The 57,671-nt window shown below is 41.8% G+C and carries 42 protein-coding genes (1 of these 42 running past the window's edge); 19 read left to right on the top strand and 23 right to left on the bottom strand.

What is annotated here, in order from left to right; all coding sequences use genetic code 11:
* From ACM0OR_RS10845 to hetZ, 3 genes are all read right to left on the bottom strand, one after another.
* Positions 1–1,378, bottom strand: partial view of a DUF3488 and DUF4129 domain-containing transglutaminase family protein gene (locus ACM0OR_RS10845; RefSeq protein ID WP_414576224.1) — the 5' portion only. Its footprint begins 947 nt before the window's first position; 1,378 of the gene's 2,325 nt are visible here — the first part of the coding sequence; it begins with the start codon at positions 1,376–1,378; its stop codon lies beyond the left edge, outside the window.
* A gap of 253 nt (positions 1,379–1,631) precedes the next feature.
* The gene (locus ACM0OR_RS10840) at positions 1,632–2,606 is read right to left on the bottom strand and encodes a PatU (RefSeq protein ID WP_414576223.1); all 975 of its coding nucleotides are present in this window, start codon (positions 2,604–2,606) and stop codon (positions 1,632–1,634) included.
* Complete coding sequence (gene hetZ / locus ACM0OR_RS10835; RefSeq protein WP_323265529.1) at positions 2,599–3,831, bottom strand: heterocyst differentiation protein HetZ; 1,233 nt, start codon at positions 3,829–3,831, stop codon at positions 2,599–2,601. The genes ACM0OR_RS10840 and hetZ overlap by 8 nt, the downstream gene beginning before the upstream one ends.
* A 207-nt stretch (positions 3,832–4,038) precedes the next feature.
* On the opposite strand from hetZ, the gene ACM0OR_RS10830 reads away from it, so the two are divergent.
* Positions 4,039–4,512 (top strand): hypothetical protein, encoded by a 474-nt coding sequence (locus ACM0OR_RS10830; RefSeq protein WP_323265530.1) that lies wholly within the window; start codon positions 4,039–4,041, stop codon positions 4,510–4,512.
* Positions 4,513–4,687: 175 nt separating this feature from the next.
* Here ACM0OR_RS10830 and sds read toward each other — a convergent pair whose 3' ends face one another.
* From sds to ACM0OR_RS10815, 3 genes are all read right to left on the bottom strand, one after another.
* Positions 4,688–5,659 carry a solanesyl diphosphate synthase gene (gene sds / locus ACM0OR_RS10825; protein ID WP_190696283.1) on the bottom strand — a complete coding sequence of 324 codons (972 nt, stop codon included), beginning with the start codon at positions 5,657–5,659 and terminating at the stop codon, positions 4,688–4,690.
* Positions 5,660–6,760: 1,101 nt separating this feature from the next.
* Positions 6,761–7,618, bottom strand: coding sequence for a glutamate racemase (murI, locus tag ACM0OR_RS10820; protein WP_414576222.1), 858 nt, complete (start codon positions 7,616–7,618; stop codon positions 6,761–6,763).
* 119 nt (positions 7,619–7,737) lie between these two features.
* Complete coding sequence (locus tag ACM0OR_RS10815) at positions 7,738–9,588, bottom strand: N-acetylmuramoyl-L-alanine amidase (protein ID WP_414576221.1); 1,851 nt, start codon at positions 9,586–9,588, stop codon at positions 7,738–7,740.
* A 260-nt stretch (positions 9,589–9,848) separates the two neighbouring features.
* On the opposite strand from ACM0OR_RS10815, the gene ACM0OR_RS10810 reads away from it, so the two are divergent.
* Positions 9,849–9,989: a hypothetical protein gene (locus tag ACM0OR_RS10810; RefSeq protein WP_414576220.1), complete on the top strand. Its 141-nt coding sequence runs from the start codon at positions 9,849–9,851 to the stop codon at positions 9,987–9,989.
* Here the strand turns inward: ACM0OR_RS10810 and ACM0OR_RS10805 are convergent.
* The 3 genes from ACM0OR_RS10805 to ACM0OR_RS10795 form a co-directional block, all read right to left on the bottom strand.
* A complete protein-coding gene (locus ACM0OR_RS10805) occupies positions 9,986–11,824 on the bottom strand; it encodes an N-acetylmuramoyl-L-alanine amidase (RefSeq protein ID WP_414576219.1) in 1,839 nt (612 codons plus the stop codon). The two genes, ACM0OR_RS10810 and ACM0OR_RS10805, sit on opposite strands and share 4 nt — an antisense overlap.
* Before the next feature lie 711 nt (positions 11,825–12,535).
* A complete protein-coding gene (locus ACM0OR_RS10800) occupies positions 12,536–13,915 on the bottom strand; it encodes a cation:proton antiporter (protein ID WP_323265536.1) in 1,380 nt (459 codons plus the stop codon).
* Positions 13,916–14,095: 180 nt separating this feature from the next.
* A complete protein-coding gene (locus tag ACM0OR_RS10795) occupies positions 14,096–14,515 on the bottom strand; it encodes an EVE domain-containing protein (protein WP_414576218.1) in 420 nt (139 codons plus the stop codon).
* 355 nt (positions 14,516–14,870) lie between these two features.
* On the opposite strand from ACM0OR_RS10795, the gene ACM0OR_RS10790 reads away from it, so the two are divergent.
* Positions 14,871–15,617 (top strand): SIMPL domain-containing protein, encoded by a 747-nt coding sequence (locus tag ACM0OR_RS10790; protein ID WP_414576217.1) that lies wholly within the window; start codon positions 14,871–14,873, stop codon positions 15,615–15,617.
* A 49-nt stretch (positions 15,618–15,666) separates the two neighbouring features.
* On the opposite strand, the gene ACM0OR_RS10785 is transcribed toward ACM0OR_RS10790, so the two are convergent.
* Positions 15,667–16,032 (bottom strand): single-stranded DNA-binding protein, encoded by a 366-nt coding sequence (locus ACM0OR_RS10785; protein WP_190696303.1) that lies wholly within the window; start codon positions 16,030–16,032, stop codon positions 15,667–15,669.
* 368 nt (positions 16,033–16,400) lie between these two features.
* On the opposite strand from ACM0OR_RS10785, the gene ACM0OR_RS10780 reads away from it, so the two are divergent.
* The 4 genes from ACM0OR_RS10780 (at position 16,401) to ribD (ending at position 20,271) form a co-directional block, all read left to right on the top strand.
* Positions 16,401–17,408, top strand: coding sequence for a rod shape-determining protein (locus tag ACM0OR_RS10780; RefSeq protein ID WP_323265605.1), 1,008 nt, complete (start codon positions 16,401–16,403; stop codon positions 17,406–17,408).
* A gap of 96 nt (positions 17,409–17,504) precedes the next feature.
* Positions 17,505–18,326: a rod shape-determining protein MreC gene (mreC, locus tag ACM0OR_RS10775; protein WP_323265539.1), complete on the top strand. Its 822-nt coding sequence runs from the start codon at positions 17,505–17,507 to the stop codon at positions 18,324–18,326.
* A gap of 18 nt (positions 18,327–18,344) precedes the next feature.
* The gene (mreD, locus tag ACM0OR_RS10770) at positions 18,345–18,950 is read left to right on the top strand and encodes a rod shape-determining protein MreD (protein ID WP_414576236.1); all 606 of its coding nucleotides are present in this window, start codon (positions 18,345–18,347) and stop codon (positions 18,948–18,950) included.
* 115 nt (positions 18,951–19,065) lie between these two features.
* A complete protein-coding gene (gene ribD / locus ACM0OR_RS10765) occupies positions 19,066–20,271 on the top strand; it encodes a bifunctional diaminohydroxyphosphoribosylaminopyrimidine deaminase/5-amino-6-(5-phosphoribosylamino)uracil reductase RibD (protein WP_414576216.1) in 1,206 nt (401 codons plus the stop codon).
* Between the two features lie 69 nt (positions 20,272–20,340).
* Here the strand turns inward: ribD and ACM0OR_RS10760 are convergent, their stop codons facing one another.
* From ACM0OR_RS10760 to ACM0OR_RS10750, 3 genes are all read right to left on the bottom strand, one after another.
* Complete coding sequence (locus ACM0OR_RS10760) at positions 20,341–20,556, bottom strand: hypothetical protein (protein WP_323265541.1); 216 nt, start codon at positions 20,554–20,556, stop codon at positions 20,341–20,343.
* Between the two features lie 493 nt (positions 20,557–21,049).
* Positions 21,050–21,436 (bottom strand): 6-pyruvoyl tetrahydropterin synthase family protein, encoded by a 387-nt coding sequence (locus tag ACM0OR_RS10755; RefSeq protein WP_323265542.1) that lies wholly within the window; start codon positions 21,434–21,436, stop codon positions 21,050–21,052.
* 150 nt (positions 21,437–21,586) lie between these two features.
* Positions 21,587–22,123 (bottom strand): hypothetical protein, encoded by a 537-nt coding sequence (locus ACM0OR_RS10750; protein ID WP_414576215.1) that lies wholly within the window; start codon positions 22,121–22,123, stop codon positions 21,587–21,589.
* A 384-nt stretch (positions 22,124–22,507) separates the two neighbouring features.
* On the opposite strand from ACM0OR_RS10750, the gene ACM0OR_RS10745 reads away from it, so the two are divergent.
* Positions 22,508–23,518 (top strand): AAA family ATPase, encoded by a 1,011-nt coding sequence (locus tag ACM0OR_RS10745; protein WP_414576214.1) that lies wholly within the window; start codon positions 22,508–22,510, stop codon positions 23,516–23,518.
* Positions 23,519–24,185: 667 nt separating this feature from the next.
* A complete protein-coding gene (locus tag ACM0OR_RS10740) occupies positions 24,186–26,846 on the top strand; it encodes an ATP-binding protein (protein ID WP_414576213.1) in 2,661 nt (886 codons plus the stop codon).
* Positions 26,847–27,023: 177 nt separating this feature from the next.
* Here the strand turns inward: ACM0OR_RS10740 and ACM0OR_RS10735 are convergent, their stop codons facing one another.
* Together ACM0OR_RS10735 and ACM0OR_RS10730 are read right to left on the bottom strand one after the other, a co-directional pair.
* Complete coding sequence (locus ACM0OR_RS10735; protein WP_414576212.1) at positions 27,024–28,307, bottom strand: dihydroorotase; 1,284 nt, start codon at positions 28,305–28,307, stop codon at positions 27,024–27,026.
* Between the two features lie 45 nt (positions 28,308–28,352).
* Positions 28,353–29,705, bottom strand: a complete 1,353-nt coding sequence (locus ACM0OR_RS10730; protein WP_414576211.1) for a histidine phosphatase family protein — start codon at positions 29,703–29,705, stop codon at positions 28,353–28,355.
* A 555-nt stretch (positions 29,706–30,260) separates the two neighbouring features.
* On the opposite strand from ACM0OR_RS10730, the gene ACM0OR_RS10725 reads away from it, so the two are divergent.
* The 6 genes from ACM0OR_RS10725 to ACM0OR_RS10700 all read left to right on the top strand — a co-directional run bounded on the left by ACM0OR_RS10725 (position 30,261) and on the right by ACM0OR_RS10700 (position 38,166).
* Entirely contained in the window at positions 30,261–31,028 is a 768-nt protein-coding gene (locus ACM0OR_RS10725) for a D-Ala-D-Ala carboxypeptidase family metallohydrolase (protein ID WP_190696331.1), read from the top strand.
* A 411-nt stretch (positions 31,029–31,439) separates the two neighbouring features.
* On the top strand, positions 31,440–32,276 hold the full coding sequence (locus ACM0OR_RS10720; protein WP_414576210.1) for an alpha/beta fold hydrolase: 837 nt from the start codon (positions 31,440–31,442) through the stop codon (positions 32,274–32,276).
* 180 nt (positions 32,277–32,456) lie between these two features.
* The gene (locus tag ACM0OR_RS10715) at positions 32,457–34,151 is read left to right on the top strand and encodes a protein kinase domain-containing protein (RefSeq protein ID WP_414576209.1); all 1,695 of its coding nucleotides are present in this window, start codon (positions 32,457–32,459) and stop codon (positions 34,149–34,151) included.
* Positions 34,152–34,409: 258 nt separating this feature from the next.
* Positions 34,410–36,092 (top strand): ArnT family glycosyltransferase, encoded by a 1,683-nt coding sequence (locus tag ACM0OR_RS10710; RefSeq protein ID WP_414576208.1) that lies wholly within the window; start codon positions 34,410–34,412, stop codon positions 36,090–36,092.
* Positions 36,093–36,176: 84 nt separating this feature from the next.
* A complete protein-coding gene (locus ACM0OR_RS10705; protein WP_323265551.1) occupies positions 36,177–37,364 on the top strand; it encodes a M20 family metallopeptidase in 1,188 nt (395 codons plus the stop codon).
* Positions 37,365–37,386: 22 nt separating this feature from the next.
* Positions 37,387–38,166, top strand: a complete 780-nt coding sequence (locus ACM0OR_RS10700; protein WP_414576207.1) for a hypothetical protein — start codon at positions 37,387–37,389, stop codon at positions 38,164–38,166.
* A gap of 37 nt (positions 38,167–38,203) precedes the next feature.
* On the opposite strand, the gene ACM0OR_RS10695 is transcribed toward ACM0OR_RS10700, so the two are convergent.
* Complete coding sequence (locus ACM0OR_RS10695; RefSeq protein WP_414576206.1) at positions 38,204–39,019, bottom strand: HAD-IIB family hydrolase; 816 nt, start codon at positions 39,017–39,019, stop codon at positions 38,204–38,206.
* A gap of 105 nt (positions 39,020–39,124) precedes the next feature.
* Between ACM0OR_RS10695 and ACM0OR_RS10690 the strand changes: the two genes are divergently transcribed.
* On the top strand, positions 39,125–39,931 hold the full coding sequence (locus tag ACM0OR_RS10690) for a hypothetical protein (protein ID WP_414576205.1): 807 nt from the start codon (positions 39,125–39,127) through the stop codon (positions 39,929–39,931).
* A gap of 47 nt (positions 39,932–39,978) precedes the next feature.
* On the opposite strand, the gene ACM0OR_RS10685 is transcribed toward ACM0OR_RS10690, so the two are convergent.
* The 4 genes from ACM0OR_RS10685 to ACM0OR_RS10670 form a co-directional block, all read right to left on the bottom strand.
* Positions 39,979–40,713, bottom strand: coding sequence for a DevA family ABC transporter ATP-binding protein (locus tag ACM0OR_RS10685; RefSeq protein WP_190696423.1), 735 nt, complete (start codon positions 40,711–40,713; stop codon positions 39,979–39,981).
* A gap of 124 nt (positions 40,714–40,837) precedes the next feature.
* The gene (gene devC, locus ACM0OR_RS10680) at positions 40,838–42,016 is read right to left on the bottom strand and encodes an ABC transporter permease DevC (RefSeq protein WP_414576204.1); all 1,179 of its coding nucleotides are present in this window, start codon (positions 42,014–42,016) and stop codon (positions 40,838–40,840) included.
* Positions 42,017–42,111: 95 nt separating this feature from the next.
* A complete protein-coding gene (locus ACM0OR_RS10675; RefSeq protein WP_323265556.1) occupies positions 42,112–43,536 on the bottom strand; it encodes an HlyD family efflux transporter periplasmic adaptor subunit in 1,425 nt (474 codons plus the stop codon).
* Between the two features lie 1,292 nt (positions 43,537–44,828).
* The gene (locus tag ACM0OR_RS10670; protein WP_323265557.1) at positions 44,829–46,586 is read right to left on the bottom strand and encodes a serine/threonine protein kinase; all 1,758 of its coding nucleotides are present in this window, start codon (positions 46,584–46,586) and stop codon (positions 44,829–44,831) included.
* A 1,013-nt stretch (positions 46,587–47,599) separates the two neighbouring features.
* On the opposite strand from ACM0OR_RS10670, the gene ACM0OR_RS10665 reads away from it, so the two are divergent.
* Positions 47,600–48,319 carry a PEP-CTERM sorting domain-containing protein gene (locus tag ACM0OR_RS10665; RefSeq protein WP_414576203.1) on the top strand — a complete coding sequence of 240 codons (720 nt, stop codon included), beginning with the start codon at positions 47,600–47,602 and terminating at the stop codon, positions 48,317–48,319.
* A 280-nt stretch (positions 48,320–48,599) separates the two neighbouring features.
* On the opposite strand, the gene murJ is transcribed toward ACM0OR_RS10665, so the two are convergent.
* A complete protein-coding gene (murJ, locus tag ACM0OR_RS10660; RefSeq protein ID WP_414576202.1) occupies positions 48,600–50,204 on the bottom strand; it encodes a murein biosynthesis integral membrane protein MurJ in 1,605 nt (534 codons plus the stop codon).
* A 293-nt stretch (positions 50,205–50,497) separates the two neighbouring features.
* Between murJ and ACM0OR_RS10655 the strand changes: the two genes are divergently transcribed.
* Positions 50,498–54,031 carry a GAF domain-containing protein gene (locus ACM0OR_RS10655; protein ID WP_414576201.1) on the top strand — a complete coding sequence of 1,178 codons (3,534 nt, stop codon included), beginning with the start codon at positions 50,498–50,500 and terminating at the stop codon, positions 54,029–54,031.
* A gap of 84 nt (positions 54,032–54,115) precedes the next feature.
* Here ACM0OR_RS10655 and ACM0OR_RS10650 read toward each other — a convergent pair whose 3' ends face one another.
* Positions 54,116–54,622 carry a pentapeptide repeat-containing protein gene (locus tag ACM0OR_RS10650; RefSeq protein WP_190696444.1) on the bottom strand — a complete coding sequence of 169 codons (507 nt, stop codon included), beginning with the start codon at positions 54,620–54,622 and terminating at the stop codon, positions 54,116–54,118.
* A gap of 179 nt (positions 54,623–54,801) precedes the next feature.
* Positions 54,802–56,307 (bottom strand): LCP family protein, encoded by a 1,506-nt coding sequence (locus ACM0OR_RS10645; RefSeq protein ID WP_414576200.1) that lies wholly within the window; start codon positions 56,305–56,307, stop codon positions 54,802–54,804.
* Between the two features lie 116 nt (positions 56,308–56,423).
* Between ACM0OR_RS10645 and ACM0OR_RS10640 the strand changes: the two genes are divergently transcribed.
* Positions 56,424–57,488 carry a mannose-1-phosphate guanylyltransferase gene (locus tag ACM0OR_RS10640; protein WP_414576199.1) on the top strand — a complete coding sequence of 355 codons (1,065 nt, stop codon included), beginning with the start codon at positions 56,424–56,426 and terminating at the stop codon, positions 57,486–57,488.
* The last annotated feature ends 183 nt before the right edge of the window (positions 57,489–57,671 follow it).

Here is a 57,671-nt window from a genome sequence, read left to right as displayed (position 1 = left end):
TACGTTGTCTAACTTTGGTGGAAATTTCTGGGGGGATTTGTAGATAATACTTTTCAATATTCCGGGGATAATTTGTAGTAGCTTTTCCCAGTAAAGTACGATCGCGGTACGGTACTTCGGAAATTACTGTATAGGTGAGGTCTTCTGATAATCCCACCGGCGATCGCAAGCTATTTTCTTTATCTACTGCAATCATCGGTGTCGGGAAGTAAATTTCCCTGGGATAAGACATCGCCGGAATTAAGTTAGGCAAGTCTGATACTACCGTATAGGTCTGTACTACTTCCCTAGTCTGGCCGGAGATAGCAGGGGATGATAAAAAAATCTGATAAGACCAAGGCGATCGCTTAATAGTAGTAACCTCTTCATTACGGGAAACCTCCCAACCTTTACCTGTATAGTGGTCAAAGGCCAGCACCCGCCAAAATCCCTCAGCTTGCGATCGCACTCGCATCACCACCTTGGGTTTCATCTCTCCCCGCAGGTTTTGGTTAATCTTGCTATTAAAACCGTAATAAAAACCGCTATCTACCTGTCCTGGTTGACCATTTTTACTCGGTGCTGCACTATTACCATTACCTTGATTGTCAGCGTTACCTTGGCGCACATAACCAGGATTGATAATAGTCTGTCCGGTAAACCCGCCCTTCACCTCAATGGGAGAACTCACAGGAAAAGTCCGCAGTTGATAGCCAGGGAATCGGGGTAAAAATGCAAATACTACCAATCCCAAGGCGACAACTACGGTAAATAGTAAAAAATAACGAGGTACTTGTTTAGATAATTTAAATTCTTTTGACTTTTGACTTTTAACTTGTGAATTTTTCAGTCCCAGTTGCGAACGGTAGTTAACAACTAAAGTCGGCAGTGCGATCGCTAAAAATAATAATAATACGGGTGCGAAGGCTAAAGTTTGACTCAACGTTGCCGCCACACCCAATAAAATTAAGCCAATAACTATGGAATAGCCCAGGTTTTTACGCCTAGGCACATCAAAGCTATGCAAAATCTGGAGTTGAATTAATAACTCTGCCAAAGCCAACCGCGTATCATTTAATTCGCCAAATAACCGCCCAAAGAAAGCACCCAATGCCATTAACATCCCGATGGCAATGCAAAACTTGACGGTGACATTAGCTTCACGACGGCGGTAATAACTCCAAGCTGTACCTAAGACACTCAGTGGAATTGCCCACAGACTAAAAGTAGTATTGGCAGCAATATCCATCGCTACAATACCTGTGATTACCAACGCTAGCACTAGTACCCGCAAGGAAATGGAGTCTTCCACTTCCAACAAAGGCGACCCCTGGTGATTGTGTCGCCCATAACTTACAGGCAGATGCCAAAATCGATTCAACCTGGTTAAATTAAACATTTCCAATTTCGGAAAAGCTATAGAGTAGATGCTGATAGAGACAAATTTTCGGGAAGTTCCTTTAAGAAAACAGGAACTCCCCGAAAGCAGCCTTTGGGAGTATAGATGTCTTGTAAATTTTCATTCTCGTTGCGGGTGATTGTAGAAGCCCTAATGACCGCCCTTCGAGAAACATATTTTGATGCAAAACCACGATAATGCTCTTATCTCTTGGTGTTGATCAATAATGGTGTGCTAGCGGTGGTAATCTCAGCTAGATTGTGGGATTAATCACAAACAACAAGGGCAATTGATCAAGCTCTGGACACTCAACTTCTAAGGTGTAAGTTGGGTGAAGTTGCTGGCAAGAGATTTCCACACTCAAGCATCCGGGAATTGATGACTGTGCCATTGCAATAGAGTTATCGCCCCGCAGTGTCAAAATTCCTTGAGTGGGTAAATCACCATAAACACGTAATAATTTCGTGTCACCTTGGGAGTGGTATTCTACCCGCAGGTTGAGTGCGCCTGCACTAGTTAACCAGAGTCTTTCTACTACTGGCTTGCTTGGTGATACTGGTAGAGTGAGATTATCTAACAGTTGTTGAGCTGCCATTAGAGAAATCGCCATTTGTTGTTGAGACCCCAAATCTGAGTAATCACTCTCGATATTAGGAGTTGTCTCTAAAGTTTCTGGCGATCGATAGCTGCTGCGTAACACCAAACCAGCAAGATTGTTGATTGTGTGGGATTCGGTGGGGAATAAGCCTTCCACCACTTGCACTAATTTTGCCCCTATTGGTAGCGAAGATGTCACCATCTGTTGACATCTTGCTAATAATTCTTGGAATACTTTCTCTGGTAGGGGAATAGGTAGATTCAGCTTTGATTGCTGCGCCATCCACCCCCAGTTAGGGCTAAATACTAGTGATGGCTCATCCAGAGTATCTGGATAGTCTACTATTTGTGTTTCCCAGGGAAACAAGGGTGGGTGGTTTTCGGTGTGAATTTGTAACCGACGTTTGATGACGGCTTGAAAACGTTCTTGCACAGTAGGAATTTCTCCCAATAAAAAGGTTTGGGGTATACTTCCCAACTTTAGCTCACCACTATTTATAGTGGCAGTTTGGCTGAGAAGGTGATCTCCCTTATCGGTATCCTCACAGTTTCCCGTATGGTTTTCTGGTTGATTGATACTAGCCAGAAAACCAAGTAGGTACTTTTGAAAGGATTCTGAGTCTCTATTCATGAGTAGATGCACTAGATCCGGATACTAAGGAATTACGAATTTCCCAAGCTTGTTCTAAAATTTTAAACCACCGTTTTTGTAGTTGTGCCATTGATAACCCTAAAGCTTTAGCAATTTTGTCATCGGGTTGTCCTTGTTGTTTTAAGTCTAGTAAAGCCCTTTGTTTCTCGTCTAATTGGGATGTGTAGGCTTCCCACTGTTGAGGAGTTAAACCTAAATTAGTATGTAAAGAAGCCTCTAACCACTCGTGTACTAGTTCCCATTTGTGTAACAAAGCGAACCTGATCAAATGATACTTAAAGCGTTGTTGTAAGTAATCTCGCTGACGGGGAGTTAAACCTAAAACATTTTCAATTTCCTGGGCTGACATATCTTGGAGACGCAGAGAAAAATAATCAGCACAGTCAGATTGATCACGTTGCTCCAAATAACTCATTAATTCCGTAACGACAACGGAGCGGAGTGTATCTTCTTCTGGTTCGGGTGCTGCTTGGGTAGCCATAGCTGAACGTAACTGCTGTACAGCTGGTTCTTCCCAAGTACCATCACCTTCGTTGCTGCTACCTTCTGCTGCTTGTTCGATATCAACGATCGCTTCTGGGGGCTGCTGTTGAGAAAAAGTCTGAGCGCGGAGAATAATTAACTGCTGTTGACGACCAGGGAGGGGAATCCGCCGCTTACCGTAACGTTCGGTAAAGGCCATGTACTCTGATAGTTCTAGGAGAGTTTGGGGGCGATAGGTAGGGCCAAGTTGGTTTTCCCGACGAAAGGCGTTTAATGCTTCTAAATAAAAACTTTGTAGAAAATCTTCTATGATTGTCAGCCGCCCTTGATAACTCAATTGGCGTTGGGGAGGATTAATGTAACGATAAATAATTGCACTGAGGGTACTGTGTAATTCAACTCTGCCTCGGCTAGAACCCAATTGATAGTATCTCAGACACTGTTGTAGCCTGTGTTTGGCTAGGGTCATCGCTGAATTTTCCACAGCACCGGAAGCTTGAATACGTTTACTTTCGTGGCAAATACGGTATACTTCGATGGTGATCCGGTTGGCTACATCGTGGCAGTTCTTGTCTGAAGCTTTGGTGAACTGCTTAAGCTCTTTGTAGGCAAGTTGGAAGATTACTTCCTCACCGTTAGTATTTTCTCCGAAAGTGTTGGTGGTGGGAGCGGTGGGAGCGGTGGGAGCGGTTGGAATAGTTGCTGTTGCGGCTGAATTCATAGTGTCGGTTGTCAAAAGACCCTATACATAAACTTAAATAGAACTTGTGACGAAGGTGGGTATTGGCTTTATGGTTTTGCGTATAAGCTAAACGCATACACATCCTGGTTAAGGATGTGGTTGATTTTATTATTCCCAACTCTCATGGGATTAATCACATGGCGATAAATGTTATTGCCTTTACCCAACAGACGTTAACAAGTCATTATGGATTTAGAAACACAAATTCAATTGCTGATTAACAATGCACCCAACGATGGTGTAACACCACATCTTGTTGCAGCAATTGCTCCTGTGCTGGTGGCGATCGCTCAAAAGTTACGTCATTCCCAGTACCATATTCTCCAAGATGCGGAGGGTAGCTGGGTTTTAACTACGTTGAGGAATCGTGTCAACCCAGGAATCGAAAAGCGTGTTGTTTACGCTTTCCCTACCATACAGGATGTTTCCCTAATTTCCCCTGCTGGGCTAGACCCTCAAATCACCCCAAAAATTGTTCCCGCCACCCACATTTTGTTCCAATTGGTGGCATTAGAACCCGTAGATAGTATCGTTTTTTTGGAAACGCCGGGTAAAACCACTCACTCGTATGAAGTACAGCGTGCTAAATTCCAAAAACTCATACAGAAACAGCTACGACAACAGCCTTCAAGTAAAAACATACCTCCTGATATTGCTTAAAAAAAATTTGGATGTTGGCTGTTTTAAACACACACCAACATCCAAAAATTTTTATCTCAAAAATCTCAAAAATTTTTCCTAAAAACCCAAAATTTTTTTCCTACATCATGAGTGGGGAGTAGGGAGTAGGTATTGGTTAATAGTGATTTCCCAGTCCCCAATACCCAGTCCCCAGCTAATACAACCGACTTAGTCCATATTCCGCGATGTTGATCAACGTCTGGTGCGATTCTGAAGGTGGGAGAACAGCTAGATGGTCAATTGCTAACTTAGTATGGTGGGCAGCTAAATCTCTGGACTGCTGTATACCTTGGCTATCTTGAACTAAGTCCAGTGCTTGCTCTAAATCTCCCGTTTGAGCAAATTCTCGCTCTATTAACACTTCCAAATAAGGTTTTTCGGCTAGGGCAAATAACACGGGTGCTGTCAGATTACCGCTTTTGAGATCCGAACCTACTGGTTTACCCAAAGCGTCGGCGGTACTGGTGAAGTCTAAAATGTCATCAACAATCTGAAAGGCTATACCCAGATGACGACCATAGGCATACAAATGTTCTGCAACTTCTGCGGAAACTTCACTTAGTAGTCCTGCCGCTTTACCACTATTAGCAACCAACGAAGCAGTTTTGTAATAGCTTTTTTCGAGGTAAGTCTCAATTGAGATACTGGTGTCAAAACGATTCAATCCTTGCTGAATCTCCCCGGTAGCTAAATCCATAATGACTTCTGAAAGTAGTTTGACTACCTGCAAGTTGTCTAAGTTAGCTAAATACCATGAAGATTGAGCAAAGAGAAAATCTCCGGCGAGGATGGCAATGCGATTACCAAACAAACTGTGAACGGTAGGAACGCCCCGCCGCACGTCTGATTCATCTACTACGTCATCATGTACCAAGCTGGCAGTGTGAATCATTTCGGTGATTTCTGCTAGCCGACGATGACGCGGTGTAATATCTTGGTCTAACATGGTCGCCCGCGATATCAACAGCACGATCGCTGGTCTGATACGCTTTCCCCCAGCCCCGAAAAGATGTTCGGCGGCTGCAAACAGAATGGGGTGGCGATTTCCAACTAGCTGCTTGAGGTTATCTGCTAGTATTTGCAGGTCTGCTTCCACAGGGGTAAACAGGGAGGTGGCTGGGGTCATGGATGGGCGGACTCTGACTTTAGTTACGAAAGTTTACATATCCTAATACTCATTCTAAGATAAGCCTGTGCCAGCGCAAAGTTTTGCTCATAAGAAGTAGTAATTTTTCGATTGCCGACTCACTAAAATTCCTGGCTGATACTCTTGACAAAATCCTGATCTGAGCGAATGAAACAGCCCTGCCCTATCATCATGCAACCCCTAATGAAGCGTTAAGTTAGACTACTAAGTGTTTTCTGTAAAAGTCCTTTGCAGCAAGCATTATTTTTTTATAATGAATTTTTATATTAATTTATAATACATCTCCAAAAATATTTTCACTTAAATTACGTAATATTAATTACATATTAGATAAGTTTATGTATAAATTTAGCACCTTGTATTCCGCTATAACTATCTAAAAAATTTCAAATTTTCCCTCAAAGTTAACTTTGTTATGTTACGCTATAATCTAAGGATTTTAGATTTTTCAGTTATTCACCCCACAACAGTAATTCACTTTTTAGTGACGTTACTCTTTCAGTGTTGTGAGTTACAAATATAACTTCGTCCAATCATCAATCAAGGAAAATTTTCTTGGTTATTGTCTATGGCGAAAGATTCTTAACTAGGAGCTAGACAACTCTTTTGAGAGTTGTTGTTATATATTTTTTGCTTGCGTTGAGCGTAAGCACAGCTCTTGTTGTCAAGATGTCGACAAAAATAAAGCAGACTAGGTAGGCTGCTGAGGAGTGCAGTATTGGGTTGCTGTAAGGCAATGTAATGTCTGTTGTCGGATGTATGGTCTGCAATTAATTAAATAGCAAATACTTAACCCGTAGAGAATTAATGACTCTATGGGGGAATCTGCCTTAAATTAATCCAGCTACCGAGATATTACTTGGTTGGGGAAGTTTTTGCCAATTTTATGCAATTTAATTATTTCTTTGAAAAGGTGCGGGTGGAATCATGCTTTATGGGAATATGCCTATGATGATTTTTATTTTAGCTGCGGGATACTTGCTGACTGTCTATCTATTGTTGGGTTTAGCAAAACGTACTGGAAAAAAGCCTAGTCAATAGTCATTAGTCACAATGGTCATTGACTAATGACTATTGTGACTAATGACTAGGAATATTAGCAAAATCAACTGATTCAACGATGGGGGTATGGCCTAGCCAATTGACTCCAGATTGAGCAAATTGCTGCGGTGAACCGCTAACAGCGAAGCGAGTTGGTAGGGGGGGGTGAGTGTTGGTTAAGCCTAGTAGGTCTAATTCTTGACTACAGGCAGTGACAACATGAACAGCAGGGTCAATAATTTTTACCTGAGTTGGAAGGAGCGATCGCACCACGGGCGCAAGCAAGGGATAATGGGTACAGCCATAAATTAGGGTATCAATATCTTGTTGTAGTAAAGGTTCAAGATAAGACCTAGCTACTTCAGCCGTGTAGGGGTCTTGAATGCGATTCTGCTCGATGAGTGGGACAAACTCTGGACAGCCAACTTGCCACACTTCTACGTCAGGGTTGATTTCTAGAATGGCGTGCTTATAGGCATCGCTTTTAGCTGTGGCTGGTGTGGCGATGACACCGATACGCTTACCTTGCTGGACGGCTGCTTTCGCACCAGGGAGAATGACACCAAGAATGGGGATGTCATATTCGGCGCGAACTATTTCCAGTGCGAGAGCAGAACTGGTATTACAAGCCATGATGACCATTTTGACCCGTTGTTGCTGCATCCAGTCCAGGATGTCGCGCACAAACTGGACAATTTCGGCTTGGGAACGAATACCGTAAGGTAGCCTAGCGGTATCTCCAAAGTAAACAATTGATTCATTCGGTAATTGCCGATAGAGTTGGCGCAATACCGTTAGCCCACCTACACCACTATCAAAAACACCAATGGGAGCGCGTTGAGGCTCTTGGTCTAAGAACTCGTAAATATTACCTTCAAAGCCGGAAGATGAATACACAGGCAGATACTATTAAAATTTGGGGATTTAAAATACAGAATTTAGCAGACAATTGCCTAAATGACCATTAAATTCTGTACGTACACCAATTAATTATTTGTACTATATTTTAAATTTGATCATCTTTTTAAATATTGCAGGATACCACGAGCGATCGCCTCTGCCATCCGATTTTGATATTCTGGTGAACCCAATCGAGGATTATCTTCCCGACCACTCATATAACCTGTTTCTACTAAAATCGAAGGCATAGAACTCTTTCTGAGGACATAGAATCTGGCTTTGCGTGTGCCTCTATCGTTGATAGTACCAATACTTTGTAAAATATTCTTGCGGACTGCTTCCGCTAGGGCGTAGCCACTATCGTAATAATAAACTTCTAAGCCATTGACATTGGGGCGATTCTCCACAGAATTTGCATGAATGCTGACAAATACTGTGGCATTAACTCGTTCAGCAATATCTACTCTACCTTGAAGCTCTACAAAGAAATCAGCATCTCGTGTTAATACTGCTTGCACACCGTTCTGTTCCAAAATAGCGGCAATCCTGCGACCGATGGGCAACACTACGTCTTTTTCTAACAGTCCACCCAAACCAGGTGCGCCTGAATCTTTCCCTCCATGTCCAGGGTCAATAACTACCAAAACTTTCCCCCTGGGAACTGAAGAATTTGCAGTGGGGCGGGATATAGTTCTCGGATTATCGATATTTGTCTCTAGTGATTGAGCTTGGTTAGCTGATGGTAATGGTAAAGCAACTGGGGGTATAAATCGTCGCGAGGGTTGTAAATCTAATGCCAAAAGCTGGTTGCTGACTTGATTGAGTTCCCCTATTTGTACTCCTGCTGCTGGTTGTACTAAAATAACTACTGTATTGGGTGCTTGGGGTTGCAATCGTACCCTGAGAATTGGACTATTGGCAGTAAAAGCAGGGCCTTTAACGTTGGCAGCTAATTTGGCATTATTAATCGTGATGCGGAATAATCCAGTCGATCTATCCCAACCACCTTGAGCCGAGACTAATTGGTCAGCACGAATCAACAGTTGTGTACCATTTTCAGCTAGTTCTATGGACTGGATGGTAGCTGGTGAATTAGTAGCAGAAATAGGTTCTGAGTTATTTTCTCTGGGTGATCTGACTAAATTTTTACTAGGCAGAACTACAAAGCCACCTACGCTGCTGGTAGTGACTCGCCATTCTGGACTATTTTGATCCAGCAGCATCGTCATCCGTACAGTTTGGGGTCTGTTTTGCAGTTGGCTAAATTGAATGCGGCTGACACCATAACGATTGACAGCAAAATCCTGCTGTTTCAGATTGGGTGATAGAGATGAGCCGGCAATATCGATGTTGAGTACCTGCTTATCTTCTGTGCGATTAACTTGAATTTGAGGATTACCACCACGGGTGCGGACAAAAAAGCCATCACCTGTGACTTGGAGGTTTTCGATTTGAGTTACAGATGCAACAGTATTGACTTCTGGTTCGCGACTAGTAGGCGTGACCGTGTAAATATTTCGAGAAGGTAGGTTAGAGGGTGGTTGCTGGGCAATTTCTGGATTATCTATTCCTCTTTCAGCAACTGGTGTGGGTAATTGGACAGTCCAACGATTGGCAGTAATTCCGACAAATTTGATTTGTTGGGGGTCGAGGGTATAACCAGGGGCTAGTTCTACAACTATCCGAGTGGTTTGGGGGTCAAACTGCCCCACACGCACTGATCGAATCGCGCCTCCTACCTGTTGGGTGGACTGGGGCTGGCCAAAGGTTATTCCTGGCAAATCAATGACTAAGCGTGTGGGTTCAAAAATTAGTTGTGCTTGCGGCTGTACTGCTCCTGTAGTGTTAATCTCCAAGCGGTTTTGATTGGCATCAAATCGCCAAGAATCTAACCGCGTTGCCCAAGCTGGTGATGACAGTAACAATACCGTTCCCACAGTCCCGGTTAGTAACCAGTCTAGTTTCACAATCTTTTCTCCTGATTCGCATTGATGAGAGCTTTCGACAGTTATCAGTTATTCAGTTATCAGTTATCAGTGCCAGGAAAGCAAGCTTGATAACTGTTCACTGATGCAATCTCAACATATGGGCAAATCCTCACACCGTCACCGTTCAAACTTTGGCTTTTTTGGGGCAATCAAATTTTGTATCGGTATAAAAATAAAGCTGATGGCGTTGTATCTTAGCACGCACTTTTGATTTTGCCATGCTATTTGTCCATAAATTTATGGCTAAATTCAGCACAGACACTTTTGTAGATGCCAGCGATCGCTTTATTTTGAACCACGGTGTCAGAGAAAAGAGATTTTCATGCTTGGTTGTGGGTTTTTTCGGTGAGGTGAGTAGCTTTCAGGAGAATTACTGTTAGCGTTTGAGATATTGGAGAATACCGCGAGCGATCGCATCTGCCATTTGGTTTTGGAAAGCTGTACTTCGCAACTTAGCCGAGTCCTCTCGACCAGTCAAAAAACCTGTTTCCACCAGAATAGAGGGCATGGAGCTTTTTCTGAGGACAAAAAATCTAGCTCGCCGTACTCCCCTATCTCTAACATTCACACTTTGGCGAATGCTGTTATGAACTGCGCGAGCTAAACCCAAACCACTGTCGTAATAATAGGTTTCCAGACCATTGACATCTGTGCGTCCTCCACCGATGGCGTTAGCGTGGATACTGACAAACACATCAGCACCAGCTCTTTCTGCCATCTGTACTCTTCCTGGTAAACTCACAAAGTTGTCAGAGTTACGCGTCATCACCACTTGCACACCGTTTTGTTGTAAAACTTGAGCAATGCGTTGGCTAATGGGTAATATGACATCTTTTTCACGTAGTCCACCGATACCAATTGCACCTGGGTCTTTACCACCATGTCCGGGGTCAATCAATACTACGACCTTACCTCTAGGAAGAGGACGTGTTGGTTGAGTTACAGGTTGAGGATTTCGAGGGTCTGGTAGTTGTCCTTGGATGGGAGGTAAAGGTGGTGTGGTGATGTTCCGACGCGAGCCTTGTAATTCCAAAGCCAAAAGCTGATTACCGACTTGGTTGAGTGATCCAACTTGAACTCCGGCAGCTGGTTGGACTAAGACAACTACAGTATTAGGGTTTTGGGTTTGCAACCGGACTCTGAGGATAGGACTATTAGCTTGAAAATTTGGACCTTTAACGTTAGGAGCTAACTTAGCGTTAGTAATAGCAATGCGGAACAAACCAGTATTTCTATCCCAACCACTGGTAGCAGATACATTTTGATCGGCGCGAATAACTAATTGGTTATTGGCTAGATCAATAGATTGAATCGTTGCTACTTCATTACTGGCAGGTAATTTGCTAGGTACAGTAATATTATTTGCTGAGTTATCAGAATTATCATTTCCTGGTAGTCTGACAACCCGACTGGGGAGAACTACCAAACCACCAGCACTACTGGAGGTGACGCGCCAGTCAGGGCTATTTTTATCTACCCTTAAAGTCATGCGGACAGACGGTTTACTGGTTTGCAGTTGGTTGAGTTCTATGCGGCTCACACCATGCTTGTTGACAGTAATATTTCGCTGGGTGAGACGTGGTGACAAACTTGCACCAGCAATATCCATAAAAATGGTAGCGCGATCGCGGCTGCGATTGACCTTAATTTGAGGATTACCGCCACTGGTACGAACAAAAAAACCATCCCCAGTTACTTGTAAATTTTCAACTTGAGTCGTTCCAGCTGCGGTGGCAGTAACGACATTATTAGAAAACTCTGGTTTAGCGTCAGACTCCAACGTAACTACGTTGTAAACACTACTTGGGTTAGACTCTGCCCTTTCCGCCGTTGGGGTGGGTAATTGAACAGTCCAACGACTACTAGTAATGCCAACAAATTTGATTTGTTCGGGGTCGAGGGTATAACCAGGAGCGAGTTCCACAACTATTCGGGTGGTTTGGGGGTCAAATTGCCCCACACGCACTGCTCGAATCGCACCCCCTACCTGTTGGGTGGACTGGGGTTTGCCAAAAGTTATGCCTGGTAAGTCAATAACTACGCGTGTGGGGCTAAAAATTAGTTGTGCTTTCGGTTGTACTGCTCCTGTGGTGTTAATCTCCAAACGGTTTTGATTAGCATCAAATCGCCAAGAATTCAAACTTGTTGCCCAAGTTGGCGATGAAAGTAACAACACCGTTCCCACAGTTCCAGTTAGTAGCCAGTCTAGTTTCACAATCCTTTCTCCTGATTCGCATTCATGAGAGCTTTCTACAGTTATCAGTAAACAGTTATTAGTTATCAGTCTGAGGAAAGCAACCTTGATAATTGTTCACTGTTTACTGATTTAATATCTCAACATATTGGTCAGTCGTCACACCTTCACCACCGAAATATTTAGTTACAGTAACTTTCTTGGATTTGAAAATGGGTATAAAATTACAAATTAATGGGTTAGAATTTCAGTATGCCCGCAATTTTCACCTAACTATCAGGACATACTATTTCTCCTCATAAAGCATCAGATGCAACAATGAGTTGACCAGATATTTATTATTGATTTTCTTGATTGCTGGTATCGAATTTTTAGGTAAAAACTCCAACTAATGTTAAATGATGGGACAAGATTTCTAGTCGCTACCTTTTAATTACTGAACAATCATCATAGATTAAGATTGACAAAAAGATAAAACTGGTAACAAATAACATTCCAAATGTTAGTACGAATGAACCGAGAAATACAATTCACAATGACAGGGGACGGATAATCTAGGACAGAAGTTTCCCAACGATTAGGCATTAGGTATTGATTGGGATGCAAAAAAATTCTTTCCAGTCCCCATTCCCCAGTCCCCAGTCCCCAGCTTTTCAATGAGTGGATTTGCAATTTTAGATTTTGGATTGAATAATCTAAAATCTAAAATCTAAAATTCTCAGTCCCCAGTCCTTATTCCTCTAAAATCAGCTTCTCTGAATCTTCTGCTACTTTGTCTGATTCAGGAAAAACAAACCTTAACAAGGGAGGGGCTAAGAAGGTAGTGAGAATAACCATCATGATAATTGCTGCCCCTAATGATGGAGAAAGAACGCCACTGGCAGATCCAACTCCGGCAAAAACCAATCCGACTTCACCTCTAGGAATCATACCTACACCAATAGCTAGGCGGTTAATTTGGGATTCACCAAAGATGCTAAAGCCTGTGATCACTTTACCGAGAATTGCGACGGCAATCAGGAAAATTGCCATAATTAGACCTTCCCTATTGCTGGGAATGGCTGGATTTAATACTCCTAAGTCCGTTTTTGCGCCTACAGTGACAAAGAAGATAGGCACGAGCATATCAGCGATGGGGCAGACTTGCCTTTGCAGTTCTTTACGCTTATCTGTTTCTTCTAAGACAAGACCAGCCGCAAATGCTCCCAGAATGGCTTCCAATTGAATGACGGCGGCAAAGTATGCCATTACAAAAGCGAAGATAAATGCTGGTATCACCAAGCTACCCCGTGTTTTGAGGTTATCAGCGATCGCCACAAATGTCTTGTTGAAAACGTTGCCCAGGACAATTGCACCCAGCAGAAAACCACTAGCACTGATAATTAAGTAAATTACACTGCTCACATCTACTGCGCCGTCTTTGGCTAGGCTAGCTACCACGGCTAAAACAATAATTCCTAGTACGTCATCAATGACCGCAGCCCCCAGAATAATCTGCCCTTCTTTGGAATTGAGTCGCCCTAATTCTGATAGCACTTTGGAAGTAATCCCAATACTGGTAGCAGTCAAAGCTGCGCCTGCAAAGATGGCAGGTACCGCGTCAATACCAAACAACATCATCAAACCTACCGTACCTGCTGTAAAAGGTACGACTACTCCCACAAAAGCTACTACTATGGCTTGGATACCAACAGCCATCAAGTCTTTTAAGTTTGACTCCAAGCCAATTTCAAACAGTAGGATGATCACACCTAATTCAGCCAAAACAGAAACGACCTCTGATTGAGCTGCAAATACTTCTGGTGTAGCTTCAGGAGTTAAACCAGCTGTAGTTTGTAGAAAAGTCATAATCAAAGAACTAGAACTATCTACACTACCTTCTGGAAACACCAATAGATGTAAAACAGAGACACCTACAAATACACCACCTACAAGTTCGCCCAAAACAGGTGGCAAACCTACTCGGTTGGATAACTCTCCACCAACTTTACTAGCTAGGTAAATTACCACTAAACTCAGTAGTACAGCAGCCACTACCATTGAACTATCTGCGGCTGTAGTCGTACTAGCCAACAGAGGAAAACAGAGGTTGATTGCACTTAAAAACTGCATTTGTTACGCGTTGTTCCGTGAACATCCTTCTCTTTCATTGTTACGTTAATTCTTGGAGAGATGAATTAGACAACTCTGAAAATGCTTGTTAGGCAAAATCCTTGAATTATGCCTAACAAGCATTTTGGGTAACACATAATTAATTTCTGGAGATGTCTATTAATTTTGTTGACAAGAGCTTTATATGGACGCGCTACTGCTTGCTAATTCCAGCAGGTATTGCCAATAAACATCAGGTATTGGTACTACGGATAATCTGGGAAGTCTCAATAAATCAAACTCTGCAAACTTTCCGATTTGCTTAATCTGGGATAGAGTCACAGACTGGCTAACTCTTTGCAATGATCGCACATCGACAACTACCCGCTTGAGATCATCTAACGCCGGGTCTGGATAAGGTTGACTAGTTATCTCGGCTACACCCATAATTTGCCGTTCTTTACCAGTGTGATAAATAAATGCCAAATCTCCAGACTGCATTGTTCGTATATGTTTGAGTGCTAGGGCATTGTTAACACCATCCCAAACTGTACTGCCATCTCGTTCTAAATCAAAGTATGAGTAATTGTCTGGTTCGGTTTTGAGCAGCCAATATGCCATGAGAAAATGCCTGTTTTGTAGTCAGGAACTGAAGACAGAGGAAATTTTACCTCAATCCCCTCGTTTTGTGATTCTTCACCAGGGTTATATGGCGAAAAGGGGAAAGATCAAAATATCGGGACTTCATCGTTTTTGCTGATTTCACATGGTATCTCTACTTCAGTACCTATTATTAAAAATTTTGGTGTAATTTTTAGTTTCAAAAAATGTAACCGTTATAGAGTTTGACGATACAACTGTCAAAGTAGAAACATACAAATTGTATCAAGTCGAGACATTAAATTCTTAATGACAAATGGCTAGATACGACTTATTCAAAGTATGTGTACACATTTTTCAGAGGAGTGTAAGTCTTATGTCTAGAACTGCTTTATTTGCTACTCAGTGGAGTGCTGGGAAATTTTGGCAAACTCTACCATTAGTTTTGCTGGTATTTGTGACTTTTGGACAGCCTGGAATGGCGCAAGAAAAAGAAAGATTATTGCGGACGTTGACTGTCACAGGTAGAGGTGAAGAATCAATCCCCACAACTATTTCAGAAGTGAGCTTGGGGGTAGAGATTCAGGGAAAAACTGCTCAAGAAGTACAACAAGAAGCTGCTCGGAGGTCATCGGCGGTAGTGGCTTTCCTCAAAAGTCGCAATGTAGACAAATTACAGACTACGGGGATTCGTCTAAATCCAGTTTATAGTTACACCAACAATGTACAGCGAATTACTGGATATGCTGCTAATAATACCGTCAGCTTCCGTATTACGACGGAGAAAGCTGGGACACTGTTAGATGAAGCTGTAAAAGCTGGGGCGACCCAAATTAATAGTATCAGGTTTGTGGCTACTGATGAAGCGATCGCATCTGCTAGACAACAAGCTTTAAAGGAAGCTACCCAAGAAGCTCAAAAACAAGCTGAAGCTGTGTTTAATGCTCTTGGATTGCAGTCAAAGGAGGTAGTAAGTATTCAAATTAATGGTGCAAGTCCACCGCCACCACCCATGTTATATCGTGCAGAGGCGGCTAAGTTAGCCAACTCCGACGCTTCCACCCCTGTAATTGGTGGTGAACAAGAAGTTGAAGCATCGGTAACGTTGCAAATTAGTTATTAGGTATCTGGTGAAAAAGTAGAGACGTAGCAATGCTACATCTCTACTCCCATTAAAAATGTTCTGAAGGGAAGTCGCCGCCTCCTCCTCCATCTCTATCTTGCTTAGAACCTAGTAGTTCTAGTTGGTCTACTCTAATAATAGGTGTAGAACGGTTAGCTCCAGTTTGGCGATCGCTCCATGTGTCAAACTTCAAAGAACCTTTGATCCCAATTAAACTACCTTTGCGGACATAATTCCCAGCTACTTCTGCTGTCTTGTCCCATAGTTCTAAAGTGAACCAGTCAGGCTCATCACTATTACGAGTTCTCCGTTTAACTGCTAGTGTTAATCTACACTTAACACTACCAGACTCGAAATACTTGATATCTGGATCACCACCTACCCGACCAACTAAAGTGACGATATTAATACTCATGTGCTTCACCTTTTAGTACAAAAGTACTTATTTATTCTGACTCTAATCATAACTAATTGTGACTAACTTGGAAATCTGTGAACAACTGCACTACAAATTTAGGTATAAAAATAAGCAGAATTTCCAGAACAATCTGAAAAAATATACGGATATACTCAACTAGTCAAAGGATATCAGATTGGTAGATGTAAAAAACTAGGTAAGAATTACCGTCATTCACCACAAAATAGGATATTGGGCTGGACTCTAGAGCAAAAAAATAATAGAATCCAGCACGATTCTCTTTAACAGTTGTAGTCTAGAATTATCGCAAATTAGGGGGCGTGAGACGAGTGGGTCTGTTCAGGAACTTTCGCACATCGTGGGATATGGGTATCGACCTCGGTACTGCCAATACCCTCGTTTATGTGTCTGGTAAAGGTATTGTACTCCAAGAACCTTCTGTAGTTGCTATCGATCAAAACGAAAAGGTAGCTCTAGCCGTAGGAGAAGAAGCTAAAAGAATGCTCGGTCGCACACCGGGAAATGTCATCGCTTTGCGACCTTTGCGCGATGGTGTCATCGCTGATTTCGACACAGCAGAGTTGATGCTGAAAAGCTTTATTCAGCGTGTTAATGAAGGTAGGTCTTTGATATTACCTCGAATTGTCATTGGCATACCGAGTGGTGTCACTGGCGTAGAAAGAAGAGCTGTTATGGATGCAGCAGCTCAAGCTGGAGCAAGAGAAGTTTATTTAATTGATGAACCAGTAGCAGCAGCTATTGGAGCAGGACTCCCAGTAGCAGAACCAACTGGTAATATGATTATCGACATTGGTGGGGGTACAACAGAAGTTGCCGTGCTGAGTCTCCAAGGGACTGTGATCAGTGAATCAGTACGCATTGCTGGCGATGAATTAACGGAAGCCATCATCATGTATCTGAAAAAAGTGCATAACTTGGTGATTGGGGAACGGACTGCGGAAGATATCAAAATTCGGATTGGTTCTGCCTATCCCACCCATGATGATAATGATTCAATGATGGAAGTGCGGGGTTTACACTTGCTTTCTGGTCTACCCAGAACTGTCACCATTAAAGGGCCAGAAATTCGTGAAAGTATGCTAGAGCCGCTATCTGTGATCATCGAAGCGGTGAAGCGCACTTTGGAACGTACACCCCCAGAACTAGCCTCAGACATTATTGACAGAGGCATTATGCTAGCTGGTGGCGGTGCTTTGCTCAAGGGAATAGATACCCTCATTAGCCACGAAACAGGTATTGTTACTCATATTGCTGCTGATCCTCTCAGTTGCGTTGTGTTGGGAACAGGGCGGGTGCTAGAAAACTTCAAACAGCTAGAACGGGTGTTTAGCGGGCGTTCTCGAAATATGTAATCAAAAAATTTTAGATATTGGGTTCTATTTGGTTGTAATTTGGGTTTTATATAAATAGAATCCAGTATTTTTTGAATTTATAGAAATAGGTTATCGATGGTTACTCTACGTCGTTGGTGGGATCGCAAAACCTTACAAGTCGGTTTAGTTGCTTTAGCTTTGGGTGGTGCTTGGGTATTACGCCAGACCCAAGGAGAATTTCTATTGGAAGTATACGAGCTAATCACCCGTCCTGTACAAATGTTACAAACGGGGACAACTCCTGAAGAACGTCAAGAAGAACTGCTCAAAAATGCTCAGTTTTTGGAGTTACAAACACGGATTACTGAACTGGAAAGTCAAAATCAAAAACTCCAAAATTTACTAGGTTACGCTGAAAAAGAGCCACTAGCATCACGACCAATTCCCGCCAGAGTGATAGGACGTAGTGCTGATCATTGGTGGCAACAAGTGACCATCAACCGTGGCTCAAATGTGGGCATTCAGAAAGGTTATGTTGTAAAAGCTGAAGGGGGATTAGTTGGTCTAGTAGAAAGTGTCACACCTAACACCAGCCGCATATTGTTAATCAGTGACCTCAAAAGTCAAGTTGGTGTCACCATTAGCCGGACTTCCGCCAAAGGTGTATTGAGGGGAGATTCTTCTGCCGAAGCTGTATTAGAGTTTTATGAAAAAGTCCCTAATGTGAAAGTGGGAGACTTAGTTTCTACGTCTATGTATAGTCAGAGATTCCCCACAGGTTTAGCGGTGGGAAAAATCAAGTCGCTAGATTTGAAAAAACTTCCAGCTTCTATAGCTAAAGTTGAACTTTTTCCCCAAATTAGTACCCTAGATTGGGTTGCGGTCTATCCCAAACCCAAAAATCCAGAGTTGGAAAATCAGCAATCAGCAAACCCGAAAGCACAAAAATCTAATTAAACTAAGTCTCTCAAAATGGTGAAGATACCTTCATTTAGTGGCAAGTCAAAACCGCCAGAGCGAAAATTCCGAACCAGAAAAAAATTTTTGGCGGATTGGCATCCAGGTTGGTTACGTGTAGTAGATTGGAGCATCACAGTTGGGTCTGTGTTTTTATGTTTGCTATTATTACCAACGCGCTTTCCTGGCACGGAATTATTGCGAATTGGGCCAAATTGGTTATTAATTTGGGTGGTTGCTTGGAGTGTAAAGCGATCTGTCTGGGCGGGAACATTAGCAGGTATTATCTTAGGTCTACTTCAGGATGCTATGACTTCGCCTGAACCATCTCATGCTATCACTTTGGGTTTTGTAGGATTTTTGACGGCACTAATTCAGAAGCCGCGTTTTATCCAGGAAGACTTTATTTCCATTGCCTTAATTGTCTTCGTAATGGCAATTATTGCAGAAACTGGGTTTGGGTTGTTATTAAATTTAGCAGGCGATCGCTCCACAGATTTCATCTGGGCATACTATCAGCGCGTCACCCTAGCTTCCGCCATTCTCAGCAGTCTCTGGGCGCCCGTTCTCTACTATCCCCTCAATGTTTGGTGGGAGAAGATGAAATTAGTCAATAGTCATTAGTTATTAGTCATTAATGGTTTTCCCCAATCCCCAACGATCGCCTAGGGATATTACTCTGTAAGTATCGCTATTAAAGCAGTTAGCGTGCAGAATATTTACAGTATTGCCCAAGATTATGGATAACTTGCCAGTGGTTGCTCAAGCGGGTGCATCCCAACCAAATAACACTCAGGATAATGAATTTCTAGTGCGATCGCCAGTTGATTCTCATTCCCAAATCCCACAACCTGTAGGTAGTGAGTTTGATCGGGCGATGATGCAACGGTGTTTGGAACTTGCCCGCCGTGCTTTGGGACGCACTTCACCTAATCCGTTAGTGGGGGCAGTAATTGTTAAAAATGGGCAGATTGTCGGGGAAGGTTTTCATCCCCGTGCTGGCGAACCTCATGCCGAAGTTTTTGCCCTAAAAGACGCTGGAGAACTAGCTCGTGGTGCTACAGCCTATGTGAGTCTTGAACCTTGTAATCATTACGGCCGAACTCCACCTTGTTCAGAAGCTTTAGTGGCGGCTGGTGTGGCTAGGGTAGTGGTGGGAATGGTTGATCCTAACCCCTTGGTAGCTGGTGGTGGGATTCAGCGTTTGCGATCGGCGGGAATTGAGGTGTTAGTGGGAGTAGAAGCGGAAGCTTGCCAGCAACTTAATGAAGCTTTTGTCTATCGCATTCTGCACAAACGACCTTTAGGTATTTTGAAATACGCTATGACTTTAGATGGTAAAATCGCCACTAATTCCGGTCATAGTGCTTGGGTTACAAACCAAGCAGCGCGTAGCGAAGTTCATCAATTACGGGCTGGTTGCGATGCGGTGATTGTGGGTGGGAATACTGTTCGTCAAGATAATCCTTACCTCACTAGCCATCAACTAGAGGCTCACAATCCCCTGCGGGTGGTGATGAGTCGCTCTCTCAATTTACCTACAGATGCCCGTCTGTGGCAAACAGCAGAAGCACCCACTTTGGTATTGACACAAGTCGGTGCTAACCCAGATTTCCAAAAATTCTTACTGGAACAAGGGGTTGAGGTATTAGAGTTACCATCTCTCACGCCACAAACGGCAATAGAACATTTATATGTGCGGGGTTTTTGTAGTGTGTTGTGGGAATGTGGCGGGACTTTAGCAGCCAGAGCAATATCTGAAGGTGCAGTGCAGAAAATTTTAGCCTTTATTGCCCCCAAAATTATCGGTGGTAATCATGCACCGACACCTGTGGGTGACTTAGGTTTAAATACTATGACAGAGGCTTTGCTTTTAGAACGTGTTTGTTGGCGTGTCGTTGGTGGCGATTGTTTGGTAGAAGGTTATTTGCCACACAAGAATTAATAAACAGTAGTTCATAGTCAATAGCAGTAACTATTGGCTATGGATTAGTAATTTGTAGATAGGTTACTATCAACACTGTTTATCATAAGCAATATCACGTATTAAAGATAGCCGAGATTGGATGTAGTCAGTCAGGAAGTCAGTTTCATTAGGCTCTAAAAATGCTTGCGTTGTTGTTTGGTGTGCTAACCATTGCACCAAGCTAGCATCATCCATCTGCAAGAGTGTTTTGGTTTGGGAGTTTTCAACAACCGCCCAGAGTTGACGCAGAATTGTAGGAGTCATCAGACCTCAATTTAATCATTTAGCTTAGTTGTTTTCAGATTACACAATTACAGCAGCAGATCACGACATTAACGTACAAGCTGAGACAAGTATTATTAAAAACTTAATATAGGGTTTTAAAACTTGATTAATTTTAAGAATGTAAGCACTACATTAAATAATTAACAAAAGTTAAAATTCAGTCAATTTCTGAGGCTGGGGATTGGACTTTTAAGTGCTTATTTGTGAGTAAATAAGATTTAATCTACTCACACCATATAGTACAGTTCAATGAAATGTACTCAGAGCAAATACTTGTTATAGATGATTAAATAGTTGATTTATCTAAGAAAATTCTACCATTTATGCCCAAAAAATTGATTATTAGCACTTATTTGGAATTATATTGGAGACTGGGGACAGCCCTGGTGAATGAAATCTATGCTATACAGACAAAACCCGCACAGGCGGGTTTCTCTCTTTTCTTGGCTAAATTCGGTAGGTATATTTAATTTCAATCTTCGTACTCTACCCAGCTATTAGGTGTCTCAGAAACATGGACTTTTAGCTGTACTTCTGGCGGTAATTTTTTCTTGGTTTCGTCGTAGATATACTTAGCAATCATTTCCGCAGTTGTCTCATATTCAGGAGACATAACTTCATTTAAAACAGAGTGATCAAGTCCGCCTTTTGTGGCATCTTGTTTTGCCCAACGTAGCGTTCTAAAATCAGCTACCATAACTGGGTTTGGACAGTATTGTGAAGCGTATAGTTGTGTAGATGTTGCTTCAATGCGGACTTGATAATTATGCCCGTGCATTCGACCACAGGGGCCATTGTAATCTTTAATGTAGTGAGCAGCATTAAAGGTAAATTCTGTTACGACTTTCCATTTAGGCATTTTAATACAACCTCTTAGTTGATTATTAAATTAATTTCATATCTCTTTATATTATGAGAGTGAACAACAATATATTTACACTTATTGTTGAGTGTTCAGATCCCCGACTTCTCAAAGAAGTCAGGTATCTTGTTTCTCGTAAGAATCGCATTACTGACCAACATCGAGGTTAAGATAGAAACTTTTATCAACCACTCTATAACTACCATCATACTTAATTATAGGGATGCTAACTTGGTGTTGTCCTGCTGCTAGTTGCCATGAGTTTGGAAAGTTGCTGATATTGTGACAGCCTGTGTTAATGGGAAAAGTGCTAGAAGTTGATAGCATATCTTGATAATTCTCAATGCTATCTTTAAATAAATATACCTTGGCTTCTAATTTGTTGAGTTTTACTTCAGTTGGTATGCAATAAGTTAAGCTTAAAAATTTCATTGTATCCCCAGCTTTTAGAGGAAGACGTTGGTTAGATTTAACTTGTTGTGGTTCATCGCTATTAATCTGCACAACTAAATGAGCAACGCATACTTTATTGGCAATAGTTGGATGGCATTCTGAAGCGTTAGAATTTGATGGATTGGTAGGAGCGGGATTAGTAGAAGTGTTCCCTTGTGAACTAGGTTTATTGATGAAAGCTGATCCTAAAGTTGCAGCAGCAGTGATCAGAGCAACTAGGATAGGGGTCATAACTTTTAATGTGGAAAGTTTCATATTTAGATAACTCCAGAAAATTTTTATCTCTTATTTATTAGATTATCTGGGTAGTTATATTTTGTCGGTATGTGGACGTATGAGTTATTACTCTCGATACTTTTCAGGTAGGTAGGTCAAAGTAGGTTCAAGTTGGTTTGACTAATCGCCCTCAGTAAATAGCCAGTCCATGCACAGGCTTTAACGTGAGTTCAATAGGTTTTAAAAACCCCTCTCCAAAGACGCGGAGAGGGGTTGGGGAGAGATCATCGAACTCACGTGGATTTAAGGCTAACGATAACGCAGTAAAACTGACATTTATGCAAAAATATTCTCGATTTTGGGTTAGTATGAATAACTACCAGTCATTTGTAGCAACTAATGAACGGAGAAGACGCATTTACTTTTATTGATAGCCTGGTTGCTTCCAAAAATGGGGCTGGTTTTAGTGATGCAGAAAAGGCTGTGTTTTTAGGAATCTGGGAAGATAAGTTTTATCGTGTGATTGCTGAAGAAATCAATTTTGGGGAGCAATCTGTAAAAGAAATAGGAGGTAGGTTATTTAATAAGATTTCTGAAGTGTCTCAAGTAGAAATCAAGATTCAGAAAAATAATTTTAAAATCTCAATAGAGAAAATATATAATCAGCAACCTACACAAATCCTAACTACCTCAAAATCAACTTTAGAACTTATCAACCCTTTTATTCCCCAACAAGGGAGAGTAGAAGATGCACAACTGTTTTTTGGACGGAAGCGAGAAATACAACAGATATTTGAGGTGCTGAACAGTGGTAGTAGTGTAGTTATTGTAGGCGAGGAAGGAATTGGGAAGTCTTCTCTGTTATGGGCAATTTGTCAACAAGCAGAAAATCAGCTTCAGCGTCAGCCAGTATTTCTAGATTTGAATTGCGTTGATGATGAGGAAGAATTCTACAAAGCTTTGTGTTACGAGATGGGTATCCCTGAAAGTAAGGGCTATATGCTAACTCGCAATTTACGAGATAAACGAGTGCTGCTAGCTATAGATAATGTGGGTAAGTTGAGTTGGCAAGGGTTTACTCGCCAAGTGCGGGATTATTTGCGGGGTTTAGCTGAAGGTAGTAATCTGCGGTTGGTTTTAGCTGCAACTGAACCTTTAGATAAGTTATTTAACGATAGTCAGGATAATGGTAAAACTTCGCCACTTGCGGGGATTTGTCAAGAGGAACATATAAAGCTTTGGGATGAAATCAGTAGCCGTGATTTTATTAGCTGTCGTCTGGCTATGACTTCAGTGAGTTTTACTGAGGAGGAAATCATGCAACTGATTCAAGAAAGTGGCGGACATCCTCGGAAACTGATGGGGTTGTGTTATCTAACTTACTCGCGGTATTTGGCAGGTGCGAGATGAAATCTAGTATTTTGATTTCTTCCTCCAATACGGTTCGGATAAGCAGGGGAGGCAGGGGAGGAAACCCGCATTTCTCACAAACAGTAGGGGCGGGTTCACAGATATGCTCGAATCATTCACGAATATTTCGCTCAACCCGCCCCTACGGACTCTGGACTGAGGTTGCAAGAATTGGTGAAAAATCCGGGTTAATGTATCGCCTGACATTGCCAATGTATCGCCTGAAGTTGTTAATGTATCGTTTGACATTGTTAATGTATCGTCTGACATTGTTAATGTATCGCCTGACATTGTTAATGTATCGCCTGACATTGTTAATGTATCGTTTGACATTGCCAATGTATCGCCTGACGTTGTTAATGTATCAATTAACTATCTTGTGTGTACACAGTAGCCTACAAAAAGAAGAAAGTAAAATTACTCCCCCTTCCCCCATAGGGAAGGCTACGGTGTACACGCATCTTTATGCTGAGTGCAAAATGTGGTTTGATCCCCCTAAATCCCCCTTAAAAAGGGGGACTTTGATTCTTGTTCCCCCTTTTTTAAGGGGGGTTAGGGGGGATCAAAACGCTGTGGGACTAGGTTATCAGACTTGTGTGTACACCGTAGCCATAGGCAAGGGGGTAGGGGGGTTAGGTCTTTCACAGGTAAAGGCGGAGGGTGAATCATGACTTCTCCTGTACCGCGTCTAAACTTAGCACCGAAATTGCGGCGACCCCTCTCACTGTGGAATCCTTTAGATTATCTGCGCCTGTTGTATTGGGTGTTTTTCTTTCCCCAGGCTTTGCGGTGGTATGTTGATACCTTTGGGGGTGGGTATATTCCTGAAGAGGAGATGAATTGGCGAAAGGGATTGGAGTTGCTGTGTCAAAACGCTATTCAACGTCAGCTACTTTTGCAGGGTTTGGTATTAACAGTTATTACTCCGGTGTCCGTGGGGCTAATTTTGCAAGTGTTCAACTTTCACGTTAACTGGTTAGGCGTGGGGTTAGGCGTAGCGTTCAGCGTGGAGTTAGGCGTGGGGTTAGGCGTGGGGTTAGGCGTGGCGGGAGGCGTGGCGGGAGGCGTGGGGTTAGGCGTGGCGGGAGGCGTGGGGTTAGGCGTGGCGGAAAGCGTAGCGGGAGGCGTGGCGGGAGGCGTGGCGGAAAGCGTAGCGGGAGGCGTGGCGGGAGGCGTGGGGTTAGGCGTAGCGTTCAGCGTGGCGGGAAGCGTGGCGGGAGGCGTGGGGTTAGGCGTGGCGGAAAGCGTAGCGTTCAGCGTGGCGGAAGGCGTGGGGGGAGGCGTGGGGTTAGGCGTGGTGGGAGGCGTGGTGGGAGGCGTGGGGGGAGGCGTGGGGGGAGGCGTGGCGGGAGGCGTGGCGGGAGGCGTGGCGGGAGGCGTGGCGATAATGCGTCCAGAGAATTGGCTGATTGGCTCACTTTTAACCCTGCAAAGCATCCAAAGTAGTTACTTACTCCCTCGTATTAGCCCAATTCCTCTACCGAATCTTACTAGACGCTTGCAAAATTGGTTGTTACAAGATTGGGAAGCAGGTTTGCATAACACTAATGAACTGCTGGCATATACTATGCAATTCATTCCTGTTGTTCAAGCAGTGAACAGAGAACTTACGGCAACCCCATCAGAGCAAATTATTTGGCGTGTTTCTCGACTGGCTGAATCTCCTTTTGATTGGAATTTGGTACGTTTTGCCTCAGCCTCCTTAGAAGATCCAAGCTTAAGATCAACGTCTTCGGATAATTCAATCACTCTTCGTTTAGATACTCCTGCTCGTGCGGCTGCTGCGGGTTTTTGGCATCTCCATAAAAAAGAACCAGAAGAAGCACAGGAAGCATTTGCTGTAGTACGTTCTCTGCTTTACGGTGAGGAAATGTATACCCTTACCCAAACTTTAGCCACTTTTCAAAATGCAAAACAGGTGGCTACTATTGCTACTCTGCAAATACCTGATTTTACAGAAGAACCTCTTTTACGCCCCAACACCTGGAAAGCTATTAAAAGTTTACGGCGCGTAATTGAAGATATCCAGTTTGTTAACAAAAGTGTGTCTCGTTCAGCTAGGTCTTTAGCTCTTAACCGTGCTTTAGGTGAACTAACAAGCATTCTCAATACAGCCAATGACTTACCACAAGCCGAGCGCGGTTTAATTGTAGACATTACCCAAACTTGGAAAGAAAGCTTACTACAAATTGCTGGCGAAGTCGGGGAAATTTCCATTACCAAGCCTGTGATTAATCCTTATGTCATAGGCGACCCCGTTCAAGGTAATCTCTTTGTGGGGCGAGAAGATGTAATGAGACAGTTGGAAGAACTCTGGGTAATGGGTAATCAACTACAGTCTGTAGTTCTCTACGGTCACAGGCGTATGGGTAAAACTTCAATCTTGCTCAATGCGTCTCAATGTCTAGGCTCAGGTATACAGTTAGCTTACGTCAACCTGCTGCGTTTGGGAGATATCCCCCAAGGTGTGGGTGAGGTACTAATGGCAATTAGTGATGAAATTTCTCATACAGTGAAAGTTCCGCCACCAAATGACGCGGATTTGCTAAATCTCCCCTATAGAACTTTTGAACGCTATTTAAAAGAGGTGGAAGCGCATTTAGAGACTGGGTTAATTATTGCCTTAGACGAGTTCGAGAAAATAGAGGAACTCATCGAAGCGGGAAAAATCCCTCAAGACTTTATGGGTTATCTGCGAGGGTTGGTGCAAATGAGTTCTAAATTTGCCTTTGCTTTTGCTGGGTTGCACACTTTAGAGGAGATGACAGCAGATTACTTTCATCCATTTTTTGGTAGCTTAATTAACATTCATGTAAACTTTCAAGAACGTGCAGCTACTCGCCAGATTTTAGCTAACCCAGATGAAGATTTTCCCCTTGACTATACGCCAGAGGCCTTAGACGAAATCTATGCTTTAACACACGGTCAAGCATATTTAGTCCAATTAGTGGGGTTTCAGTTAGTGCGTCGCTACAATGACCAAGTTTTTGAGCAAGGAAGACCCCGTGACCCTATGTTTACGGTAGATGATGTAGAGGCTGTGATTAATAATCCTGAGTTTTTCCAGCGCGGACGCTACTATTTTGATGGGGTTTGGGGTCAGGCGGCACAAGATGTGGATGGTCAGCAGGAGATATTAAGGTTACTTGCACCTGATGTAGAGGGGTTGAGTTTTGATGTCTTAGCTCAGTCTACGGGGATGAGTGGTGATAGTTTGCAGGCGGCGTTGGATACTTTGAAGCGTCATGATGTGGTTGAGGAAGGTGGGGGAGGGTGGCGAATTATGGTGGAGTTGTTCCGGCGTTGGGTTGTGCAGTGGAAGATGTGAAAAGCTCACGCAGAGGCGCAGAGGCGCAGAGAAGGTTGCAAAGAATCGATTCTACTTAGGTTTGTGGAAATGACGACAACTCGGCGAAAAGATATGCCATATCACGCATTGGCTACCTTCACGTTTAGAGCAAGTGTATCAGCCCGATCGCTAACTCATAATATAGAGATGTTAGAATTAACACCAAGTTTGTACAACTCGACCTTTTAATTCTTGTCCTAGCCAGGGGGTATTACTCGAAAGGGTATGCAGGTTTTTCCTTTCTACTTTCCAGGTTGTTTGCGGGTTAAATAAGGTTAGTTCAGCTTGGTGATGGGGCGCAATTTTACTGACTTTTGCTTGTAAACATTCGGCTGGACGGTTACTCAAAGCTTGCCACAATTCTAATGCTGTAAATTCCCCAGTTTCTACAAGATGCTGCCACAACAGAGGTAACGCTAATTCTAACCCAATTGCCCCTGGTGGTGCTTCGGCAAAGGCTTGGACTTTCTCTTCGTAGCTGTAGGGTGTATGATCAATGGCGATCGCATCTACAACTCCTGTACGCACTGCTGATCGCAAAGCCTGCATATCAATGTTATTACCTAAAGGTGGGTCTAAATGCAGACTAGTGTGATAACTTTTAACAGCCTTGGTATCTAACAATAGGTGCATCCATGTGGTGCTGGCGGTGATGGGTAATCCTTGAGACTTGGCGGCGGCGATTAATTCTACACTGCGAGCGGTGGAGACGCGCATAATATGTATGGGTGTGCCGATGGTGGCTACCAATTCTATTAAAGCAGCGATCGCAGTTGTTTCCGCACTCACGGGAACAGGAGGTAAACCAAACCTCAAGGCATCTGCACCTTCCCTCATTACACCATTAGATGCGAGTTGGCGATCGCAAGGCCAAAACGCTACAGGTTTTCCCAAAGGCTGCACATATTCCAACAGCCGCCGCACTAATCCTAAATTATCTAACGGCAAACCATCAGTAAACCCCACAACTCCCGCAGCCGCCAAATCTGCTAATTCCGTCATCTGCTTCCCAGCCACATCCAGGGTAATTGCGCCCCAGACTTGGAGATGGGGAAGAGAGGGGAAAGACAAAGCAACATTTCCCCCTTGTCCCCTCATCCCCTTCTGCAACTGCGCCACCAGCGCGGGATTATCAATAGCTGGCGATGTATCAGGTAGAATGCTGACTCTGGTAAAGCCACCAGCCGCTGCCGCCTGTAAAAACGACAACAGCGTTTCCCGTTCCTCAAACCCAGGTTCGCCGGAGTGACTATACAAATCCACTAACCCAGTCCCCAGAACTAGTCCCCGACAATCCCTAATTTGGGTATCAGGACTGATATCACTAATTTGTGCCGCTACTGCTTGGATTTCACCATTGGCAATTAGCACATCAGATACTTGGTCAGTTTGCGAAACTGGGTCAATCACCCTTACTTGTTGCAGAAGTTCAGTTGTCATTTGAGCTATTTAGTGCTTCAGATGTTTTCTCTCATTGTTAACACCCTATAATGCCCCAGCTGCTGTTTTATCCAGTACACCGCCACTTAAATGAGAGGTGATGTTCATCGCTTGTAATACTGGCAAACCATTCAGTCCACAAGGATAGTCGATGACGCTGACAGCACCGTTACCTTGGCGGAAATTCCAGAAATTATCCGCAGGTAAACCTAGGATATGACACAGTAAGGTTTTGTTGGTAGCATCGTGAGCTACGATTAATCCGGTTTGGCGTTGATTTTCTAAGGCGGTTTGTACAATTGCTTGCCATGTAGCACTGCTACGTTCCCAGACTTGTTGTAAATTTTCCCCTTCTGGCATTTGCACTGCACCTGGTGTTGTTCGCCAACGGTGCAACTCTCCGGGGAATTCTTGGTCTATTTCTACTTCTAATTTTCCTTCCCAAAGTCCGTGACTGATTTCTCTTAAGCCCTCTTGCAACTCTAAATTTACACTGGGATGATGTTGCAAAATAATTTCGGCAGTTTCTTTAGGACGTGCCATAGTGCTACTTACAGCAAAGTCAATGGCAACATTTTGGAGAAATTCTCCGGCTTTTTGTGCTTGCTGTCTGCCGTTATCGTTGAGGGGAACATCGATTTGTCCTTGAAATCTGGTTTGGCGATTCCACTCAGTTTCACCGTGACGTACCAACAACAATCTTACGCCTTGATGGCCTGGTCGCAATGACGGCAGCATTTCGCCCATGTGTTGCGTCTGGTTCATCGACTCTAGTTGTACGGGTTCTCCCAAACCACCAGAAAAGTTTAAGACGCTGATGCAGCAGTTAGATTGTTGAACGGAATGGTAGCGATTGGGATAAATACCCAGGGCGGTGCTAATGAGAGCGCGATTGATGCCGTTATGCCCGACGATGAGAATGGTTTCACCTTGATGATGGGGTAATATTTCTTGCCAAAACTGCCGTGCTTGTTCATACACAGCCAGCACAGGGAAATGTTCACGTATTCCCCCTGTATCATTCACCAACATCTGAAATTCGTCGGGGTGTTCATGCCAAATGCGGTAATCTTCTGGAAACTTCTGCTGAACATCGCTAGACAGCATTTCTGCCCATAGAGGCAGATCAATTTCCATTAATTGGTCAGATGTTTGGACAACAGACGATTTTCCAGAATCAGATGCTAACTCACCATAAATAATATCTGCTGTCTGTTTAGCTCGCTGGAGTGGACTGCTATAAATTGCATTAAAGGCAATATTACTGAGGGCTTTGCCTACTTTACTAGCATCACTACGACCTTTCTCCGTTAACCTTGATACGTCAGTGCGCCCTTGAATGCGTCTTTCGGTGTTATATGTGCTTTGACCGTGACGCACGATGATGACACGGGTCATCTTTTTGCCCTCCTCTATCTAAAGGATTAATTTTACTGCATCCTGTAGGCAGCATTATCTCTTAGATTCGGGTTTAGTAACTTAATATTTTAATTTGTTTGTTGTCAGGACTACGCACAACTGCATCAAGAATGGTGCGATGGCATTTTGCCCACCGTTAGTCATTGCAAATTGCCCTTACAACTGTACTTGCAATGCTTTACAACTGTTTACTGACAACTAAAGCTGAGGATGTCAATATACAACCGTAAAATTTAATACTTGTTTAAGCAATTGTAACAGTTAATTTAGGAATCTTTTGTGTATAATTTACAGCGTTATACTCATAAATAATAACTAGTCAAAAATACGAATGACCAAATAAACAATACATAACTAAGATATATTTCTGCTTCAGAGACATCGATAGTTAAGATATTGGCAATGAAATTACTAAAAATTTAGTTTAATTGCGAAATAGCAGGAGGAATTACTGTTATTTATGAATGTTACTCGTCATTAGGCTGGGCAATCACTAAAAAAGAATTGAAATCCATAACGAAAGGAGACGCATCTATGTCAGATTCTACTGTGGAATTTCCGAACTTAGAAAAATTTCAATCTACCAATAGCACGGTCAAACTCACTGAAGCTGATCCTGAAATTATCAAAGAAATTCAAACTTTACTTACTAGAAAAAATTTGTATAAAGGTAAAGTTGATGGCATTGTAGGTGAATTAAGCCAAAAAGCATTTGCAGAATTTAAAGAAAGTGTTTGGCTAGATTCTCCTGAATTATTGGGACCGACTACTGCATCTAATTTATTAGAGATAGCAGAAAACCATCAAACTAATGAAGAACAAACTCAGCTATTAAAACCACTACCTGTATCCATTATAGCCACGAAGACAGGACGTACTTTAAGGTTAGTAACTGGAGAGACAGTTTACGAAAATGAACTGATAGTGGCGGGAGTTCCTCTGACTTGGGGTGAAATCACTAAAGGATGTGATCCCCAAAGAAACCCAGAGTCAAAAGCAGTGCTTAATAACATAATCAAAGCAGCTAAAGGCTTTGGCAAAATTCGTGATAAATACGGTATCCCAATTTCTATCAATTCTGCCTATCGTCCTCCTAGTGTGAATCGGCGGATAGGAGGCGCACGCTATTCTCAGCATATTAATGGTCTAGCCCTTGATATTGCCCCTTCCGACGGCAACTTTACCAAACTTTTAGACATTTGTCGGGCTTCTGATTGCACAGGACTCGGTAGAGGAATGCACAGAGGTTTTATCCATTGTGATTGGCGGCCAGGTAGTCGTGTAGTTTTTGACTATCCTTAATTAGCATTCCATATTGCGATCGCTGAAGTTAGGAGAATTAGCTAATTTTCCTAACTTCAGTTTTTTATTGGTTTAGCAAGAGAATAGTGACACTTTCATCTCTCTGGTTGGGAAATTTTCCCGTGATGGATGTGTCATTTAATCACATTCCACTTAGTCAAATGGAACATCTTGTCCACCCTTGGTAGGTCAAGACTTTCGCAGTACCATAATAAGCACGAAACTATAAAGTTTTTCGGTTGAGTGAGGTACAAGAACCACACCCCCAACTCCCTCCCCTCAATTGAGGAGGATAATATGATGTGTGCATCATTCCAGAAGCAAGAGTGTTTATCAGGAACTGTCCCCTTCGGTTGAAATTTTGTAGCTTGCTACTCGTAGAGTATTTTGAATTTTGAATTACTAAAGACGATGCCTGTACGTAAAACTCTATCAACACCTGATATTCAAATATCTTACTTGGAGTGGAATCAAGGGAAAGAACCTTTACTATTGTTGCATGGTTTAGCTGACCATGCTTTGGTGTGGTCGAGTTTAGGAGATGATTTAGCGGCGAATTATCATATAGTTGCGCCAGATATGCGCGGTCATGGCGAAAGCAGTAAGCCAGAAACAGACTATACTTTTGAAAGTGCGATCGCAGACCTAGAAGCACTCATGGATCATTTGGGATGGTCATCTGCTCATCTTGTCAGTCATTCGTGGACTGGTAAACTAGCGGCTATCTGGGCGAGAGTCAATCCCCAACGCTTGCGGAGTATGGTGCTAGTCGATCCCATTTTTATTTGGAAAATGCCCAGCATCTTGCGGCTGACTTTCCCCCTGTTGTACCGATACCTCTCCTTTCTCAAAGGTATGGGGCCATTTACCAGTTATGACGTAGCCGAAGTACAGGCCAAGCAATTAAATCAATATCAGGGTTGGAATACATTACAACAGCAGGTTTTTCAAGCTGGTCTAGAACAAAAACCGGATGGTAGCTGGGGTAGTAAATTCACTATCAACGCCCGCGATCGCATTTTTGAGGACGTGATGCGAGTACCTGGCTTTACTACCCCCGTAGAAACTTCCGCCCTATTTATCCAGCCAAAAGAAGGACTGAACCGTTTAGACTGGCAAATCAAGCCCTATAAAACCTATCTGAAAAACCTCCGCCTGTGTCAAGTTCCCGGTAATCATTGGCCATTTTTGACTGCACCGGAAGTATTTAACCAGACAGTTGCAGCATTTTTAGCAGAATCTAAATAAAACAAATCTGATTATTAATAGACACCAACAAAAGAGTAAAACTCAGTTTTATTCTTTCGACTTTTGACCGATGCCCATTTTAGATTGAAGAAAATCCAAAATCTCCCAGCCCTATACCCTGGTGGTCGGGGTCAATCCAAAATCCAAAATCCAAAATTTGTTGACTTTTGACTTCCCATCATGAGCCTTTGCATTAATCCAGTTTGCCCTAAACCTAACCATCTCAAAAATGAAAAAAACCGCTTTTGTCAAAGTTGTGGTTCTCAGTTGGAACTAGTGGGACGCTATCGGGTGATGCACTTATTGAGTGATACAACTGGATTTGGGAAAGTCTATGAAGCTTATGAACAAGACACAGCTAAAATTCTCAAAGTCCTACAAGCAAATCTCTCGGATGTTAAAGCCATAGAACTGTTTCATCAAGAAGCCGTTGTCTTGGGAAAACTGAATCATCCAGGTATTCCTAGAGTAGATGCGTATTTTCAGCATCACACTAGAAATAACTTAAGTTTATACTGCCTTGTCTTAGAAAAAATTCACGGAATTAACTTAGAACAGTGGTTAGAAAAACAACCTCAACCCACTTCTCAAGCACAAGCCATCATTTGGTTAAAACAGATAGTAGAGGTTTTGGATTTAGTACATAGCCAAAGGTATCTGCATTTAAATATTAAGCCATCAAACATCATCATCCGACCAGATGGACAATTAGTTTTGATTGACTTTGGTACAGCTAGAGAACTAAGCAAAAATTACCAAAATCATAGCAATAACCCCACCATCTCATCTGGTTATAGCGCACCAGAACAAATGCAAGGAAAAGTGACATTACAATCAGATTTTTTTGCTTTGGGGCGCACCTTCGTTTTTTTGTTGACGGGAAAACATCCTCTAGATATGTATGATGCCCCCGATAATTTAGTGCATTGGCGCAGTTATGCCAATCAAGTTTCTCCACTATTATTGAATTTAATTGATTGGCTGATGACACCAGAATTAACTAAGCGTCCTGCCAATACTAAAGAAATTTTACAGCGCATTAAAGAAGTTGAACAGCCTAAAACTATAATTGAAAGTCAAAATATTCATCTTCCAAAAAAGTCCCAAGCTTTAGAATTAACTCAGCTAAAACTTGATACACCTCCCTCTCTATCAGCCAAACAACAAAAAAAAATACCTTTAATATCTATATTTTTAGCACTTCTATTTTCATTAGGGTTACTTAGTGTAGTTGCCTTAATAATAGGTTATCCACAATTCGCAACATTATTACCAATAGCAACTCAATCTCCAGAAAGAAAAGGGAAGATTGATTATTTTTCTTATGAAGAAGGAAGAGATAGTAAAGGTAGAGGTGCTGAATTTAACATTGCCATTTTATCAGTAGAGTATAAATGGCTTACAGACAGTAATTTTCAAGTTACAAATAACTATCAAACTATTAGTCTTGATGTTTTAAAATTGCTTTTAGAACAAGAAGGTATCCAGAAAATAATGGAAGATCCTAATGAAATTATTTCTGTAGGTATAGCTTCTTGTGATATAAAATTAGCAACTGCACAAATTAGAGCATTTGAACGTTCCCAACAAATACAACTCTTAGTGCAAAAATTATTTAAAAATACACCCAGTGTTAAAGGATATCGCTTATTAAACTTAGGTCAATTCCAGCGCAGAGACTGTAAGCCAAATCAAGATATAACTAGATATCAAAGCAGCGTTATTATTATGGGAGTTAAAAATAAATCAAAAGGTGTAACTATAGATGAAGCCCTACGCGATAGGTTAGAAAAACAGCCTTTTGCTGATTTTAAATTAGAAGATTATTCTTTAAGTTCATCAGAAAAATTTAAAACTATTTCTAATAATTTATAACTTATAGCAATACATTAGCCAAAAAATAGTATGAAGAGGGAGAGATGATGTAGTAGAGTTGTTATTTGTTACAACGACAAATCAAAAGCCAAATACAACCTATGTTTGACATCATAACACTGTTGCAATACCTACTAACTTAATCAGTATAAAGCAAATTTATAGATTTAAAGTAAATATAAATTTATACTTGCTAATTAGAGAGATATACATTAAGATTACCCAAATTAGCTAAATTTATAACAACTTGAATTTAAGATGGGTATTCTCAATAAATTAAAAATAATCACACTAGATAGCTATTTGCTCATAGCTCTGATATCTGGCTTTATTTTTTGCCTCTATGGCATCAATTGGGGAAGAGTAGAAGAGTGGAATCCAGATCAAATGGTCTTTAAAGGAAACCTTTCTCTAGGTGAAATTTTCTCCAGCCCTAGTGAATTTCTCAAGCCCCCTTTTCATACATACTTCAACTTTATATTATCCTACATTCCACTCAAATTTATTGAGAAAATTTTTCGTCTCTCCCAACATTCTCTGACTTCTGGTTCAGTGATTCTTCTCTGCTCTAGAATTATTACTGCATCTTTATTTCTGGGATCGATTTTTTTAAATTTTCACATAAATAAAAGATTTTTTGGATTGTTTGCTGCTCGCATTATCACACTAATTTTTGCTACTAGTAGCGGCTTTATAGTTTATAGTCATTTTTTGACAGCAGACATTCCTTTAATTTTTTGGATGCTCTTATCTTTTTACTTTATTCAAAGTATATATTTACAAGGTAAAGTATCAGACTACTTTTTAGCTGGACTTTTCACAGGAATTGCGACAGCAACAAAATATAATGGACTATCCGTTGGTATTGGAATTGTTTTGGCTCATCTTTTATCCTATAACGAACTAGCTTGGAAAAAAATCCTTTTCAGTAAAAAGCTAATTTTAAGTTTGTTAACAGTTGTGATGGGCTTTTTAATTGGTAATCCATTTGCATTAATAAATTATCGTCAGTTTGTTTCTGATTTTTTATATAACTATATTACGACCCCTATATATAATGGTGAAATAACGGGTACTAACTACTTCACCTTCTTTTCCATATATATTCGTGAGATTGTTGGACTTCCCTCCTTAATAATTCTTAATGTAGCGATATTGTATTCTCTATACATTACTTTTAGCAGTAAAGAGAAGAAGAGTATCAAAGGTGTTTTATTAGTTCTAACTGTTTTTATTATTTACTACTATAAATTTGCTAATTTCCCTAGATTGGAAACTCGCTTTATACTGCCTATAGTACCTTTCTGGCTCATGCTTTCAGGCCCTTTTTGGAATCAAATTAAGTCTAATAAAGCGGCTATATCAGTTATTTTGGTAATTATTATCAGTTACAATACTGTTTGCAGTTTATATGTAGGTAAAAGATTTTCAGACGATCCACGGATGGTAGCGCAGGAGTGGGTAAAGCGCAATATACCTGAGTTGAGTTCAATAGAAAATACTGCATATATTCCTACATGGAATCGCTTACCTGGAGTTAAGCTAAAATCCAGAAATATGCCTTTTATTTCAGGGCGAGGAAAGTTATTTCAGGAGATTTTAACAAGTAAATTTAAGGAAGATTCTTGGATCATTAAAAGGTGGAGAGAGTCTCAAAAGTCAGATCAAAATTTAAATTTTTACTCGCAAGAAGATTTAGCTAAACGCCGACCTAAATACATTGCTATTAATTCACTTTACTATGAAAGATTTTTTAATAATGCAAACTTGAAGGAGTTATATCCTGAAATTAATCAATTCTTTAACAGCTTAATTAGTGAAGAATATTCTTATAAAAAAATATTTGATCAAGAGTCCAAAATTCCCCCAGCCTGGGCTTATCCTCATAATATTGATTTTCTGCATAACAGGACAATAATTCTTACAGGCAAAGATGCTTAATTTTGTATCATATTCCCAGTCCCCAATCCCCGATCCCCAATCCCTCTTTATGATGGAACAAAGCCTGTAAATTAATATCAAGCAATGCTGACCCATATTCAAGACTTAGCCACAAAACTAGCACCCCGCCTCATTGAGATTCGTCGTCACATTCACTCTCATCCAGAACTTAGCGGTCAGGAATATCAAACTGCTGCGTTTGTGGCCGGTGTCTTATCTTCTAGTGGTCTGCGTGTACAAGAAGGAATTGGCAAAACCGGGGTAGTGGGAGAAATCAAAACTGCTGCTGAGGATGAGCCTTTCTTGGCGATTCGCACTGATATGGATGCGTTGCCAATTCAAGAATCTACTGGTTTGGAATATGCTTCTAAAACAAAAGGTGTCATGCACGCTTGCGGTCATGATATCCATACTACGGTAGGTTTGGGAACAGCGATGATACTTTCCCAAATGGCGGAGGAATTAGGTGGAAATGTGCGGTTCTTGTTTCAGCCTGCGGAGGAAATCGCCCAAGGTGCAAGCTGGATGATCGAAGATGGGGTGATGAAAAACGTTGCGGCGGTGTTAGGAGTTCATGTTTTCCCTTCTATCCCGGCTGGTTCGATTGGCGTGCGTTATGGGGCTTTGACGGCGGCGGCTGATGATTTAGAGATTATCATTATGGGGGAATCTGGTCATGGGGCGCGTCCCCATGAGGCGATTGACGCGATTTGGATTGCTGCACAGGTGATTACAGCTTTGCAACAAGCCATTAGCCGGACTCAGAACCCCTTGCGTCCGGTGGTGTTGAGTATTGGTAAGATTAGCGGCGGGAGAGCAGCTAATATTATTGCTGATCAGGTACAGTTATTGGGAACAGTGCGATCGCTCCATCCAGAAACCCGCACTCAACTACCTAACTGGATTGAGAAAATTGTGGCTAATGTCTGCCATTCCTTTGGTGCGCGGTATAAAGTTAAATATCACCAAGGTGTACCCGGTGTCAATAATGATTATGCGCTGACTCAACTATTCCAGTCCGCCGGTGAAGCAGCTTGGGGTAGCGATCGCGTCCAAGTTTTACCAGAACCATCTCTAGGTGCGGAAGATTTTTCTGTATATTTAGAACACGTCCCTGGTTCAATGTTTCGCTTGGGTGTAGGCTACCCTGAGCGAATTATCAATCATCCCTTACATCACCCTGAATTTGAAGTGGATGAATCTGCTATTGTGACAGGAGTTGTAACAATGGCTTACGCTGCGTGTAAGTATTTTCAGCAAACATCAATCTAAAGCTTACTTACGGAGATTGTTAATGCAGCTTCTTGAATTTCCCAGTGTCGCAGTTATAGCAGGCGAAAATGCTGTTGCAGTGACTCAACTTCCTTCTATATGGCAAGATATTGCTAAAGGTGCAGTCAATACCGGACTCTGCAATCCAAAGGTTTATGTTGAGATGGCGCAGTTGTTCTTATACAAGTTAGAACAGGGTGATGTTGACTTGTTTAACGAACGTCCGGAACTTGCACACCTCAAGCAGTCATTTTGTCAGTTATTTGGGCAATTAGCACGAGAAACTCTAGAGTTCTATGGTCATGATTTCCTGACTCATAACTATCCCAATTTTGGGGAAATTTTGCGGAATTTAGAGTTAAAGGGGTGTGATTACGCTGATGAAGTCAAAGTAGCGCGGATTGGCTTAGAACTCTTCAATGAGTTTGGTTACGAACTCCCAGCCAGTTTTTATCATGTGCATTTAGCACCAATTTATCGAGATCATGTTTTTGAAGAACGCGCCTTAAGATTTGACAAGCGGGATATCGCACACAAGCGTTCTTGGGATGCCATGCTTCATGCCTGTAAAGTATTTGCCATGCAAATGAAGGTGCAAAGTATTGCTTCTAAATATGGTTTTACGTATCAGCATGGTTGCGGTTGTAACTCGCATCTCTCGGCGATTGATTTATCTCGTGGCGTATTTGAGTATGAGTTGAGTCCAGAAAAACGCGATCGCTGGATTCGTAGTTTTATCTGGACTGCTTGGTATGAGTATGCTTTCTTTCCTATTGTGCCGAATACTAGTTATTTAGTTTAAAGCTGGGAATTGGGCATTGAGGTAAAATCTTCTCTGCCTACTTCCTCCTAACTTCCAAGATATAACTCGCTAATTCACAAAAACCCTCTCCCTCAGCCGCCGTGGTAATGTAAACTGGCTGATATTGCATTTGGTTGGCGTATTTTAGAATATTTACCACACCTACAGATATTGGGAAATAACTCTGATTAAATAAAGTTTCATCATTCGGACTATCACCAACTGTCACAATTTGTTCTGGAGAATAATCAGGAAAGTATTCTCGCAATACTTGTAATAAACCAATGGCTTTCTCTTGTCTTTGAGGTTTGATGTGACACTGGACATTACTGTAAGTAAATCCCCAACCCATTTGTTGACAGAGATGACTAATAGTTTGCAGTTCATCTAAACTCAACTCTGCTACATTAAATGTCCAGTCGGTGATGCGAAAGCGATTGTCGGCTGATTCTTGAATTTGGGGAAATTTGGTTTTTAATTCGGTAAAGGTTGAGTTTAGGTGTTGGCGATGGGCTTTTAATTCGGTAATGGGTGTCAATGCTACTGTTTCCTCACTTCCAGATCGATAAAATAAGCCGCCATTTTCTGCGATCGCACCAGCAATTGGCATGAGGCTATTTAATCCGTTTACCCAGCCAGCAGAACGTCCTGTGACGATGATGACTTTAATTCCAGCCGCTTGTAAATCTTCCAAAGTTTGCAGTAAAGCAGTAGAAAATTTTCCCTGATTCGTCAGTGTGCCATCCATATCAGTAGCGATGAGGCGAATCTTGCTCCAATCAGCCGATGTATCTGATGACAAGGGCTTGAGATTTGGAAACTGCCCAGTTGGCACACTTGGGTTTCTGTACATATGCAGTGGGAGACAAGCTGTAAAAAATACCAATAATACAGCAAGTTCATAGGCAAAATATGGGCATCCTAAAAATAATAAGTCCAGTGTTTCTGTTTACGACCTATGCTAACTCCTACATACCTTGCTCAAAAGCCACCACAAACGAAAAATGGGACGACGCAAGCAGCACCAGCAAAAGATGCTCAGATACCATCGGTTTTCATGATGTCCTCTGGAGGATTATTTGTAGCGTTGATTGCGTTGATGATTTTTGGGAAACTCCAAATCACGAAATTTGAGAAAAAAGTCAAATTTGAACAATTCCGTGCCAGAGAATTAGAGAAAAAATTTAAACTAGCTCTGGAAACAATTCGCAAAATGGAAACTAATCCCGATTTAGTTAACTCGCGGGACTTTAACCTAGACTATCTGCGGATGCGGATGTCTGAGGAAGTATTTCATTTCGCGATTCTTAATCAAATTAAAATCAGGGTTAAAGATAAAATTACCCAAGCTCTACGCCCCAGTCAACCACAGCAAGGAACAGTGGGGATTGCTAACAATGCTGCACGGCAAATAGATGAAATTTTTGATGTTGAATATGAATCGGGTACTCCGCCTAATATCGCTAGACGCGTGTTATTTCGGATTCAAATTCGATTGATGAAGTTACCAACACAAGCAACTTCTGCCACCATTAGCCAAATTATTGACTGTATTGAAACCTATCTTAGCCCAATAGATGAAGAAGATAACTGGCAACCCACACTTCAAGGAAGGATTGCCACCATGCACTGGGATCAAAAAGCTAAACCTACACCATTATTAGTGTTGGAACAATCTAATGAAGGCGTAAACGTGACTTTCCGCACCAGTCGCCAACCCAATGCTTCCACACCACAGAAGCCATCAGGTTCTGCTAAACGATAGTCAATAGTCATGGGGATAAATGACTCTCCCTTGCTCATTCCCCAATATTACGGTTTTTCGCTCCATGCTCCAGCTTCGTAACTAATGATTGCAGTTTGGGAGTCGCGGGCTAAAATTCCGTCTTCCATTTCGACAATGCGATCGGCGATATCTAAAATGCGGTTGTCGTGGGTGACTAACAAAATCGATGTTCCTTGATCTTTGGCGAGGCGTTGCATGATTTCTACAACATCACGTCCTGATTGTTTATCTAAAGCGGCGGTTGGCTCGTCGGCTAACACTAGTGGGGGATTATTTACCAGGGCGCGGGCGATCGCAATTCTTTGTTTTTGTCCACCAGACATATTATCTGGGTAGTATTCAACACGATTTTCTAATCCTACTGCTGTGAGCATGGCTTGTGATTGTGCGATCGCTTCCGCTTGAGAAATATGCTCGTTTAACTCCACCGCCATCTGTACATTTTGTTTAGCAGTTAAAAATCCTAGCAAATTATGGGCTTGAAAAATATAGCCAATGCTGCGCCGAATTTGTACCAACTTACTCTGATTCGCACCAGATAACTCTACACCTAAAAATTTTAAACTACCCTCTTGTACAGAACGCAAACCACCAATCAAACTCAGTAGTGTAGTTTTACCTGAACCTGATGGCCCGGTCATAATCACAATTTCTCCGGGATAAATTTCGAGGTTAATATCAAATAAAATCTGCTTTTTGAGTGCGCCTTTACCATAGTAGTGATTGAGATTGCTAATGGCGATTACAGGTTCATTTTTCATGATTATTTGGGGAATTAGAAGTTGGTAATTCGTAATTAAAAAATATATTTTACTTATTACAATGTGGACTAAATAAAGATTATTTATGGTTAATCTTTAATTCATACACTTTGATAACAGCATATTAGAAAATATCTGCTGGATCGGCAGACTTCAATTTTCTAACCGCAATTGTCCCAGAAACAACACACATAATAAACGTCAAAATCAACACGGTAATAGCACGTTCTAAGCTCATGAAAACAGGTAATAATGTAGCGTCCCTGGCAGTTTTATACATGAACATTGTAAAAGCCCAGCCGGGCATATAACCTAAAAAAGCTAAGATTATAGCCTCTTGGAGAATAACACCTAGTAGATATTTGTGGGTGTAGCCTATGGCTTTCAAAGTAGCATATTCAGATAAATGGTCTGCTACTTCTGTATACAAAATCTGATAAACAATCACAGTTCCCACAATAAACCCCATGATTGTCCCTAAACTGAAAATAAACCCAATAGCTGTACTACTCGCCCAATAATGACGCTCAAAATCAATAAATTCCTGCTTGCTTAAAACATTGATATCTTCAGGTAAGTAATTACGCAATTCTTGGACAACAGCGTCAGTATTAGCTCCTGGTTTTAATTTAATTAAACCAATATCAATTAATCCTTGTTGACGATTAAGAAACAACCGCAAAAAATTAACATCACTGGTGATTAAATTACCATCAGCACCAAATGAAGCACCTAAAGTAAATAGTCCACCAACTTGAACGCGTCGTCTGCGAACTTCTGCGGTGACATTTTTGCCTTCATCAAAATATTTGGCAATGGGGCCATATTCTTGTCGAGAAGAACGGTCAAATAAAACAGTATCAGGCAGTTTGAGTTTATCTAAATTTTCTTGCACTCCTTCTAAGTTAAAGACATTAGTCTCTGGATTAATCCCAAATACAAGAATGCTTCTAGTTTTACCAGTATCAGGATTTTTCCAAATCGAGTAATCCAAATATATAGGATGTACAGATTGTACTGACGGTAATTCTAAAGCTTTATACAACCGTCGTTGTGAAAAGCTTTTCATTGCCAGTACAGCATTAGATTGACGATTCAGCAAGACAATTTCACCTTGCAAGCTGCCATGTAACCGGACGTTACTGTAGTACAGAGCATCCCGGAAACCCAGCTGCATAAACATCAAAATGTCCGCAAAGCCGATTCCTGCCAAAGCTACAGCTAGGCGAGTTTTTTCTCGTGTTAGTTGTAGCCATGCCAGAGGTATTTTCTTACGATTAATTGCTGTGAAGAAATTAGTCATTAGTCATTAGTCATTGTATTTTTCTTCCCCTGCTTTCCCTGCTTACCCTGCTACTCTTCTTCCCTGTCCCCTGTCATCTCTCACCTGTCACCTAATTAGTTATTAATTTCAACCATTACCTTGGCGTAGGTTAAACCAGAAACTTTTTCACTATCTTCTGGTGACAAAGTAATTTTTACTTCTACAACTCTGGCATCAACATCAGCTGCGGGATCTGTGTTTAGTACATCCTTTTTACCGATTCTTCTACCAATTTCGGTGACAGTTCCTTTTAATTCACCGCTAAAAGCACCATTGTTGCTAGAGACAGTGACATTTTGACCAACACGCACTCTACCAATACCGTCTTCAGGTACTTCTGCAATTACTGTCATTTGTTCAGTTTCACCCATCTCAGCAATACCTTCTGAGCTAATGGATTCGCCTGATTTGGTGTGAATTTTTAAAACTTCCCCAGCTGATGGTGCTTGCACGTAGCTTAATTTTAGTTCTGCTTCGGCTTTTCTGACGTTAGCGATCGCATTACTAACTTGGGCTTGCGCCATCTGCACATCAGTAGGACTAACTTCCACCAGTCTTTTGAGTCTGGCTTTTTCTTCGTCAATTTGTCTTTGCAAAGTGTTGATAGTTTTCTCTCGCGTAACTCTAGCTTCTATTAGCTGCTGTTGCAAAGTTGATAAAGTTTTAACTTGATTTGCTCTAGCCTCAGCTACTTGCTGTCGTATAGTCCCTACTGCTTGACGGAGGGCGGCTTGGGTTTCAATTACCTGTTGATTAGCAGTAATCGCACTCAATCGCCTTCTATCTCTTTCTTGCTGAGAAATTGCGCCTTCTCGGTAGAGAAAATCGTAGCGTCCCGCATCCACTTGAGCATTACGTTGCTCGGCTTGGATGCGATTGAGTGTAGCTCTTAAACTATCTTGTTGGCCTCTGAGTTCCGCTTCTAAACGATTGACTGTAGCTTGTTGAGCAATTTTTTCGGCACTTAATTGGGCGGCTATGCGAGTAATCATGGCTTGCTGGGCTTCGCTTTCTCCCCGTAACTGAGCTTGCAAGCGTGCAATGACTGCTGATTGAGCTTGAATATCTCTCGGCGACCCTACTCTAACTTGTGCCAAACTAGCACGGGCTTCTTGGAGTTTTGCTTTTGCTTCGTCCATAGCCGCTAGTTGAGTATCATGATTGTCTAAAATGGCAATCACTTGTCCCTTTCTCACTCGTTCTCCCTCTTTGACGAAGAGCTGCTTGACTCGTGAAGATGATTGCAATCCTCCTGCTGGTGCGGAAAGTCGAATCACTTCGCCTTGTGGTTCTAAGCGTCCCAAAGCACTAATACTACTAGCAACTGGTTTGATGGGTACAGATGGGTTGAACTTGCTGATTTGCTCAAATTTTGCTGTAGCTAGTAAGCCAGCAGCAACTGCTACTGGTAGGGCTACAGCAAGACCCCACCAAATCTTAGGTTGTTCTAGCTCAAGTGGCTGCTCTCTTGAGCTTGGCTGCTCAGTCACCCTTGACATGGTTTTTTACCCGTTTATCTGAAATTGTGTTGATGAAAGTCAAAAAGCGAGGTTACAAATTCGTAATTAAGAATTTCCGACTTTATCTAGTATTTGATGTTATGCCTGATAAATATTTCAATTCACAGCTTTTTTAAATGGCGATGACCTTCGGTCGGCTGCGCCCCATCGCCTACGGTGGGTGGGTACGCCATTGCCAATAACAAGCTATGAGGGTAAGATGCAAATTTATGATGTTAACTATCTATAGCCATCCAGACTTCAGAGTCCTGGTTTTTCAAAGAAACCGGGGTTTTCTGCTCTCACAAATGATTTAGGTTAGCTATATCTTTTTGTGCGTAGGTTATGAGTTAGGCAATCTGATTTTGCAGATAGATTTCAGTTTGTCAAACTCTGCCAAAATTTTCTGCAATCTATATGACTTTATTGGGCTTTTTTGGGGAGTTTTTACCACAATTATCATCAAAATACCATTTATGCAGATAAATTTTGTACCACAAGATAACATTTTACAAAAACTATCTCTACCACTTGATGAACATGATTTATGGTTGATTGCAGCAGTCAAAATATGGTTTTTGAAACATATTTTTGATACTGTAGCAAGTCTTTTTTAAGTTTAGCAATGGCGAATAAACGTATTTTAAATGATGTATTTCTAACTGGGGATAAATTAAATCAAAACTCAAAATTAAATAATTCGTGGAAATTGGTAAGGAACAAAATAAGTATTATGACTCATACCCTATCTAACTTTTCACGGTATCTGGAAAACCTCTCTCTAAATCTCTCTCCTGCAAGGAGAAAGACTTTGAAATCCTGGTTGGGAAGTTAGATTTTCCGTGGACTTTTCCTCATGAAGTGAAAAGTCAGATACCCTGTGAGTAATGAAAAGTTAAAAAAGATACAGCAAAAAATAATTTAAATTTTATATTTTTTAAGTATTATTGGGGATGACAAATATAATTTGTGCCGTAGCCAGGCGGCTGTATCGAGTTTTCTCAGTAAATAACGTGAATGAAGCGGTTATAAAGAACTTATAAAAATCATATTAATTCTGCTTATTATAGTGGTCAAATCCGAATTTAAGTTTTAGAATCGAATCGTAATCAACTATACCGAACAAATTATAGTCTATCACCTATATAAACCCCCTGATGGCCAAAGAAATACCATCAGGGGGTATTAATTTGGGCATGAGGAATTGGGGTGAAATATTTCATACCCCCCTCTGCTCCCTGCTCCAAATCCCCAATCCCCAATCCCCAGTCCCCAGTCCCCAGTCCCTCACTCTATCGCCAGCCTAAAAACTTTAAGCTGGGGACAACTAGGTAATAACTTACTGCTAACCAAAAGCTAGTAAAGATACCGACGGAACTGAAAAAGGCTATGGGTAAGGATAATTCTGACCACAGGGGACGACTAGAAAATTGTAAGACAGTGGTGGGAAATCCTAAAATTAGCAATGCGGCAAAACCCATTGCTGCACCAAAGCCTCCGAGTATGGCATAAACTATGTGATGACTACGAAAACGTGTACTCAGTGCTAACAGAAAAACAGCGATCGCAGTTGCTGCTACTAAACCTTCACCGCGATCGCTAGTTGATGTGATAACTTGCCACAATAACCAGCCGAAGACGTAGCTGGTTGTACCCATCAATGAGGCTGTTAAAAACCGTCGTCGTTGACCAAAACACCCCGAAATCGTGAGTCCCCAGGCTGTCCCTAAGCCTGCGGCGGCAAATACTAAGATTTCTGCACCCACAGCAGGTTGAGATTTAGTAGCTAATTCGGGTAGCTGAGTAGAGATCAATTCAACGAAGCGATCGCCTAAGCTGGTGTGATATGCCAAAATAAAGCCAAAAATTGTGCCAGCACCAGCACCCAACCCTGTCAGTAGCATTGCCCAAATCGTAGATATACAAGCTGTGAAAATTTGGAATATTGTCTTAACTGTCCACAAACATATTTTGCGAGCAGTTTTACCAAAGTCGCCTAACGCTTGTTCCGTCGCTTGCACTAAAAGTTGAGATTGGTGAGCAACTTGGGTTAAAACTCGCTGGACACTGGTTTCTAGTGACGATGAAGATGGTTGAGTCATTTTGGCTAGCCGTTTTTGGATGATAGCAGCATTGGTTGGGCGCGATCGCACATCCTCATTTACCATCTCATCTAATAAATCTGCTAACTGGGGATTTACATTTACCCGATTCCGCCACTGCAAAACCCCTGTTTGCTGATCTTCCAAATCTGCGGGATACTTCCCTGTCAGCAATTCAATCATAGTTCGACCAAGGGCATAAAAATCAGCTTCTGGCCCGACGTTTCCCCCCGTCACCTGTTCTGGCGGACTGTAACCAGAAGAAAATAACCTTGTAGAACTAGATTCGTGACGCAGCCTTGCCGCTTTAACGTGTTTTGCTCCGCCAAAATCAATTAGCACCAATTGTTCCCAGCCAGTCCCCCCTTGATTTGGTAGTGCTGTCGACACAGGAGTCCGCAACATCAAATTTGAAGGTTTGATATCGCGATGAATAATTTGACGCTTATGCAATTCCTGTAAAATTTTTAGTGCTTGAATCAACCAGTTAACAACAACGTCCTCTGGACAACCTTGGGGATAATTTTCTAAAATCTCCCCCAGAGTCGGCCCGTTGATTTTTTCCATCACCAGACAAGCTAACTGGCGCGGCTTGGGATTGGTCAAATTAACCTGAAAATGTCCATCAGCTTCCACCTTCGGCACTCCCGGATGCCGCAAACTCACCAAAACCGCCGCCTCTTGCGTAAATAATTCCAGTGCCTTCGGTGACTCTTCTACCAACACTTTCAGCACTTTTTCGCTTTGTGTGACTTCATCCCAGACTGTGTAAATTTGGGCGAATCCCCCCGCACCCAAGGGTTGTATCGGCACATAACGATCTAACATCTGTAGCACTGCGCCACAGCTGTTACAAAACTTGTTTCCCCAAGGTTGGGGATAGGGACGTTGACAGTCGGGATTTATGCAGTGAACTGCGTGAACCGCACTCTTACTGATGTGGGACACAACCGCTACATGACAAAGGCTGACTTCAGTTTAACGTAACGTGAGTTCGACGAGTTTTAAAAACCCCTCTCTAAACCTCTCCCCTGCAAGGCTACGGTGTACACAAAAAGTCTTAAAATCCCAGTCAACACTTGCTTTATAGCCCTTCAATGTCATTCTGAGTGGAGCAGAGCGGAAGGTTCGCGAAGCGTTCCGGAGGAAAGAATCTCGGACTTGCACCGTAGTCTCTAGATGTTACCCTGCGGGAACGCTTTCAGCGAACATTTCGCTGTCGCTACATACTCCTACGGAGAAGCAAGCTACAACATGACAGTTGAGAATTTTCTCACGGTTCTGAAATGTATGTGGGTAGCACTTGTGTGTACACCGTAGCCCCTGCAAGGAGAGAGGCTTTAACTTTTCCCCCTTCCCTCGTAGGGAAGGGGGTTAGGGGGTTAGGTTTCGCGTTAGCTTTTCCACATAACGTGAAAAGTCAGTTTAGCTACCGTATATACAAAAGTTATCGAATCACTATCAGTCCTTGAATTACCCCACCCTAACCCTCCCCTTGGAAAGGCTTGTGTGTGTATACACCGTAGCTTTTCAAGGAGGGATGAAGGGGAGTAAAACCATAAATATAGTTATATAGTTGGTTTGAAAGCCCCATAAAACCAACTTTTCCAAAAAGTCGAGGTTCTGGTCTAGAATTGGTATATGTGATGCTATAAATCAATAAATTCAATAAAGCCTATCTTTATTATTTCCACAGAATAAATTATCAAGTATTTTATTAAGAAAAATCAATAAAAGCAATATACATTTAATGCAAAGATTTGATGAACTATACAACTGAACATTGTAAAATTACGTTCATTCTGAAATGATATAGCTTAAGAACACTAGTATCAATTATTAAATCGACATCAAGTATTGTGTTATTTGCATAGCAGATAACTTTAGATATTGAATCGGGAATTAATAGTTATTTGATATCAGTGTCTCAAACTAACCGCATAAAAATAAACTGGAAACTCATGGACAAGTTTAAATCTTTATTCCTTGGGGCAACTATGGCTGCTGCAACAGTCACAGCCGTATCCTTCGCCCCCTCTGCTGCAATGGCAGTGCAGCTATTCGGAGACATAATCGTTGAAGGTGCTGCTGATTTAGGACCTAACAATCAAACTCCTGCAAATACTGGTATTACATGGACTAGCAATACAGGTACAGTTGGTAACACCTCTAACGGTAGTTTTTTACCTTTGATTGGCACTTCAGTTAACCTAAAAAACATAGCTCTAACCATTGATGACATCACACAGGTTAGTAATCCAGCACCCGTTGGTAGTAGTGCGGTATATAACTTTGCAGCTATTACTGACTTCATTAACTTCGGTGTTGTTAATAATTTGCCTGTCTTGTTTGGTCCTCCAAATCTTGCATCTGGTAATCTGACTTTTGATCTAGACGCTGGTAGTTTGGTCAGACAGGTGTTTGGAGGTGGTCAAATTCAATACAGCCTAGACGGAGCAACTGGAACATTTAAATTGGTAGGGGTAGGAGGCGATATAACTACTGCACAAGGTTTTCTTACTGGAAATCAAAGTGGTACAGCAGGAAACTTTAGCATATCTATGACCGCTCAACCCGTACCCGAACCACTAACAATGGGTGGTCTAGCCATAGGTGCAGGCTTCGGAGCATTTCTCAAAAAACGCTACTCCAAAAAAGAAAAGCAACTTGTAAAAGCTTAAACTCACACCTTTGAGCTAACTAAACATCAACTATCAACTTCATTTTGTGTTCCAGCGATAGTTGTAGTAAAAGCAAACTAAAACTCAAATTTTACAACTTAATTTGACGTTTTAGAATAGCTTTATATCAGACTAAACTAGAGTTCAGTTTCCTTAATCTATTTATATTGATTTTGTTTTAAATGTCTCAATGAAAGGTTATTCTTTTATTAACATTGTGTGTAGAGACGTTGCAATGCAACGCCTCTAAATATATTTGACGTAAGCAAATTAGATTATTTTATCTCTTCAACAATCGCTGACGCATCCGCAGAGCAAAACTATTCACCTCCGGTATTTTCAGAACTGAAACGATCGCCGCAAATACCAAAATCCCCACTAAACCAGATACGCACAACTGCAATAGTTGAATGATTAAACCCTGCGTACCCAATAACTTCTGAGTCCCCACCAAGGTAGCAAAGCTAGCCACACCCGCCACGACACTACCAGCCGTCAACCCTAAAATTGGTACACTCCACTCACGTAACGGTAAACCATTGAGGCGACGGTCAAGCAACCATAACAGCATCAACATTGAGCTACAATTTACACCGACTGTAGCTAACACCAAACCAGGCGCACCAAAAGGTTTCACCAAAATCCAATCTAGGGAAGCATTCAAGATAATATTAAAGGTACTGATACGGAAAGGTGTCTGTCCATCACCCAAAGCATAAAATACCCGTACCAAAACATCGCGCCCCAAATACGCAAACATCCCAATGCCGTAGGAAATAAGTAGTGATGAAACTAACTGCGTAGCCTCCTGTTTAAACGCACCACGTTCATACACCACCTGCACAATCGGCACAGACAACGCCACCATCAACGCCCCCAAAGGTAGCATTGTCACAGCAGTGAGTAATAACCCCTGACGAATGCGTAACTTTAAGTCTGGCCAGTTTTCTGGTTCGGCGAGTTTGGCGAAAATGGGTAATAGGGGCAACAAAATTATATTAGAAATAATCCCCAAGGGAGTCTGTACTAATAAATTGGCATAGTTAAAACCAGCCGCCGCCCCCTGAATGGGACTAGCAAAATACAAGTCAGTCGCCACATTAATCGGCATCATCCCCGAAGAAACCGTTGCTGGAGTCATGATTCTAATCACTTCCTGAACTCCAGGGGATTTAAAATCAAACCTGAGCTTTAATGTACCGAGTCCTAACCGCCACTGTACAATTAACTGCACTACCCACTGAAGAATAGCCCCAGCTAAAGTTCCCCAAGCCAATACCATCCCACCGATGAGAGCGTATTCTGGCTTAATGATGTCTTTGCCATATTGCAAAGCCAACACACCAATACCAATCACCACCGTCACACTAGATAACAGGGGACTAATAGAAAGTAACCAATATTGATTAGCGGCGTTGAGAGTACCAAAACCAATGCCAATCAATCCAGCAAATAAAGCCATTGGGGCCATAATTTGCAGTTGTTCAATAGCGATCTCTCTAGTTTTGGCATCCAAACCATAACCGACAATATCAACAATATTATCTGCCAAGAAAATCTGCGCCACCGTCACCAGCAACAGCACACCCCCCACCAAAGTAGTCACCGTTTCCACCAGTGGGGCGGCTTCTTCTTTTTTACGCTTGGCTAAAACACTGATAATCGCACTATGTAACGGCCCGTTCACACCCCCTAGTAATACCAATAAGAATCCAGGGATGACATAGGCGTAACTATAAGCAGTAGCAGCCGCACCGACACCAAAAGCAGCAGCTACTGCTTGCTGTCTGATTAAACCGAATATTTTACTAATTAACGTGGCTGCGGCAACAATGCCAGCAATCCCAGCGAAAGAACGAGAGGGTTTTTGGTCTTGATTGCTCACAAATAATACCCGACAACTCTTGCAGACTGCATACCTGACTAAATTAAACCGGAAATTTTCCAGTCTGTCAGGCTAATTTTACGTGAAATTTCTTCCGTGTGTATCACTAGCCAAAAATGGGAAATATAAAGATGTTCATATTTGAAATTGGTTATACTCCAAAAACCGTCTTGTATAGACGCGATAAATCGCGTCTTCAAACACCAATTATCTACTCAGTTTTTTACCAGTGTTCTTGAATAGAAACATAGAGTATAAAAATACTCATCATAAAATATACAAATTTTGCTCCTATGGAATCCCCTACAAATCATCTTTTATTATCCAGCACTCAACTACAAGAACAATTAGAGCAACAAAAAACCCTAGCCAGGGTAATTGGGAGAATTCGGGAATCTCTAGACTTAGAAACAATTCTCAAAATTACTGTCCAAGAAGTACGCCAGTTGTTAAATACTGACCGTGTTGCCGTTTTTCAATTTGACCCTCAACAAGACTGGGCAGGAGAATTTATTGCTGAAGATGTTGCACCAGATTGGGTATCAGCCATGTCAGCCAAAGTATACGACCACTGTTTTGGCACACAATTTGCGGCTCATTATCAACAGGGAAGAGTGCAAGCAGTTGCAGATATTTACGCTGCCGGACTAAGTGATTGTCATATAGAAATTCTCAATAAATTTCAAGTACGTGCTAACCTCATTGTTCCTTTCTTAAGAGATCGGGATCTATGGGGATTAATTTGTATTCATCAGTGTAGGGAAACTCGCCAATGGCAAGAATCAGAAATTGAATTTATTCGCCAAATTGCTGACCATCTAACTATTGCTATTCAACAAGCCAAGCATTTCCAAGAAGTCCAATTACAAGCTGTAAAATTAGCGCAAGCAGCCCAGCGTGATCAAGTAATTTTTCAAATTGTTGATCAAATTCGCCCATCCCTAGATATTGAAACCATCCTTCACAGTACAACACAAGAAATTCGGCAGTTACTCCAAGCTGACCGAGTGGCCATATTTCGCTTTAATCCTGATTGGAGTGGTAACTTTGTCGCTGAATCTTTCGCTGATGGATGGACACCTTTGGTAGATGTGCTACCTGTAATTAATGACACCTACTTACAACAAAACCAAGGGGGACGTTACGCTCACAATGAGACATTTACTGCCAATGACATTTATCAAGCTGGATTAAGTGAATGTCATGTTGTCTTATTGGAACAATTTCAGGCAAAAGCCTTTGCTACTGTGCCAATTCTTCAAGGTGATCAACTCTGGGGAGTCATCGCTGCTTACCAAAATTCTGCTCCTAGACAATGGCAAGCTTATGAAGTTGAATCTTTAAGTAAAATTGGTACACAAATTGGTGTAGCGTTGCGTCACCACGAGTTACTAGCACAAGCTCACAACCAAGCAGAGCAACAAAAGGCCTTAACTGGTGTAATTACTCGGATTCGTCAATCCCTAGATTTAGAGACTATCTTTCAGACTACTGTCACCGAAGTCAGGCAAATGCTACAAACCGATAGAGTAGCAATTTTTCAATTTAATCTTCAGCAAGACTGGGCGGGAGAATTTATTTCTGAAGATGTCGCCACTAGTTGGAACTCAATCATAGCTGCCAAAGTCTATGACCACTGTTTTGGGGAACAATTTGCAGCCAATTATCAACAAGGTCGGGTGCAGGCTGTGGCGGATATCTACGACGCACAATTGAGTGACTGTCATACTGAGATTCTGGGCAAATTTCAAGTCAGAGCTAATTTGGTAGTACCACTGGTGAAACAAGGTAATTTATGGGGTTTATTGTGCGTTCATCAATGCAACCAGCCCAGAATTTGGCAGCCTTCAGAAATTGAATTTGTCAGCCAAATTGCCGAAAACCTGGGAGTAGCCCTACAACATAACAAGCTGTTATTAGCAGCCCAATACCAAGCAGAGCAACAAAAGACATTAACTAGCGTCATTACCCGGATTCGTGAATCTCTAGATTTAGAGACAATTTTTCAAACTTCTGTCAGCGAGGTACGACAACTACTACAAGCTGATCGTGTGGGAGTCTTTCGTTTTGACAAGCAAACCAATTGGGAAGGAGAATTTGTCTATGAAGATGTAGCTGACGGCTGGAATTCGGCAATAGCAGAAAAAGTTTATGACTACTGCTTTGGTCAAAGCTTTGCCTCACTTTATACTCAAGGTCGAGTGAATGCGATCGCTGACATTTATCAAGGAAGTTTTCCACCCTGCTACATCCACATTCTAGAACAATTTCAAGTGCGTGCCAATCTAGTCGCACCGCTTTTAAAAGAAGGTGAACTTTGGGGCTTACTCTGCATTCACCAATGTAAAGCCACGCGCCAATGGCAATCTTCAGAAATTGAATTTGTCAGCCAAATAGCCGAACAACTGGGAGTCGCTTTAAAACAGGATTCTTATTTAAAGCAAGTTCAAACCCAAGCCGTCCAGTTAGCAGAAGCTAACGAGAGAGAAAAAGCAATGGAGAGGCAAGAATTACTGGCTGCAACCATTGATAAAATTCGTCAGTCTCTTGATATCAAAACTATTTTTAGAACGACTACCCAAGCTGTCCGTGAGTTGTTAGAAGTAGAACGAGTCGCTATATATCGCTTTAACTCTGATTGGAGTGGTAAATTTGTGGCTGATTCCTTCAAAGATGGCTGGAAACCCATTACACAAATTCAACCAATAGTTTTAGAAACCTTTGAAGACACACACGAAGATGATAAGTTACCCCGCAATGAAACTTTTGTTCCCATTCGCCAAGGAGAACAATTATGGGGATTATTGGTGGCTTATCAAAACTCGCAACCCCGCTATTGGAAAGATGAAGAAACAAACTTATTAGCTCAAGTAGGTGTGCAGTTAGGAATTGCTATTCAGCAAGGAGAATTACTTGAACAAACCAAACGTCAAACTCTAGAACTTACTCAAGCTTTGTATGAATTAAAACAGACCCAATCTCGATTAATTCAGGGAGAGAAAATGGCAGGTTTAGGACAATTACTTGCTGGTGTCGCCCACGAAATTAACAATCCTGTCAGTTTTATTTTTGGTAATCTGATCCATTTAAATGAATATACGCAAGAACTTTTAAATGTATTGCAGCTCTACCGTCAACATGAGTCCAGATTTCCAGATATCCAAGCAAAAGCCAAAAAAATAGATTTAGAATTTATCATCGAAGACTTACCCAAAACGCTAGATTCGATGAAAATAGGTGCAGAAAGGATTAATCAGATTGTACTGTCCTTAAGAACTTTCTCTCGTACTGATGAAGCCGAATTGAAATCAGTAGATATTCATGAAGGATTAGATAGTACCTTGTTAATTTTAGGGCATCGCCTCAAAAATAATAATCAACGCCCACCTATCGAACTTGTGAAAGAATATGGCAACTTACCTTTAATGGAATGTTACCCTGCACAACTTAATCAAGTATTTATGAATCTTATATGTAATAGCATTGACGCATTGGAGGAAAAATTTAAAACTATATGGCACAAGTATTTAGACTCATCAAAAAGCTGCCCCAAAGTACCTTTAACTATTTGGATAAACACGAAAACTGTGGATAACCAAGTTATTATTAAAATAGCTGACAATGGTTTTGGAATACCAAAAGAATTAACTGCAAATATTTTTGACCCCTTCTTTACCACCAAAGAACCAGGTAAAGGTACAGGGTTAGGTTTGTCTATCAGCCATCAAATAGTTGTAGAAAAACACCACGGTCAAATCAAGTGTTTGTCCACCCCAGGAGAAGGAACAGAATTCTTAATTGAACTTCCCTGTCCTCTGAGTAAGTAGGTAGGTGGAATTAGATGTAGGATGGGTTAGCATGGAGCAACCCTTCCTACTTAAGTGAATATTTTTAGATCAAGTTGTTTTTACTCAGCGACAACCTAAACTCTCGCGTGTAGAAATACCAGTCAAAGAATTTACCCCATCGGCTCTTTCGCACATCAAAGATACTTGATAGCGGTCTATGATAGCGTCTGTAAAATCAGCCCCAGTAATATCAGCATCATAAAAACGGCTGCGAATTAAAGTAGCTTCCGTGAAAATGGCATTTTTTAAATTTGCACCATCTAAAGTCACCCGATCTACTAAAGCACCTGTTAAATTCGCGCCTTCTAAATTAGCTTTTAATAACACACCCTTAGTCAGAACAGCATTAGTTAAATTTGCACCTTGGAAATTTGTACCCCGCATTTCCGCCGCCACAAAAGTTACACCTTTTAAATCAGTGTTAGTAAAATCACGATTTTCCAGATTGGTATTGCTGTAATTAATTGTATTAACTTGAGCAAAAGCTGGCTTGGGATTGATGATGATCCAAAACCAAGCCAGCAGCAAAATTAGAATTAAACTAAATAATCTCAGCCAAATCTTCTTCATCAATCCCAGTCCTGAGTTGCGTTAGCGGTAGCGCGGCGTTTAGCCGGTCTTGAGTTCCGAGTTAAAAATTAAGAGTGATAAGTGAATTATAAAGAATTCCTTCTTACTCAACACTCAGCACTACTCACTACTCACTACTCACTACTCACTACTCATAACTCAGCACTCAGCACTACTCACTACTTCCAATCCTTCCCAATGCGGATTGTAATGTCTGATTCTAAGTCCCCTGTGGATTTAACCTCAACTAAACCCAATCCTAAGATTTTTTGGAGGTTAATTGCTGCCGAGCGATCGCCTCTTTGCACAATAATTTGGGTTTGGCGTTGGGTATCAGGCCAAGTTGGGACGGTGTAAATATTTGTAAAGCCTTTCTGTTTCAAGTAAGCAATAACTTTTTCAGTTAGCTGAGGTTGATTAGAAGCATTTTGAATAGCAATTTTGAGCTTAGAAACTGGTCGTGAATCTGGCTTCAGACCAGGTATATCTACGCCTACATAATTATTCAATAGATTTTGTTGTCCGTTCAGATTCAGCCAATAGCTATTAGGATCTTTACTAAATTTGCTGAATGTACCAGGTAACATGGCCATTTGGAAATTATCCCGTTCCAAGTTCACGGAAAAATTCACCAAAGCCATCATTTCTTCTATCTTCAAATTTGTATCAAAATATTTCCGCATCAGCCGGGTTAATTGGGGCAATCGGGGTAAGACTGTAGGACTAGTAAGCCTTCGCAGCAATGCGGTCACTAGTGCTTGTTGTCGTTGTACCCTAGGTAAATCCCCTAAACCTTCTTCTCGGTAACGAGCAAACACTTCTGCTTGTTCGCCGTTGAGAGTTTGCCAGCCACTAATTAAACTTATCGTTGAGCCACTGCTGGGGTCTTGATATGACATGGCTGTGGGGACAAAAACTTCTACCCCACCCAACTGATCAACTAATTGCCTTAAACCACTAGTAGAAATACGGATATAGCGGTCAATCCGGGCATTATTAAGAGTCCGACTGACTGTCCGTGCTGCTAAAACTGGCCCTCCTTTAGTATTAGCTTCAGACACCCTATTTAATCCCTGTTCTGGGATAGCAATCATGGTATCGCTAGGAATTGACAGTACCCGCATGGTTTTACTGCTGGGGTTGATTCTGGTTAGGAGCATGGTATCGCTATTGCCAGAAAAGCTTTCCGGTGAGCCATCGACTGCACCTTTAACTGGCTCAATCCCCATAATCAGAATATTCATTGGTTTAGATATCTGATATTGGGAAATTTTGCTCCACAGTTCCCCAGGTAGCGGCGTTTTTTGCTCATCTTGACCAGCAAATCCCAATTCTTCGTCTGTGCGGTCTAGGTTACTCCATAAAGGAGTCCAAAGTGCCAAAGTGGATACTAATAGACCAGACATAATGATGCCTAGCACAGATGTCAAAATCCACAATAACCAGCGAGGCATTGTCAAGCCCAACCGATCATACAGCTCATTGGGAATTGCCCCTACAGACAGGGCGACATTGCGAGAACTGTTAGCTGCTTCTTCTTGAGGGATGACTTCCAGGTCTTTTGCTGATGGCGGTATGACCTGATTATCTATACGTTGTATTTGTGAAGGTCTGACCTCTAATTCTAAATTCGGTATTTGTTGAGGCGTGACTTGATTTTCTGACCATTGAACCTGTTTAATCACAATTATCTCCCCACTCATCCACTCCCTAAAAGTTATGTTAATGCAAGCCACCAAACTTGCCAGTGTCAGACCGCACTGTACACTTGAAATGTTCTAGCGTAGGTCTGTATGACAACATGAGTAGTTCTTTGTTCCCAGTAATCCTGGCAGGTGGTAAAGGTGAGCGTTTTTGGCCTCTTAGTCGCCAAGACCGACCCAAGCAATTTTTAAGTCTTGATGGTAGCTCTAGAAGTCTCTTACAAGCAACTGCCGATCGACTGCTTTCTTTTGCAGGTAGTTGGAATGACTTGTGGGTAATTACTTCTAGTCAGCTAGCTACAGGAGTGCGGCAACAATTACCAGAATTGTCATCTCTAAATTTGCTGGCTGAACCGCAAGGTAGAGATACTGCTGCTGCTGTTGCTTGGACAAGTTTGGAAATTCAAAAACGTTACGGAGACGACGCAATTATCGGCTTTTTTCCCTCTGACCACTGGATAGCTGACCCACAGGCGTTTAAACGCACATTAGATGCGGCTATCCAATTAGCGGCAAGCAAACCAGCGATTGTCACGTTGGGTATTAAGCCTACCTTCCCATCAACTGGTTACGGCTACATTGAACAAGGCGAACACATTGGTAGCTTTAATGAGTTGCCAGCCTATCACGTCAACCGCTTTACTGAAAAGCCCAACCGTGAAACAGCAGAAACATTTCTGTCTACGGGGAGATTTAGCTGGAATAGCGGTATGTTCGTGTTTCGCGCTGGTGTTGTTCTCAAGGAACTGTATACCCATGCACCAGAAATTATTGAACAAATAGCACAAAAAGGCGTTGATGTCTATCCCCAATTGCCTAAAAAAAGTATAGACTATGCACTCATGGAAAAAACCAATCTAGCATATGTTTTACCAGCAGAATTTGGATGGGACGACTTAGGCGACTGGAATGCGATCGAACGCCTCATGAAAAAACCCGAAAATCCCAACGTGGAACTTGCTACCCATGTGGGTTTAGATACAAAGGGGGCGATTGTTTATGCTACTAACCCTGAAGATGTAGTTGTTACTATTGGTTTAGAGGACGTGGTAATTGTGCGCGATCGCAATGTCACTCTCATAGTTAATAAAGAACGCACCCAGGAAATTAAGCAAATCCTCAAAACCCTACAAAGCGATCCCCGATTTACCGACTTGCTATAACTCTTATTGTATAAAACTTAAAACCCTTGGCAGATGCGTAAAACTATTGCCCGTATTATAACTTGACTGTCTGTGCTGTCAAAGGGAGCAGGGAGCAGGGAGCAGGGAGCAGGGAGAGAATTTTTATAAATCCCAATCCCCAATCCCAATCCCCAATCCCAATCCCCAATCCCAATCCCCAAT

This window comes from Anabaena sp. CCY 9402-a (assembly GCF_963920945.1).
Taxonomy (GTDB): Bacteria; Cyanobacteriota; Cyanobacteriia; order Cyanobacteriales; family Nostocaceae; genus Trichormus; species Trichormus minutissimus.
This window is presented reverse-complemented; position numbering and strand designations above follow the sequence as displayed.

What these genes read in the sequence shown, in the direction of transcription:
- ACM0OR_RS10790 (WP_414576217.1), top strand. Translation starts at nt 14,871, where the DNA reads ATGTCTAGAACTGCTTTATTTGCTACTCAGTGGAGTGCTGGGAAATTT.
- ACM0OR_RS10685 (WP_190696423.1), bottom strand. Translation starts at nt 40,713, where the DNA reads ATGAAAAATGAACCTGTAATCGCCATTAGCAATCTCAATCACTACTAT.
- ACM0OR_RS10720 (WP_414576210.1), top strand. Translation starts at nt 31,440, where the DNA reads ATGCCTGTACGTAAAACTCTATCAACACCTGATATTCAAATATCTTAC.
- ACM0OR_RS10795 (WP_414576218.1), bottom strand. Translation starts at nt 14,515, where the DNA reads ATGGCATATTGGCTGCTCAAAACCGAACCAGACAATTACTCATACTTT.
- ACM0OR_RS10695 (WP_414576206.1), bottom strand. Translation starts at nt 39,019, where the DNA reads ATGTACAGAAACCCAAGTGTGCCAACTGGGCAGTTTCCAAATCTCAAG.
- mreC (WP_323265539.1), top strand. Translation starts at nt 17,505, where the DNA reads ATGGTTACTCTACGTCGTTGGTGGGATCGCAAAACCTTACAAGTCGGT.
- ribD (WP_414576216.1), top strand. Translation starts at nt 19,066, where the DNA reads ATGGATAACTTGCCAGTGGTTGCTCAAGCGGGTGCATCCCAACCAAAT.
- hetZ (WP_323265529.1), bottom strand. Translation starts at nt 3,831, where the DNA reads ATGAATTCAGCCGCAACAGCAACTATTCCAACCGCTCCCACCGCTCCC.
- ACM0OR_RS10675 (WP_323265556.1), bottom strand. Translation starts at nt 43,536, where the DNA reads ATGTCAAGGGTGACTGAGCAGCCAAGCTCAAGAGAGCAGCCACTTGAG.
- ACM0OR_RS10745 (WP_414576214.1), top strand. Translation starts at nt 22,508, where the DNA reads ATGAACGGAGAAGACGCATTTACTTTTATTGATAGCCTGGTTGCTTCC.
- ACM0OR_RS10640 (WP_414576199.1), top strand. Translation starts at nt 56,424, where the DNA reads ATGAGTAGTTCTTTGTTCCCAGTAATCCTGGCAGGTGGTAAAGGTGAG.
- ACM0OR_RS10740 (WP_414576213.1), top strand. Translation starts at nt 24,186, where the DNA reads ATGACTTCTCCTGTACCGCGTCTAAACTTAGCACCGAAATTGCGGCGA.
- devC (WP_414576204.1), bottom strand. Translation starts at nt 42,016, where the DNA reads ATGACTAATTTCTTCACAGCAATTAATCGTAAGAAAATACCTCTGGCA.
- ACM0OR_RS10735 (WP_414576212.1), bottom strand. Translation starts at nt 28,307, where the DNA reads ATGACAACTGAACTTCTGCAACAAGTAAGGGTGATTGACCCAGTTTCG.
- ACM0OR_RS10840 (WP_414576223.1), bottom strand. Translation starts at nt 2,606, where the DNA reads ATGAATAGAGACTCAGAATCCTTTCAAAAGTACCTACTTGGTTTTCTG.
- ACM0OR_RS10725 (WP_190696331.1), top strand. Translation starts at nt 30,261, where the DNA reads ATGTCAGATTCTACTGTGGAATTTCCGAACTTAGAAAAATTTCAATCT.
- ACM0OR_RS10755 (WP_323265542.1), bottom strand. Translation starts at nt 21,436, where the DNA reads ATGCCTAAATGGAAAGTCGTAACAGAATTTACCTTTAATGCTGCTCAC.
- ACM0OR_RS10650 (WP_190696444.1), bottom strand. Translation starts at nt 54,622, where the DNA reads ATGAAGAAGATTTGGCTGAGATTATTTAGTTTAATTCTAATTTTGCTG.
- ACM0OR_RS10715 (WP_414576209.1), top strand. Translation starts at nt 32,457, where the DNA reads ATGAGCCTTTGCATTAATCCAGTTTGCCCTAAACCTAACCATCTCAAA.
- ACM0OR_RS10730 (WP_414576211.1), bottom strand. Translation starts at nt 29,705, where the DNA reads ATGACCCGTGTCATCATCGTGCGTCACGGTCAAAGCACATATAACACC.
- ACM0OR_RS10750 (WP_414576215.1), bottom strand. Translation starts at nt 22,123, where the DNA reads ATGACCCCTATCCTAGTTGCTCTGATCACTGCTGCTGCAACTTTAGGA.
- ACM0OR_RS10760 (WP_323265541.1), bottom strand. Translation starts at nt 20,556, where the DNA reads ATGACTCCTACAATTCTGCGTCAACTCTGGGCGGTTGTTGAAAACTCC.
- ACM0OR_RS10780 (WP_323265605.1), top strand. Translation starts at nt 16,401, where the DNA reads ATGGGTATCGACCTCGGTACTGCCAATACCCTCGTTTATGTGTCTGGT.
- ACM0OR_RS10665 (WP_414576203.1), top strand. Translation starts at nt 47,600, where the DNA reads ATGGACAAGTTTAAATCTTTATTCCTTGGGGCAACTATGGCTGCTGCA.
- ACM0OR_RS10785 (WP_190696303.1), bottom strand. Translation starts at nt 16,032, where the DNA reads ATGAGTATTAATATCGTCACTTTAGTTGGTCGGGTAGGTGGTGATCCA.
- ACM0OR_RS10710 (WP_414576208.1), top strand. Translation starts at nt 34,410, where the DNA reads ATGGGTATTCTCAATAAATTAAAAATAATCACACTAGATAGCTATTTG.
- ACM0OR_RS10700 (WP_414576207.1), top strand. Translation starts at nt 37,387, where the DNA reads ATGCAGCTTCTTGAATTTCCCAGTGTCGCAGTTATAGCAGGCGAAAAT.
- sds (WP_190696283.1), bottom strand. Translation starts at nt 5,659, where the DNA reads ATGACCCCAGCCACCTCCCTGTTTACCCCTGTGGAAGCAGACCTGCAA.
- ACM0OR_RS10655 (WP_414576201.1), top strand. Translation starts at nt 50,498, where the DNA reads ATGGAATCCCCTACAAATCATCTTTTATTATCCAGCACTCAACTACAA.
- ACM0OR_RS10810 (WP_414576220.1), top strand. Translation starts at nt 9,849, where the DNA reads ATGGCTAAATTCAGCACAGACACTTTTGTAGATGCCAGCGATCGCTTT.
- ACM0OR_RS10800 (WP_323265536.1), bottom strand. Translation starts at nt 13,915, where the DNA reads ATGCAGTTTTTAAGTGCAATCAACCTCTGTTTTCCTCTGTTGGCTAGT.
- ACM0OR_RS10830 (WP_323265530.1), top strand. Translation starts at nt 4,039, where the DNA reads ATGGATTTAGAAACACAAATTCAATTGCTGATTAACAATGCACCCAAC.
- ACM0OR_RS10690 (WP_414576205.1), top strand. Translation starts at nt 39,125, where the DNA reads ATGCTAACTCCTACATACCTTGCTCAAAAGCCACCACAAACGAAAAAT.
- ACM0OR_RS10705 (WP_323265551.1), top strand. Translation starts at nt 36,177, where the DNA reads ATGCTGACCCATATTCAAGACTTAGCCACAAAACTAGCACCCCGCCTC.